General features: G+C 68.1%; 54 protein-coding genes and 1 pseudogene (1 of these 55 cut by a window edge). 33 read left to right on the top strand and 22 right to left on the bottom strand.

All coding sequences use genetic code 11. The annotated features are described in order from the left end of the window. On the top strand, positions 1–677 hold the 3' portion of the coding sequence (locus KME78_RS45920) for an acyl-CoA dehydrogenase family protein (protein ID WP_219536265.1). 463 nt of this gene lie to the left of the window's left edge; 677 of the gene's 1140 nt are visible here — the last part of the coding sequence; the start codon falls outside the window, past its left edge; its stop codon occupies positions 675–677. On the opposite strand, the gene KME78_RS45915 is transcribed toward KME78_RS45920, so the two are convergent. Next, complete coding sequence (locus KME78_RS45915; RefSeq protein WP_219536264.1) at positions 651–1328, bottom strand: adenylate kinase family protein; 678 nt, start codon at positions 1326–1328, stop codon at positions 651–653. The genes KME78_RS45920 and KME78_RS45915 overlap by 27 nt on opposite strands. Before the next feature lie 3 nt (positions 1329–1331). Continuing rightward, positions 1332–2576: an ROK family protein gene (locus KME78_RS45910; protein ID WP_219536263.1), complete on the bottom strand. Its 1245-nt coding sequence runs from the start codon at positions 2574–2576 to the stop codon at positions 1332–1334. A gap of 130 nt (positions 2577–2706) precedes the next feature. Between KME78_RS45910 and KME78_RS45905 the strand changes: the two genes are divergently transcribed. From KME78_RS45905 to KME78_RS45885, 5 genes are all read left to right on the top strand, one after another. Continuing rightward, a complete protein-coding gene (locus KME78_RS45905; protein WP_219536262.1) occupies positions 2707–3753 on the top strand; it encodes a sugar ABC transporter substrate-binding protein in 1047 nt (348 codons plus the stop codon). A gap of 7 nt (positions 3754–3760) precedes the next feature. After that, on the top strand, positions 3761–4735 hold the full coding sequence (locus KME78_RS45900) for an ABC transporter permease (RefSeq protein WP_219536261.1): 975 nt from the start codon (positions 3761–3763) through the stop codon (positions 4733–4735). Continuing rightward, on the top strand, positions 4732–5478 hold the full coding sequence (locus KME78_RS45895; RefSeq protein WP_219536260.1) for an ATP-binding cassette domain-containing protein: 747 nt from the start codon (positions 4732–4734) through the stop codon (positions 5476–5478). The genes KME78_RS45900 and KME78_RS45895 overlap by 4 nt, the downstream gene beginning before the upstream one ends. 65 nt (positions 5479–5543) lie before the next feature. Next, positions 5544–6410, top strand: coding sequence for a sugar phosphate isomerase/epimerase family protein (locus KME78_RS45890; RefSeq protein ID WP_219536259.1), 867 nt, complete (start codon positions 5544–5546; stop codon positions 6408–6410). Continuing rightward, positions 6407–7063, top strand: a complete 657-nt coding sequence (locus KME78_RS45885) for a nucleoside/nucleotide kinase family protein (RefSeq protein WP_219536258.1) — start codon at positions 6407–6409, stop codon at positions 7061–7063. Before KME78_RS45890 ends, KME78_RS45885 begins: the two co-directional genes overlap by 4 nt. On the opposite strand, the gene KME78_RS45880 is transcribed toward KME78_RS45885, so the two are convergent. From KME78_RS45880 to KME78_RS45855, 6 genes are all read right to left on the bottom strand, one after another. After that, on the bottom strand, positions 7060–8022 hold the full coding sequence (locus KME78_RS45880; protein WP_219536257.1) for a phosphotransferase: 963 nt from the start codon (positions 8020–8022) through the stop codon (positions 7060–7062). The two genes, KME78_RS45885 and KME78_RS45880, sit on opposite strands and share 4 nt — an antisense overlap. 24 nt (positions 8023–8046) lie before the next feature. Then, positions 8047–8532, bottom strand: a complete 486-nt coding sequence (locus KME78_RS45875; RefSeq protein ID WP_219536256.1) for a DinB family protein — start codon at positions 8530–8532, stop codon at positions 8047–8049. Between the two features lie 45 nt (positions 8533–8577). Then, entirely contained in the window at positions 8578–9045 is a 468-nt protein-coding gene (locus KME78_RS45870) for a hypothetical protein (protein ID WP_219536255.1), read from the bottom strand. Then, positions 9029–9835 carry a PAS domain S-box protein gene (locus tag KME78_RS67585; protein ID WP_219536254.1) on the bottom strand — a complete coding sequence of 269 codons (807 nt, stop codon included), beginning with the start codon at positions 9833–9835 and terminating at the stop codon, positions 9029–9031. Before KME78_RS67585 ends, KME78_RS45870 begins: the two co-directional genes overlap by 17 nt. A gap of 69 nt (positions 9836–9904) precedes the next feature. Beyond that, positions 9905–10834, bottom strand: a complete 930-nt coding sequence (locus KME78_RS45860) for a MerR family transcriptional regulator (RefSeq protein ID WP_219536253.1) — start codon at positions 10832–10834, stop codon at positions 9905–9907. A gap of 41 nt (positions 10835–10875) precedes the next feature. Next, positions 10876–11586: a GntR family transcriptional regulator gene (locus tag KME78_RS45855; RefSeq protein WP_219536252.1), complete on the bottom strand. Its 711-nt coding sequence runs from the start codon at positions 11584–11586 to the stop codon at positions 10876–10878. Positions 11587–11757: 171 nt separating this feature from the next. Here KME78_RS45855 and manD point away from each other — a divergent pair, with 171 nt between their 5' ends. Genes manD through KME78_RS45835 form a run of 4 tightly spaced genes read left to right on the top strand, consistent with a single transcriptional unit; the run spans position 11758 to position 16854 of the window. Then, positions 11758–12966 carry a D-mannonate dehydratase ManD gene (gene manD, locus KME78_RS45850; RefSeq protein WP_219536251.1) on the top strand — a complete coding sequence of 403 codons (1209 nt, stop codon included), beginning with the start codon at positions 11758–11760 and terminating at the stop codon, positions 12964–12966. Continuing rightward, complete coding sequence (locus KME78_RS45845; protein ID WP_219536250.1) at positions 12963–14435, top strand: mannitol dehydrogenase family protein; 1473 nt, start codon at positions 12963–12965, stop codon at positions 14433–14435. The genes manD and KME78_RS45845 overlap by 4 nt, the downstream gene beginning before the upstream one ends. Beyond that, positions 14435–15817, top strand: coding sequence for an MFS transporter (locus KME78_RS45840; protein WP_219536249.1), 1383 nt, complete (start codon positions 14435–14437; stop codon positions 15815–15817). Before KME78_RS45845 ends, KME78_RS45840 begins: the two co-directional genes overlap by 1 nt. Next, entirely contained in the window at positions 15814–16854 is a 1041-nt protein-coding gene (locus tag KME78_RS45835; protein ID WP_219536247.1) for an L-idonate 5-dehydrogenase, read from the top strand. The genes KME78_RS45840 and KME78_RS45835 overlap by 4 nt, the downstream gene beginning before the upstream one ends. Here KME78_RS45835 and KME78_RS45830 read toward each other — a convergent pair. Then, positions 16841–17977, bottom strand: a complete 1137-nt coding sequence (locus KME78_RS45830) for an FAD-dependent oxidoreductase (protein WP_219536245.1) — start codon at positions 17975–17977, stop codon at positions 16841–16843. The genes KME78_RS45835 and KME78_RS45830 overlap by 14 nt on opposite strands. Positions 17978–18062: 85 nt before the next feature. On the opposite strand from KME78_RS45830, the gene KME78_RS45825 reads away from it, so the two are divergent. Further along, positions 18063–18620, top strand: a complete 558-nt coding sequence (locus KME78_RS45825) for a TetR/AcrR family transcriptional regulator (protein ID WP_219536243.1) — start codon at positions 18063–18065, stop codon at positions 18618–18620. Between the two features lie 51 nt (positions 18621–18671). Here the strand turns inward: KME78_RS45825 and KME78_RS45820 are convergent, their stop codons facing one another. Continuing rightward, positions 18672–19343 carry a dienelactone hydrolase family protein gene (locus KME78_RS45820; protein WP_246653383.1) on the bottom strand — a complete coding sequence of 224 codons (672 nt, stop codon included), beginning with the start codon at positions 19341–19343 and terminating at the stop codon, positions 18672–18674. 216 nt (positions 19344–19559) lie between these two features. Between KME78_RS45820 and KME78_RS45815 the strand changes: the two genes are divergently transcribed. From KME78_RS45815 to KME78_RS45795, 5 genes are all read left to right on the top strand, one after another. Continuing rightward, positions 19560–20075, top strand: coding sequence for an RNA polymerase sigma factor (locus KME78_RS45815; protein ID WP_246653382.1), 516 nt, complete (start codon positions 19560–19562; stop codon positions 20073–20075). Then, on the top strand, positions 20068–21063 hold the full coding sequence (locus tag KME78_RS45810; RefSeq protein ID WP_219536241.1) for a CU044_5270 family protein: 996 nt from the start codon (positions 20068–20070) through the stop codon (positions 21061–21063). The genes KME78_RS45815 and KME78_RS45810 overlap by 8 nt, the downstream gene beginning before the upstream one ends. Positions 21064–21150: 87 nt before the next feature. Next, positions 21151–24330, top strand: a complete 3180-nt coding sequence (locus KME78_RS45805) for a S8 family serine peptidase (protein WP_219536240.1) — start codon at positions 21151–21153, stop codon at positions 24328–24330. 196 nt (positions 24331–24526) lie between these two features. Beyond that, complete coding sequence (locus KME78_RS45800) at positions 24527–25360, top strand: transglutaminase-like domain-containing protein (RefSeq protein WP_219536239.1); 834 nt, start codon at positions 24527–24529, stop codon at positions 25358–25360. 17 nt (positions 25361–25377) lie between these two features. Further along, positions 25378–25620 carry a type II toxin-antitoxin system VapB family antitoxin gene (locus KME78_RS45795; protein ID WP_219536238.1) on the top strand — a complete coding sequence of 81 codons (243 nt, stop codon included), beginning with the start codon at positions 25378–25380 and terminating at the stop codon, positions 25618–25620. 257 nt (positions 25621–25877) lie between these two features. Here KME78_RS45795 and KME78_RS45790 read toward each other — a convergent pair whose 3' ends face one another. Continuing rightward, the gene (locus tag KME78_RS45790; RefSeq protein WP_219536237.1) at positions 25878–26078 is read right to left on the bottom strand and encodes a hypothetical protein; all 201 of its coding nucleotides are present in this window, start codon (positions 26076–26078) and stop codon (positions 25878–25880) included. Positions 26079–26324: 246 nt separating this feature from the next. Next, positions 26325–26705 (bottom strand): TraR/DksA family transcriptional regulator, encoded by a 381-nt coding sequence (locus KME78_RS45785; RefSeq protein WP_219536236.1) that lies wholly within the window; start codon positions 26703–26705, stop codon positions 26325–26327. Positions 26706–26873: 168 nt separating this feature from the next. On the opposite strand from KME78_RS45785, the gene KME78_RS45780 reads away from it, so the two are divergent. From KME78_RS45780 to KME78_RS45770, 3 genes are read left to right on the top strand one after another with little or no spacing between them, the layout of a single operon-like run. After that, positions 26874–27251 carry a hypothetical protein gene (locus KME78_RS45780; RefSeq protein WP_219536235.1) on the top strand — a complete coding sequence of 126 codons (378 nt, stop codon included), beginning with the start codon at positions 26874–26876 and terminating at the stop codon, positions 27249–27251. Positions 27252–27292: 41 nt separating this feature from the next. After that, positions 27293–28471 carry a serine hydrolase domain-containing protein gene (locus tag KME78_RS45775; protein ID WP_219536234.1) on the top strand — a complete coding sequence of 393 codons (1179 nt, stop codon included), beginning with the start codon at positions 27293–27295 and terminating at the stop codon, positions 28469–28471. Positions 28472–28517: 46 nt separating this feature from the next. Continuing rightward, a complete protein-coding gene (locus KME78_RS45770; protein ID WP_219536233.1) occupies positions 28518–28979 on the top strand; it encodes a hypothetical protein in 462 nt (153 codons plus the stop codon). Here the strand turns inward: KME78_RS45770 and KME78_RS45765 are convergent. Further along, on the bottom strand, positions 28963–30432 hold the full coding sequence (locus tag KME78_RS45765; protein WP_219536232.1) for a serine/threonine protein kinase: 1470 nt from the start codon (positions 30430–30432) through the stop codon (positions 28963–28965). The genes KME78_RS45770 and KME78_RS45765 overlap by 17 nt on opposite strands. A gap of 110 nt (positions 30433–30542) precedes the next feature. Here KME78_RS45765 and KME78_RS45760 point away from each other — a divergent pair, with 110 nt between their 5' ends. Then, positions 30543–31289 carry a helix-turn-helix domain-containing protein gene (locus KME78_RS45760; protein WP_219536231.1) on the top strand — a complete coding sequence of 249 codons (747 nt, stop codon included), beginning with the start codon at positions 30543–30545 and terminating at the stop codon, positions 31287–31289. 60 nt (positions 31290–31349) lie between these two features. Further along, on the top strand, positions 31350–32009 hold the full coding sequence (locus KME78_RS45755) for a dihydrofolate reductase family protein (RefSeq protein WP_219536230.1): 660 nt from the start codon (positions 31350–31352) through the stop codon (positions 32007–32009). Positions 32010–32096: 87 nt separating this feature from the next. Here the strand turns inward: KME78_RS45755 and KME78_RS45750 are convergent, their stop codons facing one another. After that, positions 32097–32612: a DUF3841 domain-containing protein gene (locus KME78_RS45750; RefSeq protein WP_219536229.1), complete on the bottom strand. Its 516-nt coding sequence runs from the start codon at positions 32610–32612 to the stop codon at positions 32097–32099. 58 nt (positions 32613–32670) lie between these two features. Beyond that, positions 32671–32871 (bottom strand): hypothetical protein, encoded by a 201-nt coding sequence (locus KME78_RS45745; RefSeq protein ID WP_219536228.1) that lies wholly within the window; start codon positions 32869–32871, stop codon positions 32671–32673. Between the two features lie 317 nt (positions 32872–33188). Here KME78_RS45745 and KME78_RS45740 point away from each other — a divergent pair, with 317 nt between their 5' ends. Further along, positions 33189–34109 (top strand): hypothetical protein, encoded by a 921-nt coding sequence (locus KME78_RS45740; protein ID WP_219536227.1) that lies wholly within the window; start codon positions 33189–33191, stop codon positions 34107–34109. 40 nt (positions 34110–34149) lie between these two features. Here KME78_RS45740 and KME78_RS45735 read toward each other — a convergent pair whose 3' ends face one another. Further along, positions 34150–34677 carry a PadR family transcriptional regulator gene (locus KME78_RS45735; RefSeq protein ID WP_219536226.1) on the bottom strand — a complete coding sequence of 176 codons (528 nt, stop codon included), beginning with the start codon at positions 34675–34677 and terminating at the stop codon, positions 34150–34152. 542 nt (positions 34678–35219) lie between these two features. Here KME78_RS45735 and KME78_RS45730 point away from each other — a divergent pair. The 7 genes from KME78_RS45730 to KME78_RS45700 all read left to right on the top strand — a co-directional run bounded on the left by KME78_RS45730 (position 35220) and on the right by KME78_RS45700 (position 43595). Continuing rightward, positions 35220–37232, top strand: a complete 2013-nt coding sequence (locus KME78_RS45730; RefSeq protein WP_219536225.1) for a hypothetical protein — start codon at positions 35220–35222, stop codon at positions 37230–37232. A 1107-nt stretch (positions 37233–38339) separates the two neighbouring features. Next, positions 38340–39512, top strand: coding sequence for a glycosyltransferase (locus KME78_RS45725; protein WP_219536224.1), 1173 nt, complete (start codon positions 38340–38342; stop codon positions 39510–39512). Beyond that, complete coding sequence (locus KME78_RS45720) at positions 39509–40828, top strand: aromatic ring-hydroxylating oxygenase subunit alpha (protein ID WP_219536223.1); 1320 nt, start codon at positions 39509–39511, stop codon at positions 40826–40828. The genes KME78_RS45725 and KME78_RS45720 overlap by 4 nt, the downstream gene beginning before the upstream one ends. Beyond that, a complete protein-coding gene (locus KME78_RS45715; RefSeq protein WP_219536222.1) occupies positions 40825–41337 on the top strand; it encodes an aromatic-ring-hydroxylating dioxygenase subunit beta in 513 nt (170 codons plus the stop codon). The genes KME78_RS45720 and KME78_RS45715 overlap by 4 nt, the downstream gene beginning before the upstream one ends. A 37-nt stretch (positions 41338–41374) precedes the next feature. Continuing rightward, on the top strand, positions 41375–42604 hold the full coding sequence (locus KME78_RS45710) for an MFS transporter (RefSeq protein WP_219536221.1): 1230 nt from the start codon (positions 41375–41377) through the stop codon (positions 42602–42604). Further along, positions 42601–43008 (top strand): carboxymuconolactone decarboxylase family protein, encoded by a 408-nt coding sequence (locus KME78_RS45705; RefSeq protein ID WP_219536220.1) that lies wholly within the window; start codon positions 42601–42603, stop codon positions 43006–43008. The genes KME78_RS45710 and KME78_RS45705 overlap by 4 nt, the downstream gene beginning before the upstream one ends. Then, positions 43005–43595: a hypothetical protein gene (locus KME78_RS45700; RefSeq protein ID WP_219536219.1), complete on the top strand. Its 591-nt coding sequence runs from the start codon at positions 43005–43007 to the stop codon at positions 43593–43595. The genes KME78_RS45705 and KME78_RS45700 overlap by 4 nt, the downstream gene beginning before the upstream one ends. On the opposite strand, the gene KME78_RS45695 is transcribed toward KME78_RS45700, so the two are convergent. Beyond that, positions 43538–44194, bottom strand: coding sequence for a flavodoxin family protein (locus tag KME78_RS45695; RefSeq protein WP_219536218.1), 657 nt, complete (start codon positions 44192–44194; stop codon positions 43538–43540). The two genes, KME78_RS45700 and KME78_RS45695, sit on opposite strands and share 58 nt — an antisense overlap. A 207-nt stretch (positions 44195–44401) precedes the next feature. Between KME78_RS45695 and KME78_RS45690 the strand changes: the two genes are divergently transcribed. Next, positions 44402–45415, top strand: coding sequence for a hypothetical protein (locus KME78_RS45690; RefSeq protein WP_219536217.1), 1014 nt, complete (start codon positions 44402–44404; stop codon positions 45413–45415). Between the two features lie 410 nt (positions 45416–45825). Here the strand turns inward: KME78_RS45690 and KME78_RS45685 are convergent, their stop codons facing one another. The 4 genes from KME78_RS45685 to KME78_RS45670 form a co-directional block, all read right to left on the bottom strand. Then, positions 45826–46353 carry a hypothetical protein gene (locus KME78_RS45685; protein WP_219536216.1) on the bottom strand — a complete coding sequence of 176 codons (528 nt, stop codon included), beginning with the start codon at positions 46351–46353 and terminating at the stop codon, positions 45826–45828. Positions 46354–46690: 337 nt separating this feature from the next. Continuing rightward, positions 46691–47812, bottom strand: coding sequence for a hypothetical protein (locus KME78_RS45680; protein WP_219536215.1), 1122 nt, complete (start codon positions 47810–47812; stop codon positions 46691–46693). Positions 47813–47826: 14 nt separating this feature from the next. Then, a complete protein-coding gene (locus KME78_RS45675; protein ID WP_219536214.1) occupies positions 47827–48180 on the bottom strand; it encodes a hypothetical protein in 354 nt (117 codons plus the stop codon). A 144-nt stretch (positions 48181–48324) separates the two neighbouring features. Continuing rightward, positions 48325–49560, bottom strand: a complete 1236-nt coding sequence (locus KME78_RS45670) for a helix-turn-helix domain-containing protein (protein ID WP_219536213.1) — start codon at positions 49558–49560, stop codon at positions 48325–48327. Between the two features lie 788 nt (positions 49561–50348). On the opposite strand from KME78_RS45670, the pseudogene KME78_RS68470 reads away from it, so the two are divergent. The 3 genes and pseudogenes from KME78_RS68470 to KME78_RS45660 all read left to right on the top strand — a co-directional run. Continuing rightward, positions 50349–50546: pseudogene (locus KME78_RS68470) on the top strand (ISAzo13-like element transposase-related protein); the annotation flags it as partial. Positions 50547–50821: 275 nt separating this feature from the next. Continuing rightward, positions 50822–51625: a hypothetical protein gene (locus KME78_RS45665; protein ID WP_219536212.1), complete on the top strand. Its 804-nt coding sequence runs from the start codon at positions 50822–50824 to the stop codon at positions 51623–51625. A 511-nt stretch (positions 51626–52136) separates the two neighbouring features. Beyond that, on the top strand, positions 52137–52490 hold the full coding sequence (locus KME78_RS45660) for a hypothetical protein (RefSeq protein ID WP_219536211.1): 354 nt from the start codon (positions 52137–52139) through the stop codon (positions 52488–52490). Positions 52491–53027: 537 nt separating this feature from the next. Here the strand turns inward: KME78_RS45660 and KME78_RS45655 are convergent. After that, entirely contained in the window at positions 53028–55982 is a 2955-nt protein-coding gene (locus KME78_RS45655; protein WP_219536210.1) for a tetratricopeptide repeat protein, read from the bottom strand. Between the last annotated feature and the right edge of the window lie 317 nt (positions 55983–56299).

Below are 56299 nucleotides of genomic sequence, written 5' to 3'. Positions count from 1 at the left end.
CGATCATGCTCGGCATGACCGCCACGCACGGCCTGGTCTTCGCCAGGACCGGCGGGCAGGGGGCGCGCGGCGTCACCGCCTTCCTCGCCGACCTGGCCGCCGCCAAGCGGGAGGCGTTCACCGACCTCGGCAACCGCGCCGTGGGCCGCGCCCATCTGACCTTCGACGGCCTGTCCGCCGGGCCCGAGACGATCGTGGGCGGCGAGGGCCTTGGGTTCGTGCAGGTCATGCGGGGTTTCGACTATTCGCGGGCGCTGATCGCGTTGATGGCGACGGGTACCGCGCAGGCGGCGATCGACGACGCGCTGGAGCGGGCGCGCACCCGCAACGCCTTCGGCCGCCCGCTCGGCACCTTCCAGGGGCTCAGCTTCCCCTTGGTCGAGTACGCCACGCAGCTCCGCGCGGGCCGGGCGCTCTGCTACGAGGCGCTGTGGCGCAAGGACCAGGGGCTCCCGCACACGACCGAGGCGAACATGGTCAAGTGGTGGGTGCCGAGGATGGCCGCGGACGCCGTCCAGCAGGCGCTGCTCACGTTCGGGCAGGCCGGCTACTCGGAGGAGCTGCGGCAGGCGCAGCGGCTGCGGGACGTGATCGCGCTGCAGATCGCCGACGGCACCGCCCAGATCACCAAGCTGGTCGTCGCCCGGCAGCTACTCGGCCGCGACTTCGCCCCCTGATTTTTCCGGAGCGTATGGCGGGAGGTTGAGACGGGTGCGGATGCTCCGCTGGACGGTCACCTTGTCGTCGCGGGCGTCGACCGTCGTGACGTACTCCTTGCCGCGGAACAGCTCCACGACCGGGTCGATCTTGTCGTGGTATTCGCGCAGCCGCGTGGCGAGCGCGTCGGGGGCGTCGTCCTCGCGGGTGACGAGCTCGCCGCCGCATACGTCGCACCTGCCCTCGGTCTCCGGCCGGTGGGCGATCAGGTTGTAGTCCATGCCGCAGCGTGAGCACAACCGCCTGGCCAGGACCCGCCGCCGCACCTCGTCGTCGGGCAGGTCGAGGTGGATCACGCCGTCGATGTCGTAGCTCTCCAGGAAGAACTCCGCCTGCCGCCGGCTGCGCGGGAAGCCGTCGATGATGAAGCCGAAGTTCCAGTCGTGCTGCTGGAGGCGCTCCCTGACGACGGCCTCCACCAGGTCGTCGCCCACGAGCTCGCCGGCCGCGACCAGGCGGCGGACCTGGGCGCCGAGCTTGGTGTGGCTCTTGACGTGCCAGCGGAAGATGTCGCCGACGCTGATGTGCACCAGGTCGAGATCGGTGGCCAGCAAGGTGCTCTGGGTGCCCTTGCCGCTGCCCTGAACGCCCAAGATCACGTATTTCCGCATGTCTCATTCTCCGTCGGGGACGGGGTGCATGATCTTACTGCCCACGCCACCGCGATCGACGAGTTCCTGGACCCGCTGGGGAGAGTAGATCCCGTCCACGAGGAGCTGCGCGAGCCCGAGTATGCCCGCGTCAGGGTCGAGATCACTGCGGACGATCTGGAGATTGCGGGTGGCCAGCGGCAGGGACCGCCGGTAGACGATCTCGCGGATGCCGGCGAACAGCTGCTCGTCGGTGTGCGCGAGCTGGCCGCCGATCGCGATGATGCGCGGGTTGAACAGGTTGACGGTGTCGGCGATGGCGCCGCCGAGTATGCGGGCCGCGCGGCGCGCGAGTCGTACGGCGAGCAGGTCGCCGGAGCGGATCAGCCGCACGGCGTCGTCGACGGTGGCGACGTCGCGGCCCGCCGCCTGGAGATCGCGGACGAGCGCCCAGCCCCCGGTGTGCGCCTCCACGCAGCCGACGTTGCCGCACCGGCAGAGCGGCGGCTCGGCCACGTCGTCGACCACGACCTGGATGTGGCCGATGTCGCCGGCCGCGCCGTCGGCCCCCCGGTGCACCTGGCCGCCCGCGATGAGGCCGGTGCCGACGCCGGTGCCGATCTTGACCATGAGCAGATGCGGGATCCCGGGGTAGCGCAGGCGCTGCTCGCCGAAGGCCATCGCGTTGACGTCCTTGTCGACCAGCACCGGGCAGTGGTAGCGGGCGGTGAACCAGCCCGGGATGTCGAAGCGGTCCCAGCCGGTCATGATCGGCGGGCTGACCACCCGCCCGCTGGCGAAGTCGACCGGACCGGGCACGTCGATGCCGATGCCGAGCACGTCGGCGGGAACGTGGCCGCGCTCGTCGAGCAGCTCGGCGAACAGCTCGGACACGATCGTCAGGATCGCCGTCGGGCCGCTCGTCACGTCGGCGCGGACGTCGCGTTCGGCCCGCACCTCCCCGCCCAGGTCGCACACGGCGGTGCGCAGGCCGGTGGCGCCTACGTCGGCCACCAGCAGCACGCCCCGGTCGCGGTTGACGACGAACTGGCCGGCGGGCCGGCCCTTCGTGCGCGCCTCCGTGGGCGCGGGGATGAGCAGTCCCGCGGCCAGCAGCCCGTCGAGGCGCTGGTTGACCGTCGTACGCGACAGACCGGTATGCCGCATGACGTCGGCTTTCGTGAGCCCGTCGGGGATGTCGCGGAACAAGCTGAGGATCTCCCCTGAGCTGACTCCCATCCGCGGCGCGGACACGCCTGTTATGGCCATTGGTCCACTCTATCGGTGACTGTGACTACTCGTAAGTCAAGAAAGTTTCGTCTTAAAAAGTCGAAAGAAGGGTTGTCAGTCTTCGGAAGTAGTCATACGGTCATCCCATCGACGCCGAAAGGGGCATCCGATGCACACGACCTCGCATGGCAGGCGAGCGACGGCGGTCACCGCCGTTCTGGCGGCCGGAACACTGGCCCTGGGAGCGTGCGGCTCCAGCGTGTCGGCCGGTCCGACCGTCTCGACCGCCGGCGCCGCGACTCCGAACGTCGCCGCGGTGATCAAGGGTCTGGACAATCCGTTCTTCCAGACGATGAAGCAGGGCATGGACGAGCAGGCCAAGGCGGGCGGCGTGGCCCTCACGGTCCAGGCCGCCACCTCCATCACCGACACCACCGGACAGGCGGACAAGCTCAACGGGCTTGGCGGGCAGCCCTTCACCTGCTTCGTGGTCAACCCGATCACCGGCACCAACCTGATCCAGGGCCTGGCCAGGATCGCCGCGCAGAACAAGCCCATCGTCAACATCGACAGCCCGGTCGACCCCGGCGCGGCCAAGAGCGCCAACGTCAAGCTGGCCACGTACATCGGCACCGACAATGTCGAGGCGGGCAAGATGGCCGGGCAGCGGATGAGCGAGCTCGTGCCCGCCGGCGGTGACGTCGCGGTGGTCGGCGGCATCGCGGGTGACGTCACCAGCGGCGCCCGGGTCGAGGGGTTCGAGCAGGGCGTCGGCACCAAGCTCAAGGTCGTCCAGACCGTCGCCGCCAACTGGGATCGTCAGACCGCGCTCACCGCCGCGACCGACCTCCTGCGCGCGCACCCGGACCTGAAGGGCTTCTTCGTCGCCAACGACGACATGGGGCTCGGCGTGTCGCGGGCCATCGCCAACGCGGGCCAGGCGGGGAAGGTGAAGGTCATCAGCGTCGACGGCATCAAGGACGCCCTCGAAGCGGTCAAGGCCGGCACGCTGGACGGCACCGTCGCCCAGTACCCGTACGCCATGGGCCTGATGGGCATCGAGGCGTGCCAGGCCGCCACGGCGGGCAAGCCGCTGCCGGGCACGGTGAAGTCCCCGGTCGAGCTGGTCACCAAGGACAACGCGGACAAGGCTCTGGCGGCGACGCCCAAGCCGTTCGGCACCTACGCCGACCCGTTCAAGAGCCTCATCCAGTAGGACAGTGATGGCAAACACTGCAATCGCCGCACCCGAGCGCGAAGCCTGGACCGCGCGTCTGAAGGACGTCGGCTTCTGGGCCGAGTGGGCGGCCCTCGTCGGGCTGATCGTCCTGGTGATCGTCTTCCAGGCGCTGAACCCGACGTTCCTGAGCGCGGGCAACATCGCGTCGATGCTGGTCGCCGCCGCCATCCTGATCATCCTCAGCGTGGGCCAGACGTTCGTCATCGCCACGGCGGGCATCGACCTGTCGATCGCCTCGGCGATGACCTTGGGCGCGGTCGCCTTCGGCCAGGCCTACTCGATGGGCATGGGCCTGGCGCTGTCGTGCCTGGCGGCCATCGTCGCCTCCGGCCTGGTCGGCGTGGTCAACGGGGTGATCATCGCCCGGGGCAAGATCACCGACTTCATCGTCACGCTCGGCACCCTTTCTGCGGCCTCCGGGCTGGCGCTGATCCTGTCCGATGGCAAGCCCGTGACGATCATCGACGCGGCGCTGCTCCGGCTGTCGACCGGCGGGCTCGGGATCTTCGGCTGGTCGTTCGTCATCGCGGCGGTCGTCGCGGTGCTGGGGCACGTCCTGCTGTTCCACACCCGGTTCGGCACGCACGTGCTGGCCACGGGCGGCGCGGCGGAGTCCGCGACGGCCATGGGGATCAGCACCCAGCGCGTGAAGATCGCCGTCTACACGATCTCCGGCGTGCTCGCCGGGCTCGGGGCCATCCTGCTGGTCGCCCGGATCGGCGCGGCCGAGCCCGCCGCCAACACCGCCTTCCTGCTCAACTCCGTGGCCGCGGTCGTGCTCGGCGGGGTGAGCCTGTTCGGCGGGCGCGGCAGCATCATCGGCCCGGTCATCGGCGCGCTCCTGCTCATCGCGCTGGTCAACGGGCTGACGCTGCTCGGCGTCTCGCAGTTCTACCAGCCTCTCGCCGTCGGCATCGTCGTGGTGCTGGCCGCGCTCCTGACAAGGTTCCAGCGATGACGAACAGCCTGCTCGAATGCCGGAACGTGTCCCTGTCCTTCGGCAACGTCCGCGCCCTCGCCGACGTCTCGCTCTCCCTGCGCCCAGGCGAGATCACCGCCCTGGTCGGCGACAACGGCGCGGGCAAGTCCACGCTGGTCCGGTGCGTCTCCGGCATCCACCGGCCCGACAACGGTCACATCGTCTTCGACGGGCAGGAGATCGACTTCCACTCCCCCGACGACGCCCGCAAGGCCGGCATCGAGACCGTCCACCAGAACCTGGCGCTCGTCGAGGACCTCACCGTCTGGCAGAACCTCTTCCTCAACCGCGAGCTCGTCCGCGGGTTCGGTCCCATCGCGTTCCTGGACCGGCGGGCGATGCAGGCCCGCGCGCGGGAGATGGTCTCCACGCTCGCGGTCAACGTCCCCGCGGTGAAGTCCCGCGTCCGGCGGCTGTCCGGCGGGCAGCGCCAGGCCGTCGCCATCTGCCGCGCGGCGGGCTTCAGCTCCCGGCTCGTCATCATGGACGAGCCGACGGCCGCGCTCGGCGTCCAGGAGACGGCCCGGGTCGAGGAGCTCATCCTGCGGCTGCGCGACGAGGGGCACACGGTGCTCCTCATCAGCCACAACTTCGCGCAGGTCATGCGGCTGAGCGACCAGGTCTGGGTGATGCGCGCCGGCCGCTGCGTCGGCGGGCGCCGTACGTCCGAGACGAACGGCGAGGAGATCGTCTCCCTCGTCACCGGCGCCGCCGGCCAGTGAGCCCGTACCAACGATCAACAGAAGGCACCCCGATGACGAGCCCCACGATAACCAGCACTGCCACCATGACCAACCCCATCGGCGTCCACGCCCTCGTCTGGGTCGGCGACACCACGCCCGCGTCGGTGGAGCACGCGATCCGCAAGACCAAGGAGACCGGCTTCGACCTGCTCGAACTGTCGCTGCACGACTCCGTCAACCTCGACGTCCCGGCCGCGCGCGACGCCCTGCGGTCCGCCGGTCTCGGTGTGGCGTGCTCGCGCGGACTCGCCTTCGACGCCGATGTCTCCAGCGACGACGCCGACGTGGTGGCGCGTGGCGAGAAGCTGCTGCACGACTCGCTCGTCATCACCCACGAGCTCGGCGGCACGCACTTCACCGGCGCCCTCTACAGCGCCCTGGGCAAGTACGACCGCCCGCTCACCGACGCCGGGCGCGGCAACGTGGTGTCGGTGCTGCGCGGCCTGGCGCAGGAGGCGCGGCGCCGCGGCATGACGCTCGGCCTGGAGATCTGCAACCGCTACGAGACCAACGTCATCAACACCGCGCACGACGCGCTCCGGCTGGCCGACGACATCGGGGAGGACAATGTCCTCATTCACCTGGACACTTACCATATGAACATCGAAGAGGACGATCTTGTACGGCCGGTGCGCGAGGTCGGGTCCCGGCTCGGCTACGTCCACATCGGCGAGAACCACCGCGGCTATCTCGGCTCCGGGCACCTGGACTTCACCTCGTTCTTCCACGCGCTGGCCGACATCGGCTACCGGGGACCGATCACCTTCGAGTCCTTCTCTTCGGCCGTGGTGGCGCGCGGCCTGTCGAACGACCTGGCCGTCTGGCGCAACCTGTGGTCCGACGGCGAGGACCTGGCCCGCCAGGCTCACGGCTTCATCACCGGCCAGTTGCACGCGAGCCAGACTCGATGACGACCCTCACCGACCTGGCCGCCCGAGCCCGCTCCCTCGTACGCGACGGCCACCGCGCGGTGCTGGGCATCACGGGCAGCCCCGGCGCCGGCAAGTCGACGCTCGCCGAGCACCTGATCTGGCTGCTGCGGCAGGACCAGCCCGCGCTCGACTGGGTGGCGCACGTGCCGATGGACGGCTTCCACCTGGCCGACGTGGAGCTCGACCGGCTCGGCCGCCGCGACCGCAAGGGCGCCCCTGACACCTTCGACGCCGCCGGCTACGCCGCACTGCTGCACCGCCTGCGCGCGGACGAGGACGACGTGATCTACGCCCCCGCCTTCGAACGCGACCTGGAACAGCCGATCGCGGGCAGCATCCCGATCCCGCGGACCGCCCGCCTCATCGTCACCGAGGGCAACTACCTGCTGTTCGAGCAGGGCGACTGGGCGCGGGTCCGGCCCGAGCTCGACGAGGTCTGGTACTGCGATCTCGACGAGGCCGAACGGGTGCGGCGGCTCATCGCCCGCCACGAGCAGTTCGGCAAGGAGCACGACGCGGCCGTGGCCTGGGTGATGGGGACCGACCAGCGGAACGCGACCCTGGTCAGCGGCACCCGTCCGGGCGCCGACCTGGTGATCTCCGACCCGACCCTGCGCACGCTGGAGGCCTAGCCGCGCTGACCGCAGAGGTCGAGTACGGTGCCGGTGAGCGCCTCCCACGCCTGGCGGCTGTCGGCGCCGCTGTCATGGGGCCCGCGGAAGTCGGCCACGAAAAGGGCCACGTCCTCGATGGCCCATCGCAGCCGATAGAGGTCCATGACCTCCGGGTCGGGCCACCGCCCGGTGATGTCCGCGTAGCGTGCCAGGTCCTCCGGCCCATCGGCGACCAGCCACAGGTCCCGCTCGGGCCGTGCCAACCCCACCGTGTCCCAGTCCACCAGCAGGGGGCCGCGGTCGGCCAGCACGAGGTTGCCGGGATGCGGCTCACCGTGAGTCACCACGAGGTGCTCGCCGCTCACCTCGTCGGCCCGCCGGTCGAACTCGTCCAGCCGCTCCCGTAACCTCCCGGCGTGCTCGGCCACCAGGGCTCGGGCGGGTTCGGCGTACGGCCCGCCCTGCCAGACCCCGCCCGCCGCCTGGAGGGCGTCCTCCAGGCGGTCCCGTGCCGGAATGCGCAGGGGCCGCACGGGGGTCGAAGCCGGCGGCGCCGTACGGTGCAACTCGGCGAGCAGCTCCACGACCGCGGCGCGCTCGCCTGCCGTCAGGCTCTGGCCGAAATCCCCGGTGCGCCCGTGTACCAGCGGAAAGACGCTCACCGCATGCCGTTGGCCGAGCAGCCGAAGTGATTCGCCCAGGGGTGCGACGACGAAGTCCAGCCCCTGCTCGCGCAGGGCGACGGCGGTGTCCATGGCCTGCCGCAGGCCGCTCTCCGCGGAGCCCTGCTCGAACGGGCCCTTCTGCGTCAGGTCCGCGACCGTGACGAACCACCGCGGCCCGTCGGCGTCGGCCGCGACCCAGTGGTAGTCCCCGAACCCGACCGGCGCGTAGTCCAGCGAAACCGCCCCGATCCCCCACTCGCCCAGGCTGTCGAGCAACGCCCGCTCATCGAGCCCCGCCGGAAGATCTTTCACGCCCGCCACCCTACCGGCCCGCGGCTACGTCAGGACCAGCCAGGTTTTTCCGTCGGTCAGCTCACGGGCGGCGTCGAGGTGCCCGGCGTGACACGCGGTCTCGGTGATCACATGCAGGATGACCGTACGCAGGTCGCGGGGCGGCGCGTCGCCGAAGAGGTCAGCGGGCCACCAGAGCGGCGGGGCATCGAGCGAGGTGGTGGCGATGACGGCGTTCGCCAGCTCGGTCTCCCGCCGGTACAAGTCGAACACCGCCTCGGCCGTCACGTCGGGGGCGACCTGCCAGGCGGCGTCGCCGGTCTCGAGATCGACCGACTCGCCGCCGGTGACGGCCCGGAACCAGAATCGCTCGACGTCGAGGGCGAGGTGCCGGACCAACCCCAGGCACGTCCAGCCCGACGGCAGCACCGGCCTCCGCAGCGCGTCCTCCGGAAGGCCGTCCAGGATGCCGAGCACGTGATCGCGCTGGCTGTTGAGGGCTGCGAGGAGCGTCTCAGTCTCTTTGCTCATGGTGGCGCCGATCCTAGCGACCGCGAACGACAAGATCCGGCCGCGTCATTCGGCCGGTCGAGGACGCGGCGGGCCGCCGATCATGTGCGGCCCGGTGGTCTCGGAGCCGGACACGGGGGACAGCCCCGCCTCGATGAGCTGACCGCGCAGCGCGGCGACGGTGCGTTCGAGGGCGCGGATCTGGGCCTGGAACTGGCGGATCTGCTCGCGCATCGCGGCGGAGCCGGTCTGTTCGCTGGCCAGGTCCGCGCTGAGCAGGGTGGCCTGGTCCTGCAGGCGGTCCACCTGCCGCTCCATCTGGGTCAGCGCGTCCTCGTAGATCGTTTTGGCGCGGACGTAGGCGTCGGCGTCGACCTTGGAGCGTTCCAGCTCGGCGTGGCGTTCGGCCTGCAGCAGCGCGGTCTGTTGCGTCTTCTTGTTGGCGTCGGTGGCCGAGCGGAAGGCGAGGTAAGCCACGCCGAGCGGCACGATGCCGACGGAGAACTGGATCAGGAGGTTACTCAGGCTGGACACTGCCGCCTCCGATGGGCCGGATCACACCGGTATAGGTGACGCCGTCATCGCTGTGCCAGGCGTTGACGGTCAGGGCGATGGCGAACTCGGTGCCGTCGCGGTGCAGGCCGACCAGCGGGATGATCCGCCCGGCCAGGTCCGAGCGACCGGCGTGGCGCACCCGGGCGAGTCCGGCGGAGTGCTGGGCGCGGAAGCGGGGCGGCATCAGCATCGTCAGCGATCGTCCGACCGCCTCGTCGATGGTCCAGCCGAACAGGCTCGCGGCTTGAGGGTTCCACGACTGGATGACCCCGGCGCCGTCGGCGACGATGACGGCCTCCGACTCGGCCTCGGCCTCGCCGCCCGGGAAGCGGCTCACCATGACGGCCTCGGGCCAGGTGGCGATCAGCGCGATCCAGCCGCCGAAAGCCAGCCAGACCGCGCCGCCGACCCACCCCCGGGGGTTGGCACCGGTGAAGGTGGAGAACAGGTACACCAGGCCATACAACATGAGCAGGGCCGTGGCGACGGCGAAGGCCACGCGATCCGAGCGCATGAACATCTGCACCAGACACAGAGCGCCGGTGGCGCACCAGACCAGCGCCCACACGCCCAGGGGAGCGATGGAGGCCAGCATGGCGTATCCGGGGGCGACCCGCTGGTCAGCCGGTACGTACGCCAGCGAGGCGGCGATCGCCAGACTCAGCAGACCGACGAACGCCAGAGAGGCGCCGCGCCGGCCGATGCGGCGCAGCACACGGATGATCGTACGGCGAAAAAGAGGGGCGCCGACATCGACTCTGTTACTCACGGTTGCTAGATTAATGCATATAGTGATGGATCGAGGGGTTATCCCTGACGATCCGCCGCGCGCTCTCCGCTACTCCGGCATCCGGACGCGCAGGGCCCGGACGAACCAGTCGATCACCGGCGCCAGGCTCTCCGGGGCCGGCCAGCCATTGATCACCGCGAGCAGCTGGAGATATCTGTCCCGGCGAGGATCGTTCGCGCTCTCCAGCCGCGTCAACAACCGCCGCCGGAGGGCGTCATCGTCGGGGCAGCCGAAAACGTCCGCGTAGCGAGCGGTGACCGCCGCGACGACCGCGTCGGCCTGGGGTGCGGCGGGGTCGAGGCCGGCCGCCACCGCCGGGCCGGCCTCCTCACGGACCATCGCGATGGAGTCGCGGCGCAGGACCGCGGTGTCGCCCTGGGCCCGCTCGGCCGCGTACTGCTCGGCCATGCGCCGCAGGCCGGCGCGGAAGTCCGGGTCCTGGGACAGTTCGGCCAGTTCGACCCACGCCTCGACCTGCTCGGCCTCGGGATCGTCGGGCAACTCGGGGGTCATCGAGCGCATGGCTCCGGCGAACTCGGGGAGGCCGCCGAAGGCGGTGTCGAGGAAGTCGCCGATCAGCCGCCGGCGTTCGTCCTCGGAGAGCTTGGCCAGGTGGTGCATGAGATCCATCTCCTCAGGTGTGGACCCGCGCCTGGCCACCGCCGTCAGCACCGCGCGCCGCAGCCGGAGCGTGCGGATCTGCACCGCCAGCGCGTCGGCGTGCGCCGCGGCGACCTCGGTGAGCGTGACCTCCTGTTCCACGACCTTCCGGATCGTGGGCAGGTCCAGCCCCAGGTCGCGCAGCGTCCGTACGAGCTCCAGACGGGCGAGGGCGTCGATGCCGTAGCGGCGGTAGCCGGCCGGGCTGCGGTCGGCCGGCGGCACGATCCCCTGATCGGAGTAGAACCGGATCGCCTTGACCGTCAGCCCGGTCCGCCGGGCCAGGTCACCGATCGAGTAGCGCGTGTCGCCGTCCATGCCCTCACCTTCGCGTCTCCCCTTACTGGAGACTCAAGCGGCTACTCCCAGACGACGACGTTGCGGCGTACCGGAGCCGAGCCCGAATCCGTCGCGAACAGCTCGGGCGAGTGCTCCCGGATGCGTTCGACGTCGTTGAAAACGGCTCTCAGGTGGGTGCGCATGGCCGTGCGGGCCAGCGCGACGTCGCCGGCGAGCACCGCGTCGAGGATCTGGACGTGCTGGGCGGCGAAGTCCGTCGCCGGGGTCTCGTGGAGGCCGAGCCGGCGCGCGCGGTCGAGATGACCCTTGGCCGAGGCCACGGTCGTCCAGGCGCTGCCATGTCCGCTCAGCCGCAGCAGGCCCTGGTGGAACGCCTCATCGAGCTCGAAGAACCCCTCGAGATCGAGGCCCGGCCGCTGCTGCTCGCCGAGGTTGCGCCGGAGCTCGTCGACCAGCTGGGGGTCGAGCTCGGCGGGCAGGTCGTCGAGGGAGGCCAGCTCCACGGCCTCGCGGAGGAACTGCGCGTCGGCCACCCTGGCCGGGTCGACACGTGAGACGAACGAACCGACCTGGGGGAAGATCTGGACCAGGCCCTCTTCGGACAGCAGGATCAAGCTCTCCCGGACCGGTGTGCGGCTCACCTTGAGCGCGGCCGCCAGCTCGTTCTCCGACAGGGCCGTCCCCGGCGGGAGCTCAAGGGTCAGGACCTTGCGGCGCAGGGCTTCGTAGACAGTGCGTCGGCTGGTCCGCCGCTGATTCGATCCGGCCACACGCTCACCCTACCGGCGCGGGACGCCTGCGTGAGCGGACGACCGGCGGACGCACAACTGGTATTGCGCATCTGTGCGACAGATGCTTGTATATCAGTACTGCTCGACTAGTGGCCGACTCCTGACGCAGCCTGCCGACCACGTTGAAGACTGTTCGAAGGAGTGGGACCTGTGAGCAAGATCGAGCGTGCCGAGGTGTTCGTCGCCTCCCCGGGGCGGACCTTCGTCACTCTGCGCATCACCACGTCGGACGGCGTGACCGGCATCGGCGACGCCACCCTCAACGGCCGTGAGCTCGCCGTCGCGAGCTACCTGCAGGAGCACCTCGTGCCCCTGCTGATCGGCAAGGATCCGGCGCGCATCGAGGACATGTGGCAGTACCTCTACCGGGGCGCGTACTGGCGCCGCGGCCCCGTCACGATGACGGCGATCTCCGCCGTCGACACGGCCCTGTGGGACATCAAGGGCAAGGTCGCCGGCCTGCCGGTCTACCAGCTGCTCGGCGGCCGATCCCGCGACGGCGTCATGGTCTACTCGCACGCCAGCGGCGCGGACGTCCCCGCCCTGCTCGACGATGTCGAGCGGTTCCTCGATCTCGGCTACAAGGCCGTACGCGCCCAGGCCGCCGTCCCGGACGTCGGCGGCAGCTACGGGGTCCGCAAGGGCAAGGTGTACGAGCCGGCCGCGACCTCGCTGCCCGACGAGCAGCCGTGGGACACCGAGGCCTATCTCGGGTTCGCGCCGACCTACCTCGAAGCCGTCCGCGAGCAGTTCGGTTTCGGCTTCCACCTCCTGCACGACATCCACCACCGGCTCACTCCGATCGAGGCGGCCCGCTTCGGCAAGCGGGTCGAGGACTGCCGGCTGTTCTGGATGGAGGACCCGACCCCGGCCGAGAACCAGGAGTCGTTCCGGCTCATCCGGCAGCACACGACGACACCGATCGCGGTGGGCGAGGCGCTGACCTCCATCTGGGACGTCCAGCACCTCATCACCGAGCAGCTCATCGACTACGTACGCACCACGGTCGTCCACGCCGGCGGGATCACGCACCTGCGCCGGATCTTCGACCTGGCCGCGCTCTACCAGGTCCGCACCGGTTCACACGGGGCGACGGACCTCTCGCCGATCACTCTCGCCGCCGCGGTGCACGTCGACATCTCGGTGCCGAACTTCGGCATCCAGGAGTACATGGGCCACGCCGACGAGACCGCGGAGGTCTTCCGCAGCGGAGTGACGTTCTCCGACGGCATGCTGTACCCGTCGGAGGAGCCCGGCCTCGGCGTCGAGTACGACGAGAAGGAGGCCGCGCGCTTCCCCTACGAGGCTCGCTACCTGCCGGTCGCGCGGCGCCTCGACGGTTCGGTGCATGACTGGTGAAGACCTTGACGGCGCCCTCGCTGAGCCGCGCCACACTCGACCGGATCCCTCCCGAGCTGCGCCCTGCCGTCGATCCCCGGCGGCTCCGCCCTCGGGTCGTGCACTTCGGCCTCGGCGCCTTTCACCGGGCACACCAGGCGGTCTACACCGAGAACGCGGCAGCCCGGAGCGACGAGCCGTGGGGCATCGTCGCCGTGGCCCCGAACTCGACGCGGGTGGTCGAGGCGATGCGCGCCCAGGACTGCCTGTACTCGGTGACCGAACGCCACCCGGCGGCCACCGCCACCCGCGCGGTCGGGTCGATCATCGACGCCCTGGGGCTGCGCCCGGACGCCGAGCGGGTCGACGACCTGCTGATCGACCCCGACGTCACCGTGCTGACCCTGACGATCACCGAGAACGGCCACTACCGCCACCCCGGCACCGGCGAGCTCGACACCGGAGCACCGGAGATCGCCGCGGACCTCGCGGCGAAGCGGACGGCGGACATGACCACGGTCGTCGGCCGGCTCGCCGCCGGACTCGCCGCGCGGATGCGGGTCAACGGCGCCCCGATCAGCGTCGTGTCCTGCGACAACATGGCCGCCAATGGCGCCGCGCTCGGCACGGTGGTCCGCGGTTTCGTCGAAGCCTCGTCGTGGCCGGACCGGGAGGCCGTCCTGGACTGGCTGGCCACCTCGGTCGCCTTCCCCGCGACGATCGTCGACCGCATCGTGCCCGCGACGACCGACGCGGACCTGGAGGCGGCCTGGACCGCGCTCGGCGTGCGTGACGAGGTGGCGGTCGTCGGTGAGCCGTACCGGCAGTGGGTTCTGGAGGACTCCTTCGCCGGGCCGCGTCCGCCGTGGGAGTTCGACGGCGCCCTGTTCGTCCCCGACGTCGTGCCGTACCAGCTCACGAAGCTGCGGCTGCTCAACGGGTCCCACTCGGCCCTGGCCTACCTCGGGGCGGCGGCGGGCTGCGCGACGATCGCCGACGTCATGGCGACCGGCTGGGGTGAACGGCTGGTCCGCGCCCTGGGCGCGGAGCTCGCACCGACACTGCCCGCCGGCGGGCCGGACCCGGCCGCGTACACTGACGACCTGGTCGAGCGGTTCCGCAACCCCGGGATGCGGCACCTGCTCCGGCAGATCGGCTCCGACGGCTCCCGGAAGATCCCGGAACGCTGGTTCGGCGCCCTCCGCTCGCTGCGCGCCGCCTCCGCCGGCACTTCGACGCTCGAGCTCGCGCTCGCCGCCTGGGCGAACGCGACCCGGCCCGCCGCCGACGGCGAGCAACTGTTCGGCACGACGGACCCCGCCGCCGCGGAACTGGCCGCCTGCTGGCACGAGACATCCGATCACGAAGACACCATCCGTCGGCTGCTCAGCGTGCTGGGCGCGGCGGACCTGGCCGGGGACGGCGCACTCGTCTCCGGCACCGCCGCCCGGCTCCCCGCACTGCGGGCCGGCGAGATCACGGAGTTCTGATGAAAGACAGCACACAGACGGAGCCCGCGGGCCCCGTGACAAGGACGACCCAGGACCTCGTCAGGGCCGCCATGTCCGGCTGGCTCGGCACGGCGATGGAGTTCATGGACTTCCAGCTCTACTCGCTGGCGGCCGCCATCGTCTTCAACAAGATCTTCTTCCCGGACGTCAGCCCGGCGATCGGGCTGATCGCCGCCATGGCCACCTACGGCGTCGGATACGTCGCCCGGCTGGCCGGCGCCATCTACTTCGGCCGGATGGGCGACCGGATCGGCCGCAAGAAGGTCCTGATCACCACCATCCTGCTGATGGGCGCCTCGACCACGCTGATCGGCGTCCTGCCGACCTACGCGGTGATCGGCATCCTGGCCCCGATCCTGCTGGTCGTCCTGCGGCTCATCCAGGGCTTCGGGGCCGGCGCCGAGATCGCCGGAGCCACGGTCATGCTCGCCGAGTACGCCCCTGTGAAGCGGCGCGGCCTGGTCGCGTCACTGGTGTCGCTCGGCACCAACACCGGCACGCTGGCGGCCTCGGGCCTGTGGGCGATCCTGCTCGCCGTCCTCAGTGAGGAGCAGCTGCTCTCGTGGGGGTGGCGGCTGCCGTTCCTGCTGAGCTTCGCGCTCATGGTCTTCGCGGTCTGGGTACGCCGGAACCTCAAGGAGAGCCCGGTCTTCGAAGAGCGGCCCGACGTCGTGGACGGCGTCGCGATGTCCCGTACCCAGGCCGAGGCCGTCTTCCAGCAGGAGAACAAGAGCGTTCTCGAGGCCGGGCTCCGGCAGCGCAAGGGCAAGGCGTTCTTCCTGGCCCTGGGGCTGAGGTTCGGTCAGGCCGGCAACTCGGGCCTGGTCCAGACCTTCCTCGTCGGCTACCTCGCCACCACGCTGCTCGTCGACCGGTCGATCCCGACCAGCGCCATCGTCTACGGCTCCTTGCTGGGGTTCGTCACCGTGCCGCTGGTCGGCCTGCTCGGCGACCGGTTCGGTCGCCGCCCCATGTACATCGCGGTCACCCTGCTGACCGTCGCCTTCGCGTTCCCGATGATGCTGCTGATCACCTCCGGCAGCACGGCCGCCCTGATGCTGGGCATGATCTTCGGGCTGAACATCGGCGTCCTGAGCCTGTTCTCGCTGGAGAGCGTCACGATGGCCGAGCTGTTCGGCTCCCGGACCCGCTTCACCCAGCTCGCCCTCGCCAAGGAGATCGGCGGCATCCTGGCCACCGCCATCGGCCCGGTCGTCGCGGCGACCCTCACCGCCGTCACCGGCAGCTGGTGGCCCATCGCGGCGATGCTCGTCGTCTACTCCCTCATCACCCTGCTGTCCACGATCCTCGCCCCGGAGACCCGCGGGCGCGACCTGGTCCTTCTGGAGGACGCGGCATGAAGTCCGTCGTCGTGCACGGCCCCGGCGACCTCCGGATCGACGAACGCCCCGATCCGGTGCCTGGCGAAGGAGAGGTCCTCCTCACCATGGAATGGGGCGGGATCTGCGGCTCCGACATCACGTACTGGAAGCACGGGGCCTCCGGGACCGCCGTACTCAAGCATCCGCTGGTGCTCGGGCACGAGGTCGCCGGCCGGATCGCCGGCCTCGGCACGGGTGTCCGCGGTCTCGCGGTGGGCCAGCCGGTCACCGTGCACCCGGCCGAGCTGATCGGTGACGGCCGCCTGCCCGACCGGCTCGCCGGCCGTACGAACCTCTACCCCCGCATCCGCTACTTCGGCTCGGCCGCCTTCGATCCCCACACCGACGGCGTTTTCAGCGAGTACCGCGTGGTCCGCGCGGCCCAGATCCGGCCGCTGCCCGAAGGCGTCGGCACCGAGCATGGCGCCCTCGCCGAGCCCCTGGCCGTGGCGATGCACGCCGTGTCCCGGGCCGGAGACCTGCGTGGGAAGACCGTGCTGGTCAACGGCACCGGCTCGATCGGCTCACTGGTCGTGGCCGCCGCGAAACACCGGGGAGCGGCCACGGTCATCGCCACGGACATCGCCAAGACCTCACTCGCCGTCGCCCGGGCCATGGGCGCGGACGAGACTCTCGACGTCAGCGGCGGCGCGGCGCTCCCCCAGGATGTCGAGCTGGTCTTCGAGGCCTCAGGTGTACCGGCCGCGCTCGGCTCCGTCCTGCGGGCGACGGCCCGCGGCGGCACCCTCGTCCAGGTCGGCAACCTCCCCGGCACGCCCGCTCTCTCAGCCCTCGGCGACCTGGTGACCAGGGAGATCACCTGGATCGGCTCGTACCGCTTCGCCGAGGAGATCGACGAGGCCCTGGACGCGATGCGGGACGGCCTCGACGTCTCCCCGATCATCAGCCACCGCTTCGCCCTCGACCAGGCCGCCGAGGCCCTCGCCGTCGCCGCCGACCCGGCGAGCGGCAGCAGCAAGGTGATGCTGCGGCTGGGCGAGCTCAGCGGCGATTGAGGCCGGACAGCTGCCAGGCCAGACGGTGCCGAACGGCGGGGATCTTCCCCGCCAGCCTCAGGACCAGATTCCGTAGCAGCCGCATTCCGGACGCGGCCGTGGCCAGTGCGGTGAGCGTGCCGGCGAGGGCGACCACCTTCTCGGCCTGCGGCCGCCGGCCGGTGGCGTAGCCGTCGAGCAGGTCGGGCGAGGCGCCCCGCAGCACGCGGGAGAGGGCCTCACCCAGGGAGACGGCGTCGTCGATGCCGAGGTTCATGCCCTGGCCGCCGGCGGGAGAGTGGACGTGCGCGGCGTCGCCGGCCAGCAGGACGCGGTCCTTGCGGTAGGTGCCGGCGATGCGGTGGTGCACGCGGAAGCGAGAGCCCCAGATGACCTCGTGCACGACGGCGGGCTCGGCCTCGGGCCCGCGTTCGTCCAGCAGCCGCTGCACGAACGCGACATCGGGCCGCTGGGGCGCCTGGTCCACCGTGGCGACGATCCGGTAGGACCCGCCGGGCAGCGGCGCGACGACGACCAGCCCCGCGGGCGAGAAGTAGAGGATGACCTCGTCCTGCGGAACACCACCGGAAAGGCGCACGTCGGCGAGCGTGAACGACTCCTCATAGGCGCCCCCGTCGAAGGCGATCCCGGCGCTCTCCCGGACCATGCTGTGCATGCCGTCGGCGCCGATCAGGTAGGCGGCACGGATCCGCCGCCCGTCGTCGAGGGTGGCGGTGACGCCTTCGGCGTCCTGCTCGATGCCGGTCACCGTGACGGGACGCAGCACCTTGCCGCCGAGCTCCGCCAGCCTGGCCAGGAGGAACGCCTCGGTGTCCGCCTGGGAGATCATCAGGGTGTAGGGGAAGGGCGTGTCCAGGCCGTCGAACGGCACCGGGACGAGCACGCGGTCCCGGTCGCGGATGGTGAAGCGCGGGATGTGGAGGCCGTGCGCGGTCATCGCCGGCACCACGCCGTACGGCTTGAGCAGTTCGAGGGTACGCGGGTGCACGACGGCGGCTCTGGAGGTGTTGAGGCTCTCGGCCTGCGTGTCCACGATCGTGACCTGGTGACCCTGCTGGGTCAGGACGATCGCCGCGGTGAGCCCGACGGGGCCGGCCCCAACGATCAGTACGTCCGCATCCATTGCTCCTCCTTGGTCAACGCTTGTTGGCATAAAGCTAACCGCGGGCGAATTGGATGTCAACAGGTGTTGGCCTACACTTGTTGACATGAGGAGATCTTCGGAGCAGACCAAGGCGCTCATCCTGGCCGCGGCCCGCGAGCGCTTCGCCGCGGACGGCTATGAGCGGGCGACGATCCGGGCCATCGCCACCGACGCGCGGATCGACCCCGCGATGGTCATGCGGTACTTCGGCAACAAGGAGAAGCTGTTCGCCGTGGCGGCCGAGTTCGACCTGCGCCTGCCCGATCTGACCGGCATCGACCGTGAGCAGGTGGGCGCCGCCCTGGTGCGCCATTTCCTCGACCGCTGGGAGGCCGACGACGCGCTTCAGGCGCTCCTGCGTACCGCTGTCACCAACGAGGCCGTCGCCGAACGCATGCGCGCCATCTTCGCCGAGCAACTCGCCCCGCTGGTCGTCAGGCTGACCGGCGACCCCGAGCAGACGCCGACCCGCGCCGCGCTGGTCGGCGCCCAGATTCTGGGCATCGCGCTGGTGCGGTACATCCTCGCCTTCCCGCCCGCGCGGCAGATGTCCGGCGACGAGACGGTCGCCTGGCTCGGCCCGACGATCCAGCGCTATCTCACCGGCCCCGCCCCGGCATAGCCGAGCACGCCGAGCTCGGCCATGCCAGCGGGCTTTCACAGGGGCGGGCTTTCACAGGTGGGTGACGAACCAGTCCGTGGCCAGGCGGGCCACCTCCTCCAGCGTGCCGGGCTCCGCGAACAGGTGTGACGCGCCCGCCACGATCTCCAGCCGGACCTCGCCGGGCAGCCGCTGCCGCGCCCAGCGGTTGAGGTCGATGACCACCGCGTCGTCGCCGCCGACGATGAGCAGGGTGGATTGGCGCACCTCGGCGAGAAAGTCGCCGGCCAGATCGGGCCGACCCCCTCGGGAGACGACGGTACGCACCACATCGGGCCGCTCCGCCGCGGCGACCAGGGCCGCGGCGGCGCCGGTGCTGGCGCCGAAGAGCCCGATGCCGAGGCCCGCGGTCCTGGAGTCGCCCCCGGCCCAGTCGGTCAGCGCGGCCACGCGGCCGGCGAGCAGGCCGATGTCGAACCTGAGCTCACCGGTCACGGCGTCGCGCCGTTCCTCCGCCGCGGTCAGCAGGTCGGCCAGCACGGTGACCAGACCGGCGGCCTGGAGCTGCGCCGCGACGTAGCGGTTGCGCGGGCTGTGCCGGCCGCTGCCGCTGCCGTGCGCGAACAGCACCACCCCGCGCGGCTCACCGGGCACGGCGACGTCGGCGTCCAGCGCCACGTCACCGACCGGGATCCGCACCCCGGCTTCCGCGATGTCCACGGTCTCCCCTTCCCCAGGGGGCATGCTCTGCGTCTCCTCCCCTTTCCGCCCTTGGGCAATCACCGCTTATCTCACCCTTTACGCGAATTACCTGGATCACGCGTACTGCAGCCCTCCGATTCCCCGGCTTCGTGAACCATCTGAACGTCTCACGTCAAGTACGGGTGTTCCCGAATTCGCATGGAAAGGCTGCCTATGGAGGGATCAACAGCGACCGCAGGGAGCGCGGATGCGGCCCTGATGAGCCGGTCGTTGCTCGAGCCGGAGGTCTTCGCCGAGATCTTCGACCGATACGCCCCGGCGCTCCATCGCTTCGCCTCCCGACGGCTCGGCGACGAGGCTGCCGACGACGTCGTCTCGGAGACCTTTCTGACCGCCTTCCAGCATCGGCGCCGCTACAACTCCGGGTACGGCGACGCTCGCCCCTGGTTGTACGGCATCGCGACCAACGTCATTCGCCATCGCCGCCGTACCGAGCTGTCGCACTACCAGGCGACCATGCTCGACGGCGCCCGGCCGACGTCGGCCGGGCTGGTGGAGGACGGGGTGACGACGCTGGCGGTGAACCGCCCGCTGGTCTCGGCGATCGCCGGGCTCAAGCCGGGCGATCGCGACGTGCTGCTGCTGGTGGCGTGGGCGGAGTTCACCTACGAGGAGACGGCCAGAGCGCTGTCCATCCCGGTCGGCACGGTGCGCTCGCGGCTCAATCGGGCGAGAACCCAGGTCCGAACAGCGTTGGAGGCAAACCATGGATGAAATGACCCAGGTCAAGCAGCTCTTGGCAGACAAGCTCGAACCGGACCGGCAGCACCTGGCACCCCTGCGCGCGTCCCTGCTGGAGGAGGCGCGGCGGCCGCCTACCCGCCGATTCGCAGGATCGCTACGGCTGGCGGTGGCCGGTGTGGCGGTGACGGCGGTGACGGCGGGCACGGTCATATTCCTGCAGGGCGCGGCGCCGGCCAGCGCACAGGAGGTGCTGCGGCAGGCGGCCGAAGCGGCACAGGAGCAGCGCGACCTCACGCCCGGGCCGGACCAGTATGTCCACACCCTCTTCCAGCAGCAACAGATTCAGGTCCAGAACGGCAAAGGCGAACTGGTCAACCGCATGCAGGAGCGCTGGGAACCCGCCGCAGGCCCCAAGCCGTGGTTGCTGCGTGAGCGCGAAACCAGCCGGGCGGACGTGCCGGGAATGCCACGCGCCACGTTCCCCCACACGACCGAGGTGAGCGACAGCTTCTTCAAGACCGACTGCGAGCAGGCACCCAGCGGCGAGCTGACCTACGCCGGCATGGCCGGCATCACCCCTGACCAAATGCGCAAGAAGGTCGCCGCCGGGGGGCCCGACATCTGGAACACGGTCAGCATGTTGATCCGCGCCGCCGCGGTCCGGCCGAGCGTGACCCCGGAGCTCTACAAGATCGCCGCCGAGGTCAAGGGCATCAAGCTGATCCCCGAGACGGTCGACGCCATCGGCCGTCCCGGCATCGGGGTCACGCTGGAGAAGAACGGCGCCCGCAGCATCATGATCTTCGATCGCGAGACCTACCGCTACCTCGGCGAGCGCTTCGAGGTGCTCGACCCGAAGAAGTTCGCCGTCGCGGGACTCGACCTTGACGAGAAGACGGCGAACAACCCGAAGCTCCGGCTGATCACCGTCAACTCCAGCGCCCTGGTCGCCGTGAACGTGGCCGACGGGCTCCCCCGGCTGTCGGCGAACGCCGCCACCTCCAAGATCCCCTGCTGACCACCGGTACGGCCGGGCCGCTTCCCTGGCCATCAGCGCTCAGCCGTACCGGAGACCAGGCAGTAACCATCGACGACGAGAGAGCAGATGAACTTAACCCACGGAACCCTCGCCATGATCGTGGCGGGATCACTTATCTCAGGCGGCGCCACGAGCGCCGCGCAGGCAGCCGAGCCGGTACGTCCCGTGACCGGGGTGTCGGGTTCGGTGACACTGCTGACCGGCGACCGGGTGACCGTCGCGGCGAACGGCTACCGAATCGAGCCGGGGCCGGGCCGGAAGGTCCGCTTCGATGTCCAGCGCCGTCAAGGCCACCTCAACATCATTCCGGAGGACGCGAAACGGTTGCTGGCCCAGGGCCTGCTGGACGAGCGGTTGTTCGACGTCACGCAGTTGCTCACGTGGAGGTACGGCGACGCCGAGAAGGCGGAGATCCCGCTGATCGTGCAGTCCGCCGAGGGGAAGGCGGCGAAGGCGCTCAGCGGGACCCAGGACGCCACGGAACTGGCCGGACTGGGACTGGCCAGCGTAAGCGTCGTCAAGGCCAAGACCGGCCAGACCTGGCAGGGCTTGGTCGGCAGTGCCCGATCACTGGCCGCGGGCAAGTCGAAGATCTGGCTCGACGGCAAGCGCCCCTTCGTCCTTGACCAGAGCGTCAAGCAGATCGGAGCTCCACAGGCGTGGCAACAGGGGCTGACCGGAGCCGGTGTCACGGTCGCCGTGCTGGACTCCGGTTACGACGCCACCCACCCCGATCTCAAAGACGTGGTCACGCAGTCGCGGAACTTCTCCGACGACCCCGACACCACCGACCACGTCGGCCACGGCACCCATGTCTCCTCCATCGTGGCGGGCGCCGGGGAGAAGTATCGGGGTGTCGCACCGGGCGCGAAGATCGCCTTTGGCAAGGTCGGCGGGGAATTCGCCAGCGAATCGGCATTGCTGGCGGGCATGGAGTGGGCCGCCACCGAGGTCAAGGCGAAGATCGTCAACATGAGCATCGGCGGCTACGACAGCCCCGGCATCGACCCGTTGGAACAGGCCGTCAACACCTTGTCGGAGCGTACCGGGGTGTTGTTCGTCATCGCGGCGGGCAACGACGAATCGCCCGGCTCGATCAACAGCCCGGGCAGCGCCGACGCGGCGCTGACGGTCGGCGCCGTCGACAAGTCCGATCGGATGGCCAGTTTCTCCAGCCGCGGCCCCAGATCGGGCGATCACGCGATCAAGCCCGACGTGACCGCTCCCGGCGTCGACATCACGGCGGCGGCCGCGCAGGGCACGGCGGACGGTCTCTACGTCACCCACAGCGGCACCTCCATGGCGGCGCCGCATGTCGCGGGCGCGGCGGCGATCCTCGCCCAGCGGCACCCGGACTGGAGCGGTGCGCAGCTCAAGGCCGCGCTCATCGGCAGCGCCGCTCCGCAGGCCGGCGCCACGCACTTCGACCAGGGAGCCGGGCGCGTCGACGTGGTTCGCGCGATCGGCCAGCAGGTCTTCGCCACTCCCGCGAACATCGGCGCGGTCTTCCGCTGGGACGGATCCAGTGAGCGACAGGCGACCAAGGAGATCACCTACACCAACGCCGGCGACTCTCCGGTCACGCTGGACCTCACCGTGGACAGCACCGTGCTGCGCACCTCGGCACAGCGGGTCGACGTACCCGCCAAGGGCACGGCATCCGTCACCGTGACAATCGATGTGACCGGCAAGACACCGGGTGACTACCCGGGCACGATCACGGCCAGATCGGGTGACCTCCTCGTCCGTACCGTCGCCACCGCGTACGCCGAGCCGGAATCCTACGGCGTGACGGTCAGCGCCCTCGGAGCCGACGGCAGGCCCACTGACGCGGTCGGGCAGTTCTACAACAGCAAGGGCGAGCGCCACCAGATGGTCCTGGCCGGCGACGCGTCGGACACCTACCGGCTCCCTGCCGGTGACTGGAACCTGTACGTGGACATCTACGAAGACGACCGCGTGACCACCACGCACCTGCCGGTGAAGGTCGCCGAACACGATACGGAGGTGGTGCTCGACACGCGCAAGGCCAAACCGATCAGGTTCACCGTGGACGATCCCACCGCCGTCACCAGTGGGTGGGTCGAAATGTGGGTGATCAACGGCTCGTGGGGCCTCGGCTGGTCCGGAGGCGCCCCGGATCCGAGCGCCAGGTACTTCGTGCTCGCCTCCAAGCAACCTGGACTGAAGTACGTCACCAGGATGCATTTTCACAAGAAGGACGCCTCTCCTACCCCGTACCGCTACGACCTGGTGGACGAACGGCGCGACGGCATCCCCGAAGACCCGACGTACACAGCCAGGGTGAAAGACCTGGACAAGGTGACCACGACCTTCCGCGGTGCTGGAACGGCCGCGAAGGGCGACTACTTCGCGGCGGTCGTCCCCGACGACAGCATGCCGGACGGATTCCTGACTCCTACGAAGGACGTGCCGCTGCCGGGCACGCTGACGGAATATCGGACGCGAGGCTACAAGTGGTCCAGCGCTCTGCAGGTCGGCGAGTCCATGGTCATGGGAGCCGCCAAGCCCATCGGCAGCGGCGATGACCGGCAGACGTGGGGCGTCGCGGTGAGCGGACCGTCCTTCGCCACCCTGGGAGCCTGGCGGGAGAAGGACACGGTGACCTTCGACGGCGCCCGGCTGCTCTCCGAGGGCGTGCCCGGCCGGGTCGGCATGGACGGCGCGGCCACCGGCACCATCAGCCTCGCCAAGGGCGACCAGGTCATCTCCAAGGTCGACTACACCAAGTGCGGGCTGTGGGACTCGGATGCGTGCCGGTTGACCGCCGACCTCCCCGCGGAGCCCGCCACGTACACGCTCAGCGCGACGGCCGGCAGGCAGGTGCCGTACTCCACGCTGTCCACCAAGGTGGAATCAACGTGGACGTTCCGCTCGGCGAGCACTTCGACGCGGGAAGCGCTCGCGCTGACAGCGGTCCGCTACGCTCCGACGGGGCTGGACGAGTACAACCGCGCCAAGCCCGGATCATCCACCCGGCTACCGATCTGGATCGAACGCAACCCTGGAGCTCCCTCGGCGGCCGTGAAGTCCATCCGCCTGCAGATGTCCGTCGATGACGGAGCGACCTGGCAGAACATCCCAGTCAGGGCCGAGGGATCGGGCTGGACGGCACGGGTGACCAATCCGCGCACGGCAGGCTTCGTGTCCCTGCGCGCCACGTCGAGCGACACCGCGGGCAGCACCGTCAGCCAGACCATTCACCGCGCCTACGCGGTCGGGTAGGCCACTCACGCCGTGACCGCTCCCCGATGACCGCAGAACATCGGGGAGCGGTCTTGGCGGGCCCCGGATGGCAGGCGGCAACCGGTTCGGCAGCACGCCGGCCAACTCTGGCAGGATTGACGCGAGATCTGCGCTCGTTACCGGGCAAACTGGAACCGCGCGAATGAAGATCGTTACCCAGCCAGGAAGGTCGGAGATGGCGGCGAGCACAATTGATTACAGCGGTCCGGGCCCCTTCACCCGTCTTGATGCCGATCAGTTGCCACTCACCAAACGTCTGCCGATCACCCCGGTCGACATCTGCGAGATCGCCCAAGGCCTCGTCATCCAACCGCACGATGCCGCCTCCCTGCCGGTCCCCCAGGAACGCCTGGCCGAGAAGAGCCTCCGCGGCATCAGCGACATCATCCGATCGCTCACCAGCCTCGACCCCGCTCCACTGGATGTCCCACGCCCCGCGCACCTGCGAGTAGTAGGTACGTGCCGCCATTTCGCCCTGCTCAGCTGCGCCCTTCTCCGCCTCCAGGGCATCCCGGCTCGCGCCCGCTGCGGCTTCGCCACGTACTTCGTCCCCGGCAAGAGCGTCGACCACTGGATCACGGAGTACTGGCACACCGACGAGCACCGTTGGGTCCGTATCGACACCGAGATCCTCGGCGGCCAGAACCTGGTCGCCGCCCCCGAAGACCTGGCCGACGGAGAGTTCCTGACCGGCGGCGAAGCCTGGAGCCTCTATCGGCAAGGCGCGGCCGACCCTGACTCGTTCGGCGTCGCGGGAGTCGCGCACGCGTGGGGAGTCGGCGAAATCCGCGGCAACGCGATCCGCGACCTGGCGGCCCTTCAGAAGATCGAAATGCTGCCGTGGGACGAATGGGGCCGCATGGAGGCTTCCTACCAGGGCGCCACCGGTCCCGATTACGACTCGCTCATGGACGCGATCGCCACGACCTGCGCCGCCGACGACCCCGAGGCCATGGCTCGGCTCTACGAGAGCGAAGACCTTGAAGTCCCGACGCACATGATCCGCTGACAAGGCAAGGTGGCATCATGACCAAAACCCTGATCGACCTCGATGACGAAGCACTGGCCGAAGCCGCGAAGCTGCTCGGCACCTCATCCAGGGAGGACACGGTCAACACTGCTCTACGAGAGGTCGTTGACCGACACAGACGGGCAGCGGCCGTGGCTCGTATGCGGGCGATGGTCGCGGAGGGTGAGATCGACTTCTCGGTCCTGGGCAAGGGTGATGGCGCACGAGACGCCTCATCTAATACAGCTGGATACGGGTGATGACGCAGTGCGGCTCTGCCGCATCTGCCACGACGACGTACTCGGCGACGCCCAAGTGTCCATCCTTACCGAGCGGGACCCTGCACTGTTGCGGCCACTGAGCAGAAGCAGTATGTCCGGACACATCGCCTTTTGTCTCGTTGATCTCAACGGACAGCGCGACTATTGCCGAGAACAATGTAGGGCTGATCTGTGGATCCGCCAGGAGCCCCGCGACTCCCTCGGAGAAATAACAGGGCCACCCCTCCTCTTGGGGCTCACTCAAGGGGCAGGCCCTGCCGCTCACGGCGAGCAAGGACATCCGCGAAAGTGACGACAGGCAAGGTGCCCTCCAGCGCGGCGCTGCGAATCTGATCGGCATCGGGATCAGTGTCGAGCATCGCCTCACACCACCAACGGCGCAGGATCGCCTCGGCTTGGTCCAGAGGCGCCGTCCCGAGTTCGCGGTAGAACTCCATCCGCCGCCCGCCTTGAAGGGCGGTGGCGATCCCATCGACGGTACGCGGAACCCGGGACTCCCCGGGAACGTGCGGGTGGACAGGCTGAGCACTCATGCCGCCAGGATAACCGCAGGGGTGACGTTGTATCAGGAAGAGACAGGATGAAATCTCAGCACCAACGAGGCCTGTTGTACATCGTCGGCCCCACCGCGCAGCGGCAGCGGTACGGCGGCGCGCCCGCGTGAGCCCTGACACCGGCGCGGGTCAGCGGCGGCCGGAGGCGCAGCTGACGCAGGTCTTGGTGGCCGGGAGGATCATCAGGCGCTCGAAGGCGATGCGCTGCCCGCATCTCGCGCAGCTCCCGTAACTGCCATCGCGTAGCCGCTCGAAGGCCAGGTCCAGTTCGGCGAGGTGGCTCAGGGCCTGGTCGAGGAGGGCTTGGACGTGGGCCCGCTCGAAGGCGGTGGACGTTCCCTCGGGGTCGTGCTCGTCGTCGGAGGCGGTCAGCGCCGACGATGTGACGATCTCCTCCCGGTCACGGCCCAGGATGGCGACGCGGGCCGTGGTCCTCTGGCGGTCCGCGTCGAGCAGTTCTCGGATGGTCGCCTGCTCTGAGGCGGAAAGCACCCGATGGCGGTCGGACATCACACTTCTTCACCTTCCCCTCAGCCCGCGCTCATGCCTCTCGGGAAACTTTGTCTCCGCTGTTGACGATATTCCTCGCCCGGTCTATCGTCGTCTCCGCCAGAGACAATGTTCAAGGCGTGGTAGTCATAGGATCCCAAGGAGGCCGTACAGACAAGTTGGTGCATCATGACCGAGCACTACCTCGGCGGAGTCGGCATCGCCGAGGCGCTGGGGGTGAGCCGGCACGCGGTGCACAAGTGGCGCTCCCGCTACCCGAGTGATTCGAGTCATCCGTTTCCCGAGCCCGACGTCGAGATCGACGGAGTTCCCGGGTGGCGGGCCGACCGACTGGACGAGATCGTGCGCTGGCGCAACGGCCTGCCCGGCCGTGGCGCGGGCGGAGGCCGTCCTTCCGCCGCACGTCAGGAGTACCTCAAGCACGCGGCGGCGCGTGGCCTGGAGCGGGGCGAGGCGCTGCGCGCGCTCCTCACGTTCACCGAAGAGTTTCCCGAGATGACCGAGCCGGAGCTCTGCGCCTGGCTCATCGAGAAATGGCGCAGCTAGCGGTTCCCGGCACCACCACAAAGACCGGAAGGCGATGAAGCATGCCCGAAATCGGCGGGGAGATCGCACCAGGATTCGAAGAAGTGCGTACGGCATTCGCCGCCAATCTGGCCGGCGACCAGGAAGTGGGCGCGGCCGTCGGCGTCTACCTGCGCGGTCGCAAAGTCGTCGACCTGTGGGGCGGAATCGCCGATCCCGAGACCGGCCGCCGCTGGGAGCGCGACACCCTGCAGGTCGTCTACTCCACCACCAAGGGCATCACCGCCGCCTGCGCGCACCTGCTGGCCCAGCGCGGCGAACTCGACCTCGACGCACCCGTGGCCGACTACTGGCCGGAGTTCGCGGCGAACGGCAAGGACCGCATCCCCGTCCGCTGGCTGCTCACCCACCAGGCGGGACTGCCTGCGATCGACCACCCGATCACCCCGGCCCAGGCGATCGCCTGGGAGCCGATGGTGACCGCGCTGGCCGCCCAGCGCCCCTCCTGGGAGCCGGGCACCGAACATGGCTACCACGGGCACACCTACGGCTGGCTGGTCGGAGAGGTCGTTCGCCGGGTGACCGGCCGCAGCCTCGGCACGTTCCTCGCCGAGGAGATCGCCGCGCCGCTCGACCTGGACCTGTGGATCGGGCTGCCGAAAGCCGAGCGGCATCGGGTCAGCCGGATCATCGCCGACGCGCCCGACCTGGAGGCCATGGCCGGCCTCGACCTGGACACCCTTCCCGAATCCGTACGCGAGATGATGAGAGCCTTCGCCGACCCGACGTCGTTGACCGTGCGGTCGTTGATGGGCGTCATCACGCCGCCGCTGGACCACAACGACCCCGACGAGCAGTCCGCCGAGATGCCCTCGACCAACGGCATCTGCACGGCCCGCGCGCTGGCCCGCTTCTACGCCGCGCTCATCGGCGAGGTCGACGGGCACCGCGTCCTCTCCCCCGAGACCTTGGCCGCGGCGACCGCGGAGCAGGTCAGTGGTATCGACCGCATCCTGCGGGTACCCGTCCGGATCGGCACCGGTTTCGGGCTGCCGACGCCCGACGCCTTCTGGTACAGCCCGACCGCCTTCGGGTTCCCCGGCTACGGCGGATCGCTCGGCTTCGCCGACCCGGCGAGCGGCCTCGCGTTCGGCTATGTCATGAACCACATTCAGGAGGGCGTACCGGACGGGAGAGCCGCCAACCTCCTTGAGGCGGTCCACCGCGCCATGAAGATCTAGACTTGCGGGCGTCCCGCATCACTTTCCGCTGGTTCTGGAGGCCTTTGTGGCGATGCCCAAGAAGGGGTCACGGCTCATCACCGTCGACGGCACCGCCTTCCGCTGGCGGGTCAGCCACAAGCCCACGTACCACAAAAGCACCGGCTCCAGTCCCCTCACCTTCGTCGTCGAGCGAGCCCAGGAGCCGGGAAGCGTTCTCATGGTGTCTCTCTCCTGCGCCCGGCCGGACAACTGGAACGGCGAGCGAACGATCGCGGTCCGTCCCGTCCTCGTCGCGGGCTGCGTCCGGCGAGCCGTCGAACAAGGATGGAACTCCGGTCAGTCAGGCTCGACGTTCACCCTCACCGTCACCGAGGACGAACTGGCCGAGCTCCTGGGCGAAGCGCCGCAGTATCTGATCCCCTTCCTCTGGGGCATGATGCCGGAAGGCGGTGGCATCAGAGATCTTCCTCGATGCAGGCAGATCTGGAGCCGCGACGAACAGGCGGGCACTACCAAGCCCGCGTGAAGTGCACTTCCCAGAAGCCCTTGTCGCCGGTTTCGAGTTCGGCCAGCCTCCGGACCGGCCGGCCCGCCCCGTCGAGTACGTCGACCTTCCCACCCCCGTACGCGATGAGATGGTCCTCGTTGAACCAGCCCCACAGCACGCTGCCCGTGGGCAGCGGCACCCGGGCCTGGCGTCGGCCGGTGGCGGTGTCGAGCAGGCAGGCGGCGGCGGGCTTGCCCGGACAGATCGCGGCCAGCCGGCGGCCCGAGGGGGAGAACCACTCGTCGGTGTCGACGGCCGCGGCGGCGTCCGGATAGGTGCGCAGGACGGTGCCGTTGAGGGAGTACGCGCGGATCTGTGTCCTGCCGGCCATCCGGACGACCCCGGAGCCGTCCGGGAGCCACAGGTAGGGCTGGGTGCCGGTGCCCGGCGTGCCGATCCGGGTGAGCGTGCCGCGCCGCGCGGCGACGTCCACGACGATCGGGCCCACGGCGTCCTTGTCCGAGTACGCCGTCAGCAGCAGCCGCCTGCCGTCCCTGGACCATTGCGGAGATTTCACGTGGAGCGAGGGATCCACGGTGGGGACGGAGAACTGCCGTCCCGTCGTACATTCGGTGAACCGCACCTCATTGGCGTCCTCGCCCGCGTACTGCGGAAAGGCGTAGACGCCGGCGAACATGGTGCCGTCCGGTGACAGGACCGTGTTCCGGTAGTCGGCGAGTTGCTGGAACGTGTTGGTTCCGCGCCCGGGATCCTTGGCCAGGCAGTCCGCGACCACCCCGCGCAGCTGCTCATCGAGCATGTCCAGGTCGGGATCCGCACGCAGGACCCGGTTCGTCGTCGCCGACATCGAGCCGCCATCGAACGGCGACCGCCCACTCGCGGCGAAGACCATCGTCGCCGCCCAGGCGAACATGTCCGCGGCGGGCCCGGCCGGCTCCCCGGCGAAGTGCTCAGGAGCCAGGTAGGCCAGCGACTCCACCCTCCGGGTCTCGTCCTCGGCGGTGGCCACCACCGCCCCGGCGACGCCGGTATTGATCACGGTGGGACCATCCGGCCCGAGCAGCACGTTGTCCGGCCCGAACGCGTCATGCACCATCCCGGCCTGATGAATCGCCACCAGCGCGGTCATCGTCGAGATCGCCAGCCGGTGCAGCGCCGCACCACGCAGCGGCCCCGACTCGGCGACCGTCCGCTCCAGCGTGTCGCCGTCCACGAACTCCATCACGATGTACGGCAGGCCGTCCGCCACACCGCTGTCGATGATCTGGACGGTGTGGTAGGCGTCGGGCAGCCGCGCCTTCTGGACGGCCGCCAAGACCTCGGCGGATCGAGACCGGAACACCTTGATCGCGACACGCTCTCCCGTGTCGCTTCTGGCCAGGTAGACGCTGTCACCGGCCAGCGGTCCGTCGATGCTGTACTCGCCCAGTCTTCGGGGGTCCCCCGGGCGCGGCGAAGCCACCTCAGGCATGCACGCCTCCGGCCTCCGGTTGAGACAACCGTAGATCAATCACGACCAGGCTGCCGGATTTCCTCTTTTCGGTCGAGACGGACAAGGCGCTGACAAGCTCCGTATCATTCATGATCGTGGTAGAGGAGGCCATGGCCTTGCGGTTCGAGCATCGCGACACCGAGGTCGACGCGAGCGTCGTCGACCGCGTGTGGCGCGCCCGCAGCGACGCCGACGGCACGATGACGTCCGCGGCGCGCACCTGCTGGCAGCTGATCCTCTCCCGGAGTCGGGGATGCCTGCTCGCCAGCCTGCGCGGGCCGGAGACGAGGGCGACCATCGCGCCGGTTCCGCCGGACAACGAGTTCCTCGGGGTCCGGTTCGCGCTCGGCACGGTTCTTCGGCCACATCCCGCGGGCTCGATCATCAACGGGAACGTGCCGTTCCCCGTGACGGACGCGGGCAGGGTCGTCATCGGCGGCGATGAGTGGGAGGCGCCGACGTACGAGAACGTCGAGCACTTCGTCCGGCGACTGCAGGACGCGGGTCTGCTGGTGCGATCGCACCTCCAGGAGGAGGAGCACGTACGTCCCGGGGCCGGCCCGACCGCGCGTACCCTTCAGCGTCGCTACCGCGCGGTCACCGGACTGTCGCGGACCGCCGTGACGCAGATCGACCGCGCGAACGCCGCGGCCACGATGCTGCGCGACGGCCACGAGTGGCGCGCGGTCGTCGCGCAGCTCGGGTACTTCGACCAGGCCCACCTCGCACACGCGCTACGACGCTACGTCGGGCGCACCGCGAGCGAGCTGCGGGCGGCGGGCGACCATGCCGCGATGTCGTTCCTGTACAAGACCCACCCCGGGCCCGGCAGCTAGCGTCTGCGTGCCGGCCGACCATGGCCGGCTTGTCCGCGACCCGTATCCCGGAGGGGAACCGTGCTGCTCAGCGTCAACATCTTCGTCAGTCTCGACGGCGTCATGCAAGGGCCAGGAGCCCCCGACGAGGACCGCTCCCACGGCTTCAGCCGCGGCGGGTGGCTCGTCCCGCACGCCTCGGCGCACACCAACGAGGTCGTCGAGAGCTGGTTCCGTGAGGCCGGCGCGTTCCTCTTCGGCCGTACCAGTTTCGGGCTGCTCGGCGGGTACTGGCCGAAGGTCACCGAACCCGGCAACCTGATCGCGACCCAGCTCAACACGCTGCCGAAATATGTCGTCAGCTCGACGCTGACCGACGAGGAAGCCGGCTGGAGCCCGACGACGGTCCTGCGCGGTGACGTGGTCGATGAGGTACGCCGCATCAAGGAGCTTCCCGGCAAGGAGCTCCAGGTTCACGGGAGCTGGAAGCTGGTGCAGACCCTGCACCGGGCAGGGCTCGTGGATGTCTACCGGCTGCTCCAGTACCCGGTCGTCGTCGGGACGGGGAAGCGCCTGTTCCCGGACGGATCGATGCCCGCGACGTTCGCGACCGTCGAAGACAGCTCGCGCGTGCTGCCCGGCGGCGTCGTCTCGCTGACGCTCAAACCCGCGGGCCTCGGCGCGATCTCCGCGGGCGAGTACGTCGTGGACGAGGGGCGCTCGGTGACGGTCCTCGACTGACTGCGGGGAGGCGTCGCCGGCCGCCCGGCGGCCAGCGACGATCTTCATCGGCGTGATGCGTGATGTTGGTCCGCGACCGGCGCCCGGTCAGGAGCTGATTCCGCCTTCCTCGTCCTCCTCTTCCGGCCTGAACGGCTCCAACGGACGGACGCCGAGAACCCAGGCGGCTGCGACACGCGCAAGGCACGCCTGCACCCCGTTGGGCTCCTCTTGGCCGATCGCCCAATCCATGTCCGGCGATCCCTCGCCCGTCATGATCGCGTACATGAAGTCGTTCCAGCGCCCGTACGAGCTGAGCAGGACGACCTCGTCCGGCACGTCCAGGTCGAGCACCACATAGCGGGCGTACTCCTCCGGGGATTGCGGGCAGAGGAGCATCTCCGCCGCCAGCGCCACGCTGTTGTCGCGGGTGTCCGGCCCGGCCCACGCCCACACCGGCGGCCGGCCTCCACCGTCGAGGCCACGCCGTGCCATCTCCGCCACCATCTCCTCGTAGCAGGCCCGGTAGTTCCGGACCATGATCCGGTCCCAGTCCCCGACCAGCTCGCCGGCATCCTCCAGCGACTTGAGAATCCCCCGATGCTGGACCGTCCACAAACGCATCGGGCAATTGTGCCAGCGTGGGGACAGAACGACCTACGCAATTATTCGGGAACGGCGGTCACTTGGCATCGACCCTGGGCACGATTGCGCGCGCCCAAGCAGTGATCTTGTCTATCAGCTTGAGGATGAACTCACGGCCGGAAGCGAAGAACGGTAGGACGAGCAAGGCAGGGACCATGCAAACGATGACCAGCGCCAAGGGCACGGCCAAAAGGCCGCAGAGTGCGACGCGCTGCCAGGTTGCGTTTATGACGATCATCTGCGATCCCGGTCCTACGGTCCGTTGGGTCAGTTCCCAGACGCTTGCGCGTCTTTTCCCCCCGGTACCGCGAGTCCGAAAGCACGGGCATCGCGAATGATCCAGCTGCTTCGTCAGCCCTGAATGGCACCGGCATTCCCCGTGGCTTGCCATTCTGGATCGCTTCACCAAGAACGTTAACCGACCGGCCCGAACTGAGCAAGGGCTCCGAAGTGCCGTGAGGAGACAGAGCGTGGCTGGTCGAGGCCCAGCGCCAACGACGGCTAAATCTGGATAGACACGGACATGGCTGACAGGCTCCTCCTAAGATCACGCCCATGAGGAAGGACGACACCGCCGACATCGCCAGATGGCTGTGGCACGAGGTGGACCCCGGCGACTGGTCCGGCGAGGCGCTGCGGCCGCTGAGCGAGGGGCGTAGCCGGTTGGTGCCGGTACAGGAGCATGAGCGGCAGTACGCCGGCGCCCGCGAGTTCCGCGGTCTCGTCGTCCCCCTTTCCTTGGCGGGAGAACCGTCCACCGCGTTCCGGCAGCACGCCGAGGCAGTGGAGAACGCGATCGGCGCCGCCAACAGCGTTGGCAGCCATGGCCCGACAGGCCCCTGGTACGAGCGGTCGCCGGATTGGGGAGCCCCTTTCCTGCGCTGGCGGCGGCCAGGCACCGAATCGCTTGAATTACGCGCCACCGAAACCGGCGCGGAGCTTTCCCTGCAGCCGACGGAGCCGTATGAGGAATGGCGGCAGGCCGCGTTCGAGTGGGGAGAGCCGTCGCAGTTGCCGGGCGGTTTCGTCATCGAGTATCTAGATGCCGCCAACGAGGGGCTCAGCACGCCGGGCGGGTGGCGGGTGCCTCGGTGGGCAGCAGTGCCACCTTTGCTGTCGGCGTTCATCCGCACGCTGCCCGCCGAGACGTGCGCGATCGGCAGGAACGTGAGCGTCACCGTGTTCGGGGGAAATCGCCAGGTTCTCGCCATCCATTCCGCCGAACGACTGACCGTCGTGGGCTGGTTCAAGTACTTCGTGCCGGGCGAGGGATCGGGCTGGTCGCAGCGGGTCGAACGGACCGTGCGATCGTGGACGCTCGACGCGGGCGGTCCTGGCGAAGTGGATGGCGACTGGCTGGCCCGGCACCTCGTCGAGATTCTCAGGACGGAGAAAGTGTCCTCCCTGGCGAAGCTGGGAAAGCATGTCCGCAGCCTGGAGAACGCCCACACGGTGCTCCTCGGCTTGGGGTTCTAGCGCGCCATGCCTGTTGGCCTGAGGGCCACCAGGTCTCCGCTCACGACCCACTCCTTCGGTGAGTCCAATTCCTCTCACATGCCTCGAGCCAGCGCAGGTCCGCCTGAAGCCGGAGCACGATGCCCTCCAGCAACAGCGCCGCGTCCGAGCGGTCCGGCTCGGCCATGGCGGCACGCTGGGCGTCACGCAGCCGGCGCAGCAGTTCGCGGCGCTGGGTGTCGACGATGGTGATCGGGTCGGCCAGCCCGGACGACGCCGCCGCGATCAGCTTGAGATGGAACTCCGCGAGGTCACCTCTTGGCCAGTCCACCTCGGCGATCCACTCGGCGACTCGCTGCTGGCCGCTGGGGGTGAGCGCGTACACCTTGCGATCCGACCGGTCGGCGCCCTCGGCAGTCCTCTCGACCTCCAGCAGGCCGGCCTTTTCCAGCCGGGTCAGCGTGACGTAGACGTGCCCGGCGTTCATCGCGTCACCGAGAGGGCCTAGCGCGGCGCGCAGCCGCGCGCGCAGCTGGTAGCCGTGCGAGGGCTCCTTGGCCAGCATCGCCAGCACCACTTCTTGCTGCATTGGGCCCTCCTCTAACCGCTATCTCACTATATCTAACGGTTAGCCCCAGCGGCGGCAAGCCGCGCGGCACGAGATCTCCGCTGTCACCAGTCAATCGGGGCACCCAAGCTCGTTCAACTGTGCGGGATCATGTCCCTGTGTCAGTGACTGAGTTCGCCGGTGTGACCGCGGACAAGGATCGTGGCGTCACCCCCGAGGGAGGGCTGTAGGAGTTCTGGACCTAGGACGCCACTCACGTCTACCTGCACGACACCGGCACTGGAACTGGAGTTTGTCGACGATCCGCGGTCGACTCCACCCGAGCTGTCGAAGGCGCCCGTTGTGATCTTCCGCTTCGAGGATGTCCGACTAACTCTTTGACTGGGACGGCGCCGACCTGTTCGCCCTGCACGCCTTCACGCTGTACCTAGCCTTCCACGCGCCGCGAGCAGAGGTGACCGTACGTGCGGAGTAGAGCAGAGCACCACCGGGCCCAGCTATACGGCATCGTTGCTGGTTGTCGTGGGTGGTCGTTGTAGTTCTTTGGTTTGAGAGGCGGTGCGGTGTTAGAGGGTGTGGACGAGGTGCCGTGGGGGCGGCTCGGGTACTGGTCCGGCGGGCCGGATGCGGTGCCCGGCTTGCTGCGGGAGGTCGCGGCGGCGCCGTCGGGCACGCGGGTGGAGTCGCCGGTGTGGCGGCTCCGGGATGGGCTGTTCAACGGCATAGCCTCCCGCGAGGTGCTCGACGCGGCCCCGTACCTGGTGCCGTATCTGGTGGAGGTGACGGGGATCGCACGCCAGCCTCACAGGGGTCTGGTCGTGGATCTGATGGTCGACATCGCGGAGGCTCAGTCGCACCGTGATGTGTTCCGGGATCCCGCGGCCGGGCCTGAGCCTGATCACGCGGCGCTGGCGCGGGCGGCCATGGTCGACCGTGTCGAGGCGATTGTCCGGTTGCTGGACGATGTCTCCCCGAAGGTAGTGGTGGAGGCGGCACGCCTGCTGGCCTGCCTGCCCGAGGCCGCGCCGAGGAGTCTCCCTCCGTTGCGCGCGCGTGCTGAGAAGGGGGTGAGGCCGGCTGGCGATGCCGGAGCGGTGGCCTGCGTGCTGGCCGTGGCGTGGTTGGCGGCGGTCGATCATGCATCGTGGTTCGCAGCCCTGCTAGATACCACTGCCGCGCACCGCGACCTGCGCGCCACCGCCGCAGCGGGGCTCGTGCTGGCCGACCCCACAGCGAAGCCGGACAACAACGCGGTCATCATGCTGGCCGACGTACAGGCTGACCCCGGTTCGGCGCTTCAGCGCATGCGGTGGCACGGCGACGGCATCACACCCATCAGTTCGGCTCTGCTGCGTGCTGAGCACTGGCAGCAGGCGGTGGCGCGGAAGCTGCTGGGCCATCCCGGCCAGCAAGAGATCGACCAAGCCCTCCACAGTGCACTGGAGGCGATCTGCTACTGGCGGACCGCGCCGGCCGAGCTGCTGCCGATCGTCGCCGCCCGGGCGGGGGACCTGGCGTCCGCTGCGCCGTCATCACGGCGCAGGCGCAGGCTCGGGCAGGAGGACCCGCTGGTGAGCGCGGTCAGGCTGATCGCCGAGTCGGGGCAGGCCGCTGCGGCTTATGCCGACCTGCTGGCCGCGATGCTGACCGGAGACCCCGCCGAGCCGTGGCCGGACGTGGCCGCACCCGCAGTGGAAGGGCTGGCCCGGCTCGGTGACGGCCGCTGCGTCCCCTGGCTTGCGGCCGCCCTTCTCAAGGAGTACGGCAACGTCAGGCAGCTCAATATCCGAGAAATGATTCCGGCCATGGCGTCGCACACAGACGCGCTGATCCCCGCCCTGCGGACCTTTCTCAGCCCCTCGCAGCGACACGGCGGCATGGAGTTCGTCGACTGCCTGGACGCGCTGATCTCATGGGGAGCGGCGGCGGCGCCCTTGGTGCCGGCGATCACCGCCCGCGTGTCCCCGATGTACCTTTCTGTCGCGCTGCCGCTGTTCGGGGCGATCGGTCCGGCCGCCGCCGACGTCGAGCCGCAGGTGCGTGCCATGCTCGACGATGATCATGCCGGGCACGAGGCGGCCTGGGCGCTGTGGCGGATCACCGGCGAGCCGGGGCAGGCCCCGGCGCTGCTTGCCGAGCACCTCGCACGCTACGGCGGCCATAATGCAGGCGACACCGCCCCGATGCTCGAACAGCTCGGTCCCGCCGCTGAGATCGCCGTCCCGGTGCTACGCGAGCAATTCCACGATGCTGAGCATGGCCACCTGTACGACCGGGTGGCCATCGCCCGTGCGCTGTGGGCGATCACCGGCGACAGCGAAGGACTCGTCGCGCCGTTGCTGGAGGCCATCACAGCCAGGCCGCTGCCCGCTTGGGGACTTCGCCGGCCCGCCTCCGAACTGCTCGCGGTGGAGGCTCTGGGCATGATGGGCCGGGCGGCAGTCGGGGCCGTACCAGCGCTGGAAACCATCGCATACGGCAAGGCCCGCGTGACAGACCGCGATGTCTGGGCCGACGAGCACTACCAGCACGCCGCCCAGCGCGCGCTGACCTCCATCAACAAGGCCCTTTCATAGTGATCTGGAGCACGTCCCCACGCCCTGGGGCTGGCGACGAGCGGCGAGCGCCTCCGCGTGCTGACCGGGGCCGGACAGGGCATGTTCGGCATCGGCTCGCGAGAGGCTGGCACGTGGAACGGCGGGCCGCTGAAGCTGACATCGGCCAACGGGGAGGTGGACGGCCGCGGTCCGTGGGTGACAGCGGGCGACCGGACGATGCGCTGGAACGGCCGCGCCTGGCAGCTCGTCCAGGTGCCCGGTGTCAAGGGAAAGTGGGGTTTGCGTGAGCGCTGTGGTGCCCACGCGGCCGGGCGAGTTCTGGGCGCTTGGCATGGTCGCGTGGGACGAAGAAGATCCGTCACTCAAGCCTCTGACACGCACCAGGCCGCTCGCGTTGCGATGGAAAGCCGGGAGGTCGAACTGCTTCTTCGGGCCCACCGATGAGGAAGGGAACGCTCGTTTCACCGATGCCGTGCACGATGGGCGTGGCGGGTTGTGGACGTTGACCGGTGACGGCCGTTACCCAGGATGCTCAAGGCCCCAGGCGGTTCCTTCCTTCTTGGGCGGCGAGGCGAGGTAACCGACACGCGGCACCTGTAACCCGCCACACAACTCTTCACTTTCTGCGATCAGTCAGTGGCATTATGAAATCGAAGGTCGAAGCCCGACCCGCGATTGCTCGCCTTATCGGCAAAACCAGAGGGGGCCGCGAATAAAAGCCCTGGGTAACATCTCGCTCCCTGGTCTTTATGCATGTGGGTGGAGCAGGATCGGCTAAAGACCCAGTCGTCATTGACGAAGTCGCGTCAAGCAGAGTGGTGGTAGCTGACAATTGCGAGGCGTTGACATCGATTGCACATCCCGGCAGGCTTTGCGTAACTGCCCAGGGCAGGTGGTGAACCCGGTTGTTTCGAGGTTGTTCCGAATAGCGTCTATCGATGTGTCCCCTCAGCGATGGCTGGGAATGCGTAGAGCCTCGTAGCAGTACCTGGACGTCGACGGTCCCTTTCGCCTGCCGGGCGTTCTCGCCTGTCCGGGGGGCGGAGTTCTGCCATTCGCGCGTCGCCGTCCAGAGCCAGATCTTGAGTCGGCCTGGTCGTCTTCTTTCGATGGATCGGAGATCTGATGCGCGTCGCCCTCCTCACCACGACTCAGCATGGTCACCTGAACCCGTATGTTCCGGTGGTCAATGCGCTCCAAAATGCCGGCAGTGAGGTTGCGCTGCTGCTGTTGTCCGCGGACGGTGGCGTGCTCGACGAGCAGCGTCGCCAGGCCTTGGGCAAGGCGGAGGTCCACGCGATCGGGCAGGTCGAGATGGCGCCGTGGAGCGGCGACCCGGCGAAGATCGGCCCGATGCTCCAGTCGTCGCCGGTGGCGGACCAGACGGCTGACGCGCTCCGTGCGACGGCGCCGGACTTCGTGCTCGTCGATTCGCTGCCGGTCACGGCGTCGGCCATGGTCGGCGCACAGGCGTCCGGCGTGCCGTACGGGATGATCTGGGCCAACCTGGGGGGAGTATGCCCGAGCGAGCATCGACGAGGTCGCTGGCCGTACGACGAGCAGGTCGGCGACTATCTGACCAGGCACGGGGTGTTGTGGTCGACCCGGACTCACTCGGCGCGTTCGCCGATTCTCAATTTGATGCCGACGATTCCCGCTCTCGTCGGGGACGACGCGGTCACTGACGACGGTGTGCAGCTGGTCGGGTTGCCGGGTGCGGCGGGGACCCGCGGCGACGAGGTCGCCTTCTCGGGGCTGGATCGGATCGACCCGGGCCGCCCGGTGGTGTACGTCTCCTTCGGCACGATCTTCTACCGGCGGCCGGACCTGCTGCGCACGGTGATCATCGGGGCGGCGGTGACCGGTGCACAGGTGATCGCCGCGGTAGGAGATCTCGCCGAGGAGCTCGCGCTGCCCGACGAAGTGCTCACCGCCCCGTATCTGCCGCAACGTGAGGTGCTCGAGCGCGCCGACGTGTTCATCACCCATGGCGGCTACAACTCCGTGGCGGAGTCGATCCGGGCGGCGACACCGATGCTGGTGATCCCGCTGGCGGTGGATCAGCCTGTCCAGGCGTACTTCGTGGATAGCGCGGGCTTCGGGACGGCGTTGGAGCCGGCCGGCGTCACCGAGCAGGCGGTCGCTGACGCCGTCACCGATCTGCTCGATCCCGCCCGGGACTACCGGGCCCGGCTGCGCGCCGCGCAGCCGGAGTGCGGCGATTCCGCCGTGCGTACGGCCGAGCTGGTCATGAGCACGGTCGAGACGCTACAGCGAAAGCGCGAGGGGGAGCAGTGACGATCGAGCTGCAGCGGGCGGTGGACGACCCGATCGTGGTCGATGATCTTGAGCGACTCTCGTTCCGGGTGGATCGCCGCGCCTACACCGACGACGACCTGGCCGCACAGGAGATGACCAGGATCTTCGATCGCTGCTGGTTGTACGTCGGGCACGAATCGGAGGTGCCCGGGCCGGGCTCCTACGTGGCACGCGACGTCGGCGGGCGCCCAGTGGTCATGGCGCGTGGGTCCGACGGGATGATCCGGGTGTTCGCGAACAGCTGCACTCACCGCGGGGCGCTGATCTGCTCGCAGCCGGCCGGGCAGGCCAGGTCGTTCCGGTGCCCGTATCACGACTGGACGTTCTCCAACCAGGGCGACCTGGTCGGGGTCCCGATCCCGGACGGGTACGGACCAGGCTTCAGGAAGGCGGACTTCGGCCTGGCGCGGCACCGTAGTGACAGTTACCGCGGTTTCGTGTTCGTCACCTTCGATCCGGAGCAGCCGCGCACCTTGACCGAGTACCTGGCGGGTGCGACGGACTACCTCGATCTGATCGACGACCAGTCCGAGGTCGGGATGGAGGTGATCCAAGGCGCGCAGCTCCACGGGGCTCGGGCCAACTGGAAGCTCATGATGGAGAACAGCGTCGACATCTACCACTTCCGGGCCCTGCACAAGCGTTATGTCGGCTACATGGAATCGCTGGGGTCGGTGCCACCACGACGACGAGGCGGCTTCGGCTGCGCCCTCGGGCTGGGGCATGGCGCCAACGAGCTGCCACCGGCGGCAGCCCGCCCGCTCGCCTACTGGACGCCGATGTTCGGCGACGAGGTCCGGCCGCGGATCGAGGCGACGGCCGCACGGTTCGTCGACCGGTTCGGCGCCGAACGCGCCCAACGGATCACCGGCACCAATCGTGCGGTACTGATCTTCCCCAACTTGATGATCATCGACGCGATCGCGATCACGATCCGCAAGATCGACCCGATCGGCGCCGGCCAGATGGCCATCACCTCGGTCGCCCTGGCCCCCAAGGACGAGGATCCGGACATCCGCGAACTCCGCAAGAGTCACTACCTGACGTTCCTCGGCCCCGCCGGCTTCGCCACTCCCGACGACATCGAGATCGTCGAGTCGTGCCAGCGGGGTTATCTCAACCGCACGGTCCGCTACTCGGATCTGTCACGCGGTATGAACAAGAAGGTCCCGGAGACGACCGACGAGCTTCCCGCCCGCGAGTTCTGGCGGCAGTGGGACCGGCTGATGCACGGCGACGACGGTCACCTCGAGGTCGCTCACCGAGCCGAGACGCAAGGGGCGGAACCACGATGACCACCGAGCTGATGGTCGACGAAGCGGCCCAGGTGCGGTTATGGCACCGGGTGAGCCAGTTCCTTTTCCGTGAGGCGCGGCTGCTCGACGAGTGGCGCCTGCTCGAGTGGTACGACGAGATGCTGACCGACGACATCCGCTACTCGGTGCCGGCCACCGACGTCCGCGGCGAGACGGCCGATGCGCTCGGGCTCATCGACGACGATGCCGCCCGGCTACGCCAGCGGATCGAACAACTCCTCAACGGTGAGGTGTGGTGCGAGAACCCTCGGTCGCGGACGAATCGGATGATCAGCAACGTGGAGCTCCTGACCGATCGGGGCACGCACCTCGACGTGGCGGCGAATGTCATCGTGTACCGGTTCGGGCACGGGCGCTCTGACGCCTACGTCGGAAAATACCGGTTCGAGCTCGTCGTCGAGGGCGAGTCGTTCCGGGTCCGGAGACGGGTCGTGGTGCTCGACCACGAGACGTTGTACGAGCACGGAAAGCTCAGCATCATCCTGTGAAGCATCATCCGGTGAGGCGTCATCCTGTGAGCGGACAGTGACGGCGGCCGGCCCTGGCAGCGTCCCACCCGTTGCCGCCGCCCAGCCGAGGCTCCCCCGCGAGGTCTACGTCCTCAGTGTCGTCGGTGGCTGCGTCATGCTGGGCCTGGGACTGGTGCTCCCGGTGCTCCCGGTGTACGCGGCGACGTTCGGGGCCGGGCCCACCCAGATCGGAGCGCTCGTCGCCCTGTTCGCGTTGATGCGGCTGGCCACCAGTCCGTTCTGCGGCCGGCTCGGCGTTCGATTCGGGGAGCGGCGCGTCCTGGTCGCCGGCCTGCTGCTGTGTGCGGTCTCCTCGGCCTTGGCGGCGTTCGCCGGGTCGTACGGGCAGCTGCTCGTGTTCCGCAGCCTCGGCGGCGTCGGCTCAGTGCTGTTCTCGGTGTCCGCGCTGGCGACACTCCTGGCGATCGCGCCGGCCGACCAGCGGGGCCGGGCCAGCGCCGTGTTCGAGGCAGGCTTCCTGCTCGGCGGGATCTGCGGGCCGGCGCTGGGCGGGCTCCTCGCTCTCATCTCCCTGTCCGCGCCGTTCGTGGCGTACGCCGTGCTGTTGCTGGCCGCCGCGGTACTGACACTGGCGGTGCTCCGCACCCGCCGAACCGCCGGTGCGGAGCCTGGCCGTGACGTGGTCCGGCTACCGGTCCTGCTGCGGGACCGACGCTACTTGGTGGCCTGCCTCGCGGCGTTGGCGCAGGGATGGGTCTTGTTCGGGCTGCGGAGCGCGCTGGTCCCCACGGTGGTTGTGGCGTGGCGACATGACGTGACGTGGGTCGGGTGGGCGTTCACGATATCCGCCGTCGTTCAGGCACTGTTGATCATGCCGGCCGGTTGGGTCGTCGATAAGGCCGGCCGCCGCCTCGCCATGATCACCGGCACCGGTGTGGCCGCGGCGGCGATCACCGCCTTGGTGTTCGTGGACACGTACGCCTGGCTCGTCGTCCTGCTCAGCGTGTACGCGGCGGGATCAGCGCTGCTCAACGCCGCACCGGCCGCGCTGATCGGTGACGTCGTCGCCGGCCGGGGCGGCAGTGGCGTCGCCGTCTTCTCGATGTGCACCGATGTCGGCGCCGTGGTCGGACCGGTCGTCGTAGGGCTCATCGCCGAGCGGGTGAGTGTTCCGGCCGCCTTCGGCAGCGGCGCCGCGCTGCTGGTCGTCGCCTTCGTGGCGTCGTGGACGTTGACAACTGTTCGGCGACAACTGTTCGGCCAACACGAGGGAGTTGATCGATGAATGAGCCGTCTGCCCGGCATGAGCGGGGTGAGGCCATGTTCCAGCAGGTCTTCGGCCGCGAACCGCGCCCGGGTTCCTACCCGGAGTTCCTGCGGATCACCGTCGACCACTTGTTCGGTGAGATCTGGACCCGCCCGCACCTGAGCGTCGAGGAGCGCGAACTGGTCGCGCTGACCGCGGTCACACTGGCGCGGACCGATTGGGAGTTACGCGGCCACATCGGTGCCGCCCTGCACCTCGGGATGTCGCGAGAGAAGATCGTCGAAGTCATCATTCAGCTCGCCTACTACGGTGGCTGGCCGGTCGCCAACAACGGGCTGCGCGTCGCCCAGGAGGTCTTCGCCGAGCTGGACGCCGCCACCGGGAGGCTGGACGGCGCCACCGGGAGGGACGCAGGACCATGACCAGTGAACCGTCTCCCCTCGACCCGGCCGAGAAGGTCGACCTGTGGCGCCAGCGGTTCTTCGAGGCCCAGGCGGCCGCGGAGGAGTTCATCCTGGGAGAGCACGGCGAAGAAGGCCTGGCCGCGTGGATCCAGGCGAACTCCCGCATCACCGCGCAGCTCCTGCGAGCGCAACGGCCCGCCGGGGTGTCCGCCACCGATCACTTCATGACCCGGCTGCAGCGCCAGCTGTTGCTGTACGACTCGGCGGTGACCAGTGAGCCCCAGCCCTCGGGCACCGTCCTGCGCAACGCCGACTGTGGGATCCTCCGGTACCGCAAACAGGCCGCCCGCGCCGGCGTCGTACTGACGTTCTCGTCACCGTGCCCGTACTGCCAGGAACTCAACACCGCCATCGCCGCCCGCTACGTGGAACCGGACGTCACGGTGTCGTGCGAACAGGCGGGCGACGGCTGCACCTGGCGCGCGGAATCTCCCCACGCTCCAGGATCCCCTCACGCTTCAGGTCCTCCTCACGCTTCAGGATCTCCTCATGCTTCGGGAGAGGACGCGGCCGGGTCACCGCACCGCGGCCGAGCCGGTGATTGAACCAACGGCAGTGCCGTGCGGTCGTTGGCCGGCGACCGGCTGCCGTCGAGCGTCATGCCGAGTTGCCGGCCCACGGCCACACACAGGTCGACCGCCGCCGTGCGGGTCAGGTCCTGATGATCGTTCTGGGTGAAGCACGCCGACGCCACGTTCTTGTTCTTCAGGCGCAGGTACCACGGGAACAACGAGCCCAGTGCGGGCTCGGTCAGCATCGTGCGCGAATGCACGATCGTCCCCACCAGCAGGTTGCCGAACGGGCGTTGGCTGGCGTTCATGAAGCTCTTCAAGCGTTCCTGGAAGATCTTCAGCACCGCGGGTACGTTCCCCGCGTACACCGGCATGGCGAGCAGCATCGCCTGCGCACCCTCGGCCAGACCGACGACCTGCTCGAAGTCGTCGTCGAGCGTGCACCGGCCCACCTCGGGATCAAGGCAGGTGTCCTCGCCCTCGCACATCGCGATGCGATGGTCGATCAACCGGATCCGCTGGATCTCCGCGTCACCGACCTCCCGGACGACGCCGGTGATCGCCGCCTCGAGCAGCGCGTCGGTCAGCGACGGGAGACGCTTCTGCGTGCAGGACAACGCAACGATCTTCATCCGAAGGGTCTCCCCTGTCCGCCCAGCGTCACCCAAGACCGGCCACCTCACGAAGCCCCCGCACTGAGGCAGCCTCAACCTACCCACAATTGAGCATTACCGAAACGGGTCTCGAAAGACCACGAGCAGGCGCCCTCATCGCCGTCGGGCTGTGACGCCGCACTTTTTCGATTGAGCCTCCGCACACCTGTTTCATAGGGTTTGCGGGTGACAGAACCGACTTCGCCCCCGCCGCCGATCGGGTCCGCCGAGTGGGATCGGGAACTCGCGAACATTGGGCTGGATCGGCCAGGGGTCGACGCCGATGTGAATGCCGTGCTGGCGACCACGGACGCCCATAGCGAGTTCGACCCGCACGGACTGAACCTCTTCGGGACCGATGCCGAGATCGCCGCCGACTGGGTCCTGTTGCACCAGTGGTTCCCTTCCTATGGGATTTTGATGTACCTGCGAATGTGCTGGTCGCACGGTGACCACGCGCTGCAGGACTGGATTGTGCGGCAATTCGCCGCGATGCTGATGTACGGTCCGGCGCCGGTGGCCGATTCGGCCGAGTACGGGCTCTGGGTCGACTACTTCGAGTCGCCAGAGGCATCGCAGGTCTTCACGGCGCTGACCCTTCAGCTGCCGGGGTCCCACTGGGACCGCCTGATCAGCGGCGCCGGTCCGGTGCCCTGGGACGCCAAGCATCAGGTGTTCCAGGAGGCGGCCGAGGTCCCGGCGCTGCATCCTGCGCTCGCGAGGGGCATCGCGGGTTCGTTCTATGACGTGTACGGCGACGTCGACGCCGTGGACGCGGCCCTGCTGCTCGATCGGCTCACGGTGGCGGACGAATCTTTGCTGGCGGCGCTGATCGAGGCAACCACACAGCCGCTGCGGCTGCGTTCCGGATCGGCCGTGATCGCGGACGAGTCCGATGCGGGGTGGGCGCACCCGGGGAGCTTCCTGCTTCGCGCGGCGGTGGGTAACTCGCGGGTCCGGTGGGTGCGGCAGTCCGAGCTGGTGGCCGACGGCCGGGTGTACGGTCGGCTGGCGCACTGGGACTTCCCGTTCGACCCGACGAAGATCGCGCACCGCGTTGTGGCCGCACCCGAGCCGGAGGGGCGGGTCGTGCTGTTCCGGGTCGAAGGGCCGCCTGAGCACGCTGAGCTGCTGGTGGGCCGGGAACTCGAGGCATGGCCGCCGGGTCTCAGGGAGCATCTCGCACGGTCCGTACGCTGATCTGCCCGTGCAAGTTCACCTGTGGCATCAGCAGCCGGCCGGCCTCGACCGGCTCGGACCGGCAACGGCACCAGCAGCGGACGCTCCTGGACGAAGCGTTCACCGACCGTCTGCGGACGCATCCGGATCCGGCGTCGCTCATCTTGGGCGTCCCACGCGTCAATCTGGGCGTTCAGTTCGCTGATCGACCCGATCTCGGGCACCTTCTCTGAACAATACGGAGAGTGACTCATTCGTTCTGTCCTGCGACTCACGTTGGAAGTTAGGCCTGCGGTGCTCGGCGCAGCCGAGAACGTCGAAATTCACCGCTGCGTTAGCTCTTTGCAATGTGGGCCAGCAGGTTGGCGCACTTCGGCCAGGCGATGCCGTTGAGTCAGATTCAGGCCGAAGCAGGGCTGGTGTTCGTTCGGTCAGTTGCCGAGGCTCGGTGGTGAGGCTTGCGGGCCTGGCCGAGTCCACCGGAGGCGTGGCGGGTGCGCGGCTCCAACATCCTCAGCAAGTTGACGTCGAAGTTCGCCGGCCACTTCACGTAGCGCCTCTGATTCTGCGGCTGTGAGAGGAGAGTCGCCGTCGGGTCCATCTCCGCCCTTGAACGCTGCTTCCGCGAGTAGGTTTAGCAGGCGCATGTAGATGTCTTTTGCTGTCGCGGTGAGGAACATTCCCCCGGCCTCCTCACCGAAGTACCAATCATGGAAGTCTCGCATGTACTGCTGTAAATCTTTTCGTTTTGGCTCTTGCTCCATTGGAGGCCAGTACCGAGGCAGACACTTGGAAACATGAAACAACGCCTGGTAGCGTTCCAGTCTCTTTTCTTGAAGTGTTTGATCGTACGAGTGTTCAAGTGTGAGTCTCATGTTGGAGCGTGCCGTAAGGTAAGTGGCGATCGCTCCGACAAGAGCGCCGAGGGTCGCGCCGAAGAATCCAATAAACACCGTCATCGAAACTCCCTCACGTGGTCATGATTGACACTGATATAGCACCGTCTCGGTCTGATCCAGGTCATGGTGTTTCCTCGTAGGCGGAGCTGGTGCGGCCGGCGGCGCCGGGAAAGGCGGGCATGCCCAGGTGGATGGCTGGGTTGTGGCGGGCGGCGTGCTCGTCCAGTTGGGCTAGTTTCTGTTCGGCTCCGGCGAGGCTGATTCTTCGCCGCGCCTTCCGCGACGCCGGACTCGTCCACGACGATCGGTGCGATGTGGTGGCAGGTGATTGAGTAAGGCGGTGTTGCTGTATCGGTTGCTGTACAGCACGAGGGCACCGTAACTCCATATGTAATTTCTACTCATGCGGACGCTGGCCGGCTCGCTTCTCCCGCGTCTCGGCTTCGTCGGCGGACATGGCGAGGCCGTCGCCGCTCAGGCTGAGGAAGCGGACCGCCTCAGGAGCTTCTATCAGCTGTGGATTAGTGGCGCCGTGAAAGGCGGTGTCACACACCTGGAAAAGATGAGGGCTCTCGAGCTCCAACCCGCACAAGTCCCAGACTTCATCCCGCTCAGCTTGGGGACGAGGCGGCACAGCCAGCTGGACCAGGGCCGAGCCGACTTGTAGATGTTCATACCGGGTATGCGCAGCCACGTATTTGGCCAGCCGCAGCTCGGCTTCCGCAGGCAGATCGGAGACAGGCCCTCCCGCCGGCTCGGAGTCCCGTTCTGTTGGTGAAATCAACGAGTTGACCCACTCTTGGGTCGTCCCGCGGACCTCGCCGGCGAGATCGCGCAAGCGGCCCGCGAACCAGGAGCCCAGGTCAGGTCCTCCTTTCCGTACCCAGTCTTCGACCAGCCGACGGAATGCCTCCTCACGCCTGCTCGCTCGGCGAAGCACACTTGCGGCGAGGATGGACTCCCCCGCGCCGGTGAACGCCCGGCACAGACGCCGGACCGGGATCTGACCTGCAAGGCGGGCGTAACGCACCATACGGATCTCCAGCATCGCCTGGTGCAGGAGCGTCGCAGCGGCCAACGGGCCGTCGTCCAGCGGCTCATGCCGCCGCAACGGCGATGTCCGACGAGATCGCCGCGGGCCGGTCGGGGTTCGCGCATCGAGAGCCCGGCCAGCCGCAGACAGGTGCCAGACCAGATCGTCCGGATGGACGGTGGCACGAGCCGCACGCAGGACTCCGCGTTTCCCCATCCCGATCACTACCTGACCCGTCCCGCAATCCATGGTGATTGCGGATGAGTCGCGGGAATCAAAGTGTGTATCGGTGACCTCGTCAAGCCAGAGCCGTAGCTCGACAAGGTCGTCGGTCGGCCGTTCAGCGGCATATCTGCGCCGGGCAGCCACGGCCAAGATGCCCGTCAACCGGGTGCCGATCCGTTCCAGCACCAGCGAGCGAACCTCGGCGGTGGCCAGGTCGTAGTCGACGCCGATCCCCGCGGCGACCTCCGTCGTCAGCGCCACCGTAGGCGCCATCACTACGCCCGGTAATCACGGTGGTGACGGTCACTCTCCACCGGCGCATGCAGTAATGACTCCACGTCGTACCCGGCGATCGCGGACTGCTCCACCATCCACGTCCGCCGTTCCACGCCGAGAGCGGCCATCCACTTCAAGGCGGCACGTGCCCGCCGATCACGGCCCCACGATGTACGAGCGGCCAGTGCGCGGAACAAGGGGAAGGTGTTGTTGTCCCACACGTCGGAGACCATGTGAATGGTTTGGCGATCGTAGGTCCTGGCGTCCGCCGAAGCCTCCGCCATCTGCACAAGCGAACGGTCCAGCAACGCACTAAACGCGCTCGCCGCCACCGCGTTCCCGATCATCCCCACACAGATCATCATGCATCGGGACTCAGAGTCAGGGCTCCTTTCACGCAGCCGGCAATCTGCGGCGACCCGCCATAAAGCCGGTGCGCGCAGTGCAGGGCTCACCCCAGACGGCTCCTTCCATACCCTAGCGACGAACGTCCGGGTTCATGCGCTGAGCTGCGGCCTCGGCGACTTCGACGACCGGCCGTACAGCTCCCGATAGACCTCGCGCAGTTCGACGGCTTCGGTCAGGCCGTGCTCCTCGACGCCCGCGATGACCTCCCTGGCCCGCCAGTAGTTCGAGGGCACGAGCAGGCCGCTCATGACCGCCTGGAGGGTGATGTGTCCGGCCTCTCCCGGCTCGTCCGTGGCGAGCAAGGCCAAGGCCAGATCCAGACGCGCTGACGCGGCTCGACGCGGGCGCGGCCCGCCGTCCTCGGCGGACTCCAATCGTGCGAGGACCTGCCGCGCGTAATCCACCGCCACGGGATCGCCCAGCCACGAGAGCGTCATCGCGGTATAGGTCTCGCACTTGGCGGGGTCGTAGCGAAAGTGGTGCTCTGGCCGGTCCGGCATGGGCATGGGAGAGACCATCCGCTGGATGCGGGTGAGCGCTGCCCTGGTCTCGGTGCCCTTCCCCATCCGGGCCCACGCCCGGCCTTCCTGCCCGGTCGCCTGGATGTAGGCCGAGCTGCCACGAGGGGCCACGTCTTGCGCTCCCTGGGCGAGGATCAGGGCGTGCTGGTACTCGCTCTCGGTGAGGGCCTGCCACGCCTCTGTTTCCAGGCACCACGCCTTGATCTCAGGATGCTCGGCATGGTCGGCCAACTGGCCCGCCGTCCGCAGGCGTGCCGCGGCGGCTGGGTATTGGCGCAAGTCGATGTGGCAGGTTGCCGCGAGCAGTGACAGCCAGCCGCCGGCCACGAGCAGACGCCGGTGCTCGGCGAGGGTCTTCTTGCCGTCGACGAGCCGCACAACGTACTCCAGGTGCCGCCTGACACGCCCGAGTAGCTGGGCCGGCGGTGTGCGAGGGTAGGCCGACGCCAGATCATCCACGGCGAGCTCCAGTCGTTCCAGGGTTTCCCGGCCGACGTCGCTGGCCCCTGCGTGGCGGGTGAGCTCGATCGCGTCGATTTCGTCGCCGAGGTACGTTTCCTCATCCTCGTCGTTGAAGAGGGCGTGTTCGCTCAACCCGTACACGCGGCAGTACAGCTCGGCGTATTCGTCGTCCGGCCGGTGCTTGCCGCACTCGTGATCCCGGATCCTGCGCACCATGCTCTCGGGCTCGGGCAGAACCCTGTCGGCGACCCTGGACAGTCGCACCGCGAGATCCCGTTGAGACCATCCTCGCGTGGTCCGCTCGGTGCGTAGCCGACCGGCCCAGGCCGGAACCTTGCTCATCGTGCACACCTCCGGGGACGGACGGACACAGGCGGATAGCCGGGTGCGCCTCCGGTGTCCTCTCCCGGAGTCTTACCACGGGCGACTGTGATGGAAGCGTGCACCAGAACACGAACAACCACCACGCGATGACCGACACCGAACCGCGCGCGCTCATCCAGACCTCGGAACCGAACGTCCGCCAGGGGCGTCGAGCGGGAATGCCACGCGGCGGCGTCCCAGGTTCCAAGCGTCGGATAACGCGTAGGCGGGGCATGATCGAGCACTACAGCGCGGCGGGCGCCGCAGCCGCTCCTTGCGCTAATCGCAGCCGATCATTAACAGCATCGCCACCACCATGAGCACCGGGCTGCGGGTTGTTAGCGGTCATGTGGAAACCTAGGTGGACGGACACGTCATTCCTGGTAGATGGCCGTGTGACTCCTGCTGGGCGGCCACGAGATCTCCAGGTAGACGGACAACTCCACAGGGCTGAGATGCGGGGCCGCGGCCAGGCATAGCCAACGATGGCGAGGCCCTCGGGCTCCACCAGGCGGCGCTGAGCTTGGTGCGCGATGCCGTGAGGCCCGACGAAGGAGGGTCTTGCGGCTCCGATCGCCCCAGCCCGTTGGGAGGTCACCGAAGTCGGCGATCGTGACGGTCTCAGCTCGGAGCCTTCCGAAGATCACTATGTGCACGGACAGATGGCCGTCCAACGGGACGCGTAGTGTCCGCCCACCTGGAGGTCGAGTGGCCATGGATCTGGATCGTCGTGGCCACCTACCTGGAGGAACTCGTGTCCGTTCACACGGGTGCAGGCCGCGCTCGACACCGGCACTCATCCGCTTGGCGCTCGTGTCAGTGACGCCGATCTGGCTGCACTGCCCCTGACCCGGCACATCTTCCACGGCGACTGGAACTACACCCTGCGCCCCGCCCTGGACGGTGACCCAGACTCCACCGAGGAGGATCAACCGGCCGAGCGGTGGCACCCGCAACTCCTGTCCGTAGCCGCCATGTGCTCGCATGTGGGGATGTCGCTGTCAGCGTTGCTGTCACCTCGGCCATGGCTTCCCGACCGCAAAGGCTGCGGCGGCGATCGCCCCCGCTCTCGACCACGAGAATGGAGGCAGGCGATTGTCACAGCCTCACCACTGCCTGGTCGATAGTGCGTCCGTGGCCGATAATCTGCTCATCTCTATGCGCCTGTGCCAGGCGATGGACACCAGGGGCCGTCCTATGCCCGGCATGAGAGCGCGGCTAGATCATGGGATTCTGTGGCGTGGACTCGGTAACACTGCACGTGGCGGCACGCCGGTATCTAATAGAGCGCTACGACGAGTTGGCCGACAGGTACGTTGAGCTGCCCAACCAGGGGCGGGCGGTGGGCGGGTATGACTACAGTCCCGAAGCCTGGCGCATCTTCCCTCGCTACAACGTGGTCGCAGCGATCCTGGAACAGGTGGAGCGGCTTGATCCAGACCGGCTGCCCGAGTTCTCCGGCCTCGTCGACGCTCTGGCAGAGGCGGCCGACACGGCCCAGTCCCCGTTCACCCAGCCGGCGTCCAACGAGGTGGCGGCCAAGACCATGGCTGAGGAACGCCGTCTGTTCCAGTCGACCCTGCAAGACTGGGTTACGCGGGGCGGCCTTCGGGTGACACCGTTGGCGTACCGGCGCGTGTTGACGCCTGCCGAGTCGGCCGAACGGCAGGAACAGCTGCAGCAGCGGTGGGGGCTGGTGGGCATGTCGTGGCACCCGATGCTCGCCGAGCCAACCCCGCCCGACGCGCTCGTGCTGACGGAGGCATCGATGTGGGATGAGCAGGGACTCGCCCAGGTGCGCGCCACACTGCTCCAGATGAGCGGCGGCCGTGTGACAGAGCTACGCGAGTACGGCGCGGACTACCTCGTTGACGTGGAGATGTTTGCACCCCGGTACACAGGCGCCGAGGGCGTGTGGAGCGATGACGCGCCTACTTGGATCGCGTTCGCTTCCCACGAGGGAACTGTTGCCTTCGGTGGCCAACTCGCTGCCGCCCTCGAAGCGGAGTGGGTCGACCTCGACCGATGGCGTTGGTCAGCCTGAGCCGCTCCGGCTTCGATGGACGCTTGACCTCTGATCCGTAGGGAAAGGTAGACGCCTTGTCAGTGGCGTCCCGCCCTGGTCAAGCAGTGGATGCTGATCGGTAGCACGCGGTCGCGTTTGGCGGTGTTGCTGTACGGCGCCGCTGTACAGCACCCCTGCCCAACGTGCTTCGCCGCTGGGGACGGGCCACCTCGTCCTTCCGGCTTGTCAGCCGGCAACGCTCTGTACCGTTGTTCGCAATCTCGCCCATGTCTCCCCGTGTCTTCTCGTGCCTGATCGGCCCGATCGGAGGAGGGGTGGTCAGGGCTCCAAGGTGCCGACCATCCGACGGCACGGTGGTGACGCCTGAGCCGAAGGCCGGACTCGTCATCCGGCAGAGGTCTATTCTGAGGATTAGGCGTTCCGGAACCCGCCGCCAACGACACGAGGACGCCGACCACCTATATCAGGGTCTTGACCTGCAGTTCCAGGGTGGAAAGGGTTCAGTTGTATCGGTAGCGTGGAGGCGTCGATGTCCACCCCGCATCAAGACAGCGAGGCGCTGATCCCTCGCCCGCCACTGACCACCGCCGCCCTCAGGGCAGCAGTTGCCCAGATCACTCCGGCCTACCTCAGCCAGTTTGTCGACCACCTCGACCAGCCGACAGAGCAGGCGGCGCGGCAGAGCACCGTGGCGCCTCTGCAGAACTTCTTGCAGCAATGGGGTGAGTTTGTGGCGATTCAGCGCTATCCCGCCCGAGCGGCCCGCCTGCACGCATTGGAGACGGAGGTCGCCACCGCGACCGACAGAGTCAAGTTGGACTCAGCCTTGGCCGAAATCAACGAGATCACGACATCCGCACGCCGAGAGGTCGTCGGTGAGTGACGTCTGAACCTGGGAGTACAACCCGACGCTGAGCATGTCATTACTGGGCTTCCTCCGACCGTCATCCTTGAAGTTGAGCGGCTTGCCGACCAACTCGCAGTTCTCGGGAAGGATGCGGTCCGCGCTGGTAGAGGCCCGTTGCATGGGGGCGGTCTTCGGATGCTCGATCTGTTCGGCGGCCGCGGGTTCCTCAACTTCATCGTCGCGGAGCATCTGCGCGTTGTCCTGATCGTTCGCGTTACCTGGATAGATTGACGCGCCCTCGCCTACATCTCAGAAAAGTCGAAAAGGGCCGCGCTCAGGTTCTCCCTGGCGGAGGGGCCTTGAGCATGTGTGCCACCGGAGGTACTCGAAACCCCAGCCTTCTGATCCGTAGCCAGTTCGAGAATGTCCACTTGCGTCTACCGGCGCCGGAAATGCCGATAGAAAGGGGCATCTGACTACGAGGGTCCGCCACCGTCCACGAATGAGTACAGGAACGTACTGCGAACTGCAGAGAACTACGTAGTTGAGCCGGCGCGGCACGGTCTCGCGCCTCTAGTCAATTTGATTTGTGCACCACTTCGCGTCCGAGAGACGGCCTAAGTCGAAGTAGATGGTTCTCGCTGCTATGTACTGATCCCTGGCCTCCTGGTACCGGTTACGCAGACGATGGAGGGTACCCAGTTCACCGTGGGCGTTAGCCTTGCCAAGTCGGTTACCGATGACCCGATAGAGCTCCAATGCCTCCTCCGTCTCCCGCTCAGCCCGGAGGTAATCACCCTGCAGACGATAAAGAATGCCCAACTCGCCATGAGAGTAGGCATTGCCAAGTCGGTTACCGATAGCCCGATAGAACTCTAACGCCTCCTCCGTCTCCCGCTCAGCCCGGAGGTAATCACCCTGCAGACGATAAAGAATGCCCAACTCACCATGGGCATTCGCCGCACCCCAACGGTTGCCCATAGCCCGGTAAAGCTCCAATGCCTTCCTGGCCTCCTGCTCGGCATGCGAGTAGTCGTTTTGCAGGGGATACAAAATACCCAACTCACGGCCAGCATGGGTATCACCCCACCTGTTGCCGATGACCTGATAAAGCTCCAGGGCCTTCCTGGTCTCCTGTTCAGCTCGCGGGTAGTCATCCCGCTCACGAGACAAGATCCCCAATTCGCGGCGGGCGGGGGGCTCGCTGATTCGATTACCGATGGCCCGATACAGCTCCAGCGCCTCCCCAGTCTCTTGCTCGGCCCGCAGGTAATCACCCTGCAGACGATAAAGAATGCCCAACTCACGGCGGGCGTAGGTTTCACCCCATCGGTTACCAATGGTCCGATAAAGCTTCAGAACCTTCCCGGTTTCATACTCGGCCCGCGGGTAGTCGTCTTGCAGGCGATACAAAATACCCAACTCGCCGTGGGCGTAAGTCTCACCCCACTGATCGCCGATCGCCTGGTACAGCTTCAGGGCCCTCCTAGTCTCCTGCTCGGCCTGCGAGTAGTTGTCTTGCAGGCGATAGAGAATACCTATCTCACGGTGCGCACTGGCCTCGCCGAACCGGTTGCCGGTGACCTGGAACTGCTCTAGGGCTTTCCTGGTTTCCCGCTCGGCCCGCAGGTAGTCGTCTTGCAGGCGATACAGAATACCCAGGTCACGGTGAGCGTAGGCTTCACCAAGTTGATCACCAATGACCTCGAAGTCCTCCAGGGCTTTCCTTGTTTCCCGCTCGGCGGGTGAGTAGTCATCCCACAGACGATAGAGAATACCCAACTCGCCGTGGGCGTAAGTCTCGCCCCACTGATCGCCAATGGCCCGGTACAACTCCATGGCCTTCCTGGTTTCCTGCTCAGCCTGGGGATAGTTATCCCACAGGCGATACAGAATTCCCAAGTCGCGGTGAGTGTGGGCCTCGCCGAGCGGATCACCAATGATTCGATACAGGTCTAGGGCTTTCCTGGTCGCCTGTTCCGCCCGCGGGTAATCGCCTAGTAGCCGGTAGACGGCGCTGCGCCAGCGATGAGCCTTGGCTGTCCTCGATTGGCTGGTGGTGCGATCAGAGCTACGCAGAGCTCGGGTCAGGAGCCGTGCGGCTTCTGGGAGTGCCCTGTCGAGACAGGCCAGTCGTCCTTGATACAGATCGATGATGCTGGCCATGCCGGTTGCCCGCAGGCGGGGGAAACCACCGGTTTCTGGAGCTGTCGCTGTATCGATCAGGACGCGTGCGGTCGACAGGTCATTGCGCTGCAGTGCTTGATCAAGGAGTTCCTCCCAACGCTCTAGACCAGCGGGATCGCCGATGGCGAAGTAATGGTAGGCGGCTTCCGCAGGATTGTTGTGGGCGGTATACCAGGTGGCGGCGGCCTGGTGGAGCGCGGTCATAGTGTCGCTGTGATGACCATCAGCCAGGAAAGCCGCCCGGACTAAGCCGTGGATGCGCAGCCAGGTCTTGTGATTGGCTCGGTCGGGAATACGCTGAACGAAAGAGTAGCGACACAATTGACCAAAGGCATCATTGTCGACCGGAGTGGGAGCCAAAACTGCGCGTAGGCCATCGAGGGTGATGTGTCGCAGCACCGCTGCGGCCTGCACGAGTTTCTGCTGGCGGGGATCTAGCCGGTGCAGGAAGGACCGATGCAGCCAGTCATGAATAGCCGAGTCCTGGGCCCCATCCATCCATCCCGCATCCACCCCAGACTGCTGTCCTTCGCGGTAAACGTCCGCCCACATACCCAGCCATATCGGCGTTCCAGAGCATTGCCGATGCGCCAGGGCTGCTAATTGCGGGTCATCTAGCCCGCGCCCAGCCAGATAGGCCGTTGTTTCGTCACGACTCCAGGCTTCCAGGTACAGGATGTCAGCTATCGCACGCAGCGCACCGGGAAAGCTGGGGCGCTCCCACCCGGCCGTGATGATCCTTAGATCGGGGGCGACCTCGATAAGTTGAGGCAGGATTTTATGCGTCACCCAGTTGAGCAACTCTTCTCGCGATGTACCCGCTGACAACCCGTCATGCCGGGTCAGCCATTCCAGGCCATCCACAGTAAGAAGTACTCTCGACAGCCGAAGATCCGCGATTGCGTTCAGAGCAGCGTCAACAAGCGCAGCACGATAGGCCACATAAAGATCGACTGCCGGATGTCCTCCCTGATGGGAGATGGGTGACCCGGTAATGGTGCTGCCGTCGGAGGCTGTCATGTGGATCTTGATATCCGCGTGCGACAGGCGGAGCTGCTTCTGTGCAGCCCGTACCTGATCGGTGAACCGGTCGTGGCGCAGCTTCTGCTGCCGCCTGCTGGTAGATCCCAAACGGAGCAGCGTGCGGACCAGATCGTCAAGCAGACTTTGATCCAGGCTATCAGGCCGGTCCCCAGTGGCTCCGGAGCTTAGATCGATGGCCGCATGTCGATAACCGCTATCGATAGCACGTCGACTGATCTCGGCCAGCAAAAAAGATTTCCCGATCCCAGAGGTGCCACAGATACCGAGGATGCGCACGTCCGATTCGGGAGCGAGCATTGCCTCTGCCTCAGCGAGCTCTCTGTCTCGTCCGACAAAAGAAAGCCCCCGCATCGTGCCATCACCCGCCCTAGCATGAGGAAGAATCACCTTACGTGAGGAAGGTCCGTATGCCTAGATGGATGCGGCCAGCGCCGCTGGCGGCACTTGGCGCCATCCTTTCAGCGATCGTGGGCGGCCTGGTCAATGTGGCTCTTCGAAGTTAAGCGGGGTTGAGGTGTCCGCGGCCTTTTCGGGTGGTGGCGCAGCGGGTGCGTAGTCGCTGGTTTCCTGGGTTGCGGAAGCCGTAGGCATCGCGGGCGGTGGTCTTGATGACG

This window comes from Nonomuraea guangzhouensis (genome assembly GCF_019396345.1).
GTDB lineage: Bacteria > Actinomycetota > Actinomycetes > Streptosporangiales > Streptosporangiaceae > Nonomuraea > Nonomuraea guangzhouensis.
Note: the sequence above shows the minus strand (reverse complement) of the source record. Positions and strands in the feature narration are given on the sequence as shown.

Excerpts from the sequence above, each read along its gene's own strand:
- KME78_RS45915 (WP_219536264.1), bottom strand. The coding sequence starts at position 1,328 with ATGCGGAAATACGTGATCTTGGGCGTTCAGGGCAGCGGCAAGGGCACC.
- KME78_RS45910 (WP_219536263.1), bottom strand. The coding sequence starts at position 2,576 with ATGGCCATAACAGGCGTGTCCGCGCCGCGGATGGGAGTCAGCTCAGGG.
- KME78_RS45905 (WP_219536262.1), top strand. The coding sequence starts at position 2,707 with ATGCACACGACCTCGCATGGCAGGCGAGCGACGGCGGTCACCGCCGTT.
- KME78_RS45900 (WP_219536261.1), top strand. The coding sequence starts at position 3,761 with ATGGCAAACACTGCAATCGCCGCACCCGAGCGCGAAGCCTGGACCGCG.
- KME78_RS45895 (WP_219536260.1), top strand. The coding sequence starts at position 4,732 with ATGACGAACAGCCTGCTCGAATGCCGGAACGTGTCCCTGTCCTTCGGC.
- KME78_RS45890 (WP_219536259.1), top strand. The coding sequence starts at position 5,544 with ATGACCAACCCCATCGGCGTCCACGCCCTCGTCTGGGTCGGCGACACC.
- KME78_RS45885 (WP_219536258.1), top strand. The coding sequence starts at position 6,407 with ATGACGACCCTCACCGACCTGGCCGCCCGAGCCCGCTCCCTCGTACGC.
- KME78_RS45875 (WP_219536256.1), bottom strand. The coding sequence starts at position 8,532 with ATGAGCAAAGAGACTGAGACGCTCCTCGCAGCCCTCAACAGCCAGCGC.
- KME78_RS45860 (WP_219536253.1), bottom strand. The coding sequence starts at position 10,834 with ATGGACGGCGACACGCGCTACTCGATCGGTGACCTGGCCCGGCGGACC.
- KME78_RS45840 (WP_219536249.1), top strand. The coding sequence starts at position 14,435 with ATGAAAGACAGCACACAGACGGAGCCCGCGGGCCCCGTGACAAGGACG.
- KME78_RS45835 (WP_219536247.1), top strand. The coding sequence starts at position 15,814 with ATGAAGTCCGTCGTCGTGCACGGCCCCGGCGACCTCCGGATCGACGAA.
- KME78_RS45830 (WP_219536245.1), bottom strand. The coding sequence starts at position 17,977 with ATGGATGCGGACGTACTGATCGTTGGGGCCGGCCCCGTCGGGCTCACC.
- KME78_RS45825 (WP_219536243.1), top strand. The coding sequence starts at position 18,063 with ATGAGGAGATCTTCGGAGCAGACCAAGGCGCTCATCCTGGCCGCGGCC.
- KME78_RS45820 (WP_246653383.1), bottom strand. The coding sequence starts at position 19,343 with ATGCCCCCTGGGGAAGGGGAGACCGTGGACATCGCGGAAGCCGGGGTG.
- KME78_RS45815 (WP_246653382.1), top strand. The coding sequence starts at position 19,560 with ATGAGCCGGTCGTTGCTCGAGCCGGAGGTCTTCGCCGAGATCTTCGAC.
- KME78_RS45810 (WP_219536241.1), top strand. The coding sequence starts at position 20,068 with ATGGATGAAATGACCCAGGTCAAGCAGCTCTTGGCAGACAAGCTCGAA.
- KME78_RS45805 (WP_219536240.1), top strand. The coding sequence starts at position 21,151 with ATGAACTTAACCCACGGAACCCTCGCCATGATCGTGGCGGGATCACTT.
- KME78_RS45800 (WP_219536239.1), top strand. The coding sequence starts at position 24,527 with ATGGCGGCGAGCACAATTGATTACAGCGGTCCGGGCCCCTTCACCCGT.
- KME78_RS45795 (WP_219536238.1), top strand. The coding sequence starts at position 25,378 with ATGACCAAAACCCTGATCGACCTCGATGACGAAGCACTGGCCGAAGCC.
- KME78_RS45790 (WP_219536237.1), bottom strand. The coding sequence starts at position 26,078 with ATGGAGTTCTACCGCGAACTCGGGACGGCGCCTCTGGACCAAGCCGAG.
- KME78_RS45785 (WP_219536236.1), bottom strand. The coding sequence starts at position 26,705 with ATGTCCGACCGCCATCGGGTGCTTTCCGCCTCAGAGCAGGCGACCATC.
- KME78_RS45780 (WP_219536235.1), top strand. The coding sequence starts at position 26,874 with ATGACCGAGCACTACCTCGGCGGAGTCGGCATCGCCGAGGCGCTGGGG.
- KME78_RS45775 (WP_219536234.1), top strand. The coding sequence starts at position 27,293 with ATGCCCGAAATCGGCGGGGAGATCGCACCAGGATTCGAAGAAGTGCGT.
- KME78_RS45765 (WP_219536232.1), bottom strand. The coding sequence starts at position 30,432 with ATGCCTGAGGTGGCTTCGCCGCGCCCGGGGGACCCCCGAAGACTGGGC.
- KME78_RS45760 (WP_219536231.1), top strand. The coding sequence starts at position 30,543 with ATGATCGTGGTAGAGGAGGCCATGGCCTTGCGGTTCGAGCATCGCGAC.
- KME78_RS45750 (WP_219536229.1), bottom strand. The coding sequence starts at position 32,612 with ATGCGTTTGTGGACGGTCCAGCATCGGGGGATTCTCAAGTCGCTGGAG.
- KME78_RS45745 (WP_219536228.1), bottom strand. The coding sequence starts at position 32,871 with ATGATCGTCATAAACGCAACCTGGCAGCGCGTCGCACTCTGCGGCCTT.
- KME78_RS45740 (WP_219536227.1), top strand. The coding sequence starts at position 33,189 with ATGAGGAAGGACGACACCGCCGACATCGCCAGATGGCTGTGGCACGAG.
- KME78_RS45735 (WP_219536226.1), bottom strand. The coding sequence starts at position 34,677 with ATGCAGCAAGAAGTGGTGCTGGCGATGCTGGCCAAGGAGCCCTCGCAC.
- KME78_RS45725 (WP_219536224.1), top strand. The coding sequence starts at position 38,340 with ATGCGCGTCGCCCTCCTCACCACGACTCAGCATGGTCACCTGAACCCG.
- KME78_RS45715 (WP_219536222.1), top strand. The coding sequence starts at position 40,825 with ATGACCACCGAGCTGATGGTCGACGAAGCGGCCCAGGTGCGGTTATGG.
- KME78_RS45705 (WP_219536220.1), top strand. The coding sequence starts at position 42,601 with ATGAATGAGCCGTCTGCCCGGCATGAGCGGGGTGAGGCCATGTTCCAG.
- KME78_RS45700 (WP_219536219.1), top strand. The coding sequence starts at position 43,005 with ATGACCAGTGAACCGTCTCCCCTCGACCCGGCCGAGAAGGTCGACCTG.
- KME78_RS45695 (WP_219536218.1), bottom strand. The coding sequence starts at position 44,194 with ATGAAGATCGTTGCGTTGTCCTGCACGCAGAAGCGTCTCCCGTCGCTG.
- KME78_RS45685 (WP_219536216.1), bottom strand. The coding sequence starts at position 46,353 with ATGACGGTGTTTATTGGATTCTTCGGCGCGACCCTCGGCGCTCTTGTC.
- KME78_RS45670 (WP_219536213.1), bottom strand. The coding sequence starts at position 49,560 with ATGAGCAAGGTTCCGGCCTGGGCCGGTCGGCTACGCACCGAGCGGACC.
- KME78_RS45660 (WP_219536211.1), top strand. The coding sequence starts at position 52,137 with ATGTCCACCCCGCATCAAGACAGCGAGGCGCTGATCCCTCGCCCGCCA.
- KME78_RS45655 (WP_219536210.1), bottom strand. The coding sequence starts at position 55,982 with ATGCTCGCTCCCGAATCGGACGTGCGCATCCTCGGTATCTGTGGCACC.